Genomic DNA, 57,014 nt, shown 5'->3' with positions numbered 1-57,014 from the left:
GAACGGATTCCGCGCGCGCGCTGGCTGGCAGCGGCGCTCATCGTCGGTGGCGTATTGGCGTTGCGGCTGGCCTGAGCAGAGCGTGCCAACCAAGGTTGGCACCCACCGATTCATCGGTAGTGCCGGCCGCTGGCCGGCAACCCTTCTCCGCTACAGCGGCGGCATCGCCTGCAGGTCGCCGTCGACCAGTTCGATCGCCATCACCACCGCGTCTTCGCGGCCCTGTGCGGCCGGGTAGTAGCGCGGGCGGCGGCCGATCTCGTTGAAGCCTTCGCTGTGGTACAAGGCCAGCGCCGGTGTGTTGGACGGACGCACTTCCAGGAACACACGCTGCGCACCCCGGTCGCCGGCCAGCTGTACCAGCGCGCGCAGCAGCTGACGCCCGAGCCCACGCGACTGCGTAAGCGGGTCGATGCAGATGTTCAGCACATGGGCTTCGTCGGCCGCGATGCTGAGTACGCCATAGCCGATCAGCTGGCCATCGCGCTCCATGGCCAGGCCCGGATAACCCGCACGCAGGCAGTCAACGAAGATGCCGCGGGTCCAGGGAAACGGATAGCCGCGTACTTCAATCGCCATCACCGCGTTGAGGTCGCTCTCGCGCAGTGCGCGCAGGCCGACCGGACCGGGCTGGCTGACCGCACTCATGGCGCGCCCCGCTTGCGCAGGGCGCGCAGCTGCGGCCACAACGCGCGCTTGGCGGCCGGGTCCTGGCGCAGCTGGTCCAGTGGCCAGCTGTCCATCAGCGCCTGCGTGGCCGGATCATTGGGATTGCAGCCGGACGCGCGCAGCAAGGCGATCTGCAGGCGATCCGGCAGGCGCACCACCGGCTGCCGGGCATTGCCAGGCAGCGGCCGGCCAGCCGCGGGCGCGGTGTCCGGTGCGCTGACCGGGGTCTCGCGGCGCGCTGGCGCCGGGCGTTCCTGGCGGGAAACCGGTGCGGCCGCAGCCAGAGGTTCGCGCGCAGGTGCGGTTGGCGCCCGCGCCTGCTCCGCCGCTGGTGCGGCACCCGCCTCGGCTTCGGCCACGCTCAGCTGCAGCGCGGCATCCAGCTCGGCGGCCAGCTGGCCGTCGTGGTAGACGGTGTAGCCCATGGCCTGCAGCCAGGCCTGCTGGGCCGGTGACCACAACACGGGCAGGTCCCGGCTCACGCGGCCTCGGGCTTCTTGCGCAGGCGCTGCACGGCCCACATCACCGGGCCCGACAACGCGTACAGGATGCCCACCGCGAACAGCACGCGCGGCAGGTCGATGACCGCAATGGCGATTGCCACTGGCACCAGGGCCAGAACCAGGAACGGCACGCGGTCGGAGCGGGTGCCCTTGGCGCCGCCGCCCTTGAAGCTCCAGAAGCGGATGCGGCTGACCATCAGCAGCGCCGCGATGATCGTCACCGCCAGCGCCACGTAGCGCAGCTGGTTGCCGTCCCAGCCCAGGTTGCCATCGGCGAACGCCCAGACGAAGGACATCATCAGGCCGGCCGCGGCCGGGCTGGCCAGGCCGACGAACCAGCGCTTGTCGACCACCGCCACCTGGGTGTTGAAACGGGCCAGGCGCAGCGCAGCACACGCGGCATACAGGAAAGCGACTGCCCAGCCGACACGGCCCAGCAGCGGGTCATCGAACTTCAACCACGACAGCGACCAGTGGTACATCACCAGCGCCGGGGCCATGCCGAAGCTGACCAGGTCGGCCAGCGAGTCGTACTGCACGCCGAATTCGCTGCTGGTGCCGGTCAGGCGCGCCACGCGCCCATCCAGGCCATCCATCACCGCTGCCACGAACACGGCGATGCTGGCGTTGACGAAGTCCCCGTTGGCCGCGGCGATGATCGCGTAGAAGCCGGCAAACAGGCCGGCGGTGGTGAACAGGTTGGGCAGCAGGTAAATCGTGCGCGAACGCGGCGGCGGTGTGATCGGGTCCATGGAATCCAGTTTAATCGACTTGCCAGTGCTCGGCGCCAATGCTGCAATCGGCGTTCTACGCCCATTCCGTGGAGTTTGCCATGCGTGCCCTGTCCTGCCTTGGATGCCTGCTGCTGTTGGCCAGTGCCAACGCCGTGGCCGGCCCGGTCTATAAATGGAAGGACGCCAATGGCGTGACCCAGTATTCGGAGACCCCGCCGGCGGGCAGGAAGTTCGAGACCCGGGCGCAGGCGCGCAGTTCCCAGGCGGCGGCCAGCGCCGAGCCCCCGGCCGCGCCGGTGCCCGAGCAGTGCAGCACCGCCCGCGCCAACCTGGCCCTGCTGGACGGCGGCGGCCAGGTAATGCAGGACACCGATGGTGATGGCAAGGCCGATACCCCGTTGGCTCCGGAGCAGCGCAGCGCGCAGAAGGGATTGGCTGAAGCCGCCATCAAGGCCTACTGCCCGGCGGAGTGAGGGTATCGGCAGGGCTTGCAGCCCTGCACCTGCTGAAGCAAAGGCAACAGCAACAGCAACAGCCGGCTATGGGCCTTCTGTGGGTTTGGCGGGGCGGTGTGGGCTGGCAGGACACGCCGTAAACCCTTCCATGGGGGCTCGATGGCGCCTTGCTCGTGTGCGCTGTCCTGCGCACACGGCAAGACCGGGGTTGGGCGTCCTGCCCAACCCGCCCGAGGCATGCCTCGGGCCCATGGCGCCAACGGTCCTGCCAACCCGCACCGCCCCGCCCCTGACAGTTTCCTGCTGCTGTTGGTAGGTGTCGACCTTGGTCGACACGCTGGATCCACGCCATGCGTGGATGAATCTCCATGGAAATCGAATAGTTCGAGAATTGATCGAACAGCAGCCGAGCATGGCTCGGCCCTACAAAAAGGGCGACAGATCGCGGAAAACTGTCGAAGGCGGGGTGGGTCCGGTGGCAGGGGTGTGAGCGGCATGGATGCCGCGACCAAGCCCCCATGGGTGAGGGCGCTTTGCTTGCGAAGCACTGCTTCGCAAGCGCCCGAACGCACAGCCGCCAGCGGCTGGGCCGGACCGCGGAGCGGGGTTTACGGCGTCCCCTGCCACCGGACCCACCCCGCCATCCCACAGTAAGCCCGCTGTTGCTGTTGCTGTTGCTGTTGACGTTGCTTCAGGCGGGTGCAGGGCGCAGCCCTGCCAGTACCCCCCACCCCGGCCGGGCTGGCAGAATAGGCGTCTCTGCCGTTATCCGAAGCCGACGATGCGCCTCTCCCAGTTCCACCTGCACACCACCAAGGAAACCCCCAGCGACGCCGAGCTCACCAGCCACCGGCTGATGCTGCGTGCGGGCATGATCCGCAAGCTGGCGTCAGGCCTGTACACCTGGTCGCCGCTGGGCCTGCGCGTGCTGCGCAAGGTCGAGCGCATCGTGCGCGAGGAAATGGACCGCGCCGGTGCCGTGGAATTCCAGATCCCGACCATCCAGCCGAAGGAACTGTGGGAGCAGACCGGGCGCTGGCAGAAGTTCGGCCCGCAGCTGCTGAAGATCAAGGACCGCAAGGACCAGGTGTTCTGCTACAGCCCGACCGCCGAAGAAGCCGCCTGCGACTTCGCGCGCAGCGAGCTGTCCAGCTACAAGCAGCTGCCGGTCAACTTCTACCAGATCCAGACCAAGTTCCGCGACGAGATCCGTCCGCGCTTCGGCGTGATGCGTTCGCGCGAGTTCCTGATGAAGGACGCCTATTCGTTCCACCTGCACGATGAGTGCCTGGTGCGCGAGTACGAGAACATGAAGTCGGCCTACAGCCGTATCTTCACCCGCCTCGGCCTGGACTTCCGCATGGTGCAGGCCGACTCCGGCGCGATCGGCGGCGATGCCTCGCAGGAATTCCACGTGATCGCCGATTCCGGCGAAGACGCACTGGTGTTCTCCACCGGTTCGGACTACGCGGCCAACATGGAAGCGGCGATCGCCGCCGATCCGGCACCGCGTGCGGCCGCCAGCGAAGCCATGCGCAAGATCGACACCCCCACCCAGAAGACCTGCGAGGATGTCGCGGCGCTGCTCGGCATCGACCTGCAGCGCACGGTGAAGTCGGTGGCGCTGATCGCGGGCGAAGGCAAGGCACAGCAGTTCGTGCTGGTGCTGGTGCGCGGCGACCATGAAGTCAACGAGATCAAGCTGGCCAAGGTTACCGGCCTGGACGAACAGCGCTTTGCCAGCGAGGCGGAAATCGCCGAGTACCTGGGCAGCGTGCCGGGCTTCCTCGGCCCGGTCGCCCCGGCCAAGGCCATCCGCGTGGTGGCCGATCGCGAAGTGGCGGCGATGTCCGACTTCGTCGTCGGTGCCAACGAAGCCGGTTTCCACCTGGCCGGCGTCAACTGGGGCCGCGACCTGCCGGAACCGGAAGTGGCCGATATCCGCAACGTGCGTGCCGGCGACCGTGCCGTGGACGGCGGCGAACTGAAGATCGCCCGTGGCATCGAAGTCGGCCACGTTTTCCAGCTCGGCCGCAAGTACGCCGAAGCGCTGGATGCCACCGTGCTGGACGAGAACGGCAAGGCGGCGGTGATGGCGATGGGCTGCTACGGCATCGGCATTTCGCGCGTGGTGGCTGCCGCGATTGAACAAAACCATGACGATGCCGGCATCATCTGGCCGGACGCGATGGCGCCGTGGCAGGTGGTGGTATGCGTGATCAACCCGAAGGGCGATGCGGCCGTGGCCGACGCCGCTGCCACCCTGCTGCAGGAGCTGCGCGACGCGGGCCTGGACGCTGCACTCGACGACCGCGGTTTGCGCCCGGGCGCGATGTTCGCCGACATGGAACTGATCGGTATTCCGCACCGCGTGGTGGTCAGCGAACGCGGCCTGGCCGCCGGCACCTACGAGTACCGCTCGCGCCGCGCCAGCGACGCGGAGAGCCTGGACAAGGCGACCCTGCTGCAGCGCCTGCAGGGTTGATCAGGAAAAGACCGGGGCATGCCCCGGTCTTTTTTTTGCCTGACGCCCATTTGAGCAATATTGCAGCGGACATAATCCGGTCAAAATCGACGCAATGCAGCGGGGATGCTGCCAGGCCATGACCCGTCTGCATTTGTGCTGGGATTAATTCATCTTTATTCTGTCCCGCGACGCCATGGACTGGCTCGTCCCGTCCACTTATTAGTTTCCGGAGTAACCGTAAATGAGCATTGACCTGACCGGCCTGTCGGCACGCGAGCTGGGCGCCCTGATCCGCACCGCCAAGAAACAGCAGACCATCGTCGCCAAGCGCCGGCCGATCACCAAGGTCCGGGCCCAGCTGACCAAGCTGGCCAAGACCGAGGGTTACACCATCGAGGAACTGTTCGGCGACGCCCCGGCCCCGCGCGCGCGCAAGGTGGCCAAGGTCGCCAAGGCACCGTCGAAGACCGCTGGCCGCAAGCTGGGCAAGGTTGCGCCGAAGTACCGAAACCCGGCCAACCCGAAGGAAACCTGGACCGGCCGTGGCAAGCAGCCGCGCTGGATGGCCGAGCTGACCGCCAAGGGCAACAAGAAGCCGGAAGATTTCCTGATCAAGAAGGCCTGAGGCCGGGTCGGGATGCAATGAAAAACGCCGGCGAAAGCCGGCGTTTTTAATTCTTCGGTGTGTGGACCAACGCTCCACACCTACAGGGTTTTGCGTGCCGGCATCAGCAGGTTGCCGAACAGCAGGCCGGCCACCAGCGCCATCACCACGTTGAGCACGGTGAGGAACACGCTCTGGCCGGCGCCCACGTCCTGCTGCTGGACCAGGGTCAGCACGCCGCGCAGGCTGGTGCTGCCGGGCACCATCATGATGATGCCCGGCAGACGGATGATCGCACCCGGTCGGCCAACGAGGCGGCCGAACAGGTTGCCGCCGGCGGTCAGCAGCATCGCTGACAGGAAGATACCGGCCGGCGCGCCCCAGGCGTGGCCACCAAACTTGGAGATCGCGTAACCGGCCACCGAGGCCGCGATCACCCACGGGTAATCGCGCCGGTTGGCCTTGAACAGCATCGCGAAAGCAAAGGCCGCGGTCAGCAGCGAGCCCCACTCCACCCACGGCCCCTGCGGCCGCGCGGCGCGGATCACCGGGTCGAGGCCGAGCACGTCGGCCAGGGTCACCGCGATCATCGCGCCAACGCTGAGCTTCATGATGGTGGTCAGCGCACCGGCAAAGCGCGCGGTCCCCGACACCCAGTGCTGGCTGGCCAGTTCGTTGACCGCATTGGTCAGCGACATGCCGGGCAGCAGCACCACCAGCGAGGCGATGATCACCGTGTTGAGGTTGAGCGCGCCAATGAAGGACGCGACCAGGGTAGCGACCAGGCCGGCCAGCAGCGCGGCCAGTGCCTCGGCGGCTTCGCGGGTGGCCGGGCGACGGTCGGTGACCATGCCGAGCAGGCCGATCATCAGGCCGATGACGCCGGCGGTGGCGATGTCCAGCCATGGCAGCTTCCACATGCCGGCCACGCCGGCCGCACCGAGGGTGAACGAAAGGATGGTGCGCAGCTTGCCGCGCCGGCCCGGATCCTTGTCCAGCTGGCGCAGCGCGGTGTGGCCCTGGGCGATGCTCATCCGTCCGTTGGCCACTTCCTCGGCGATATGGTCGGCCACGCTGAGCTTGTGCAGGTCGTTCTCACCGGGGGCCAGGCGGATCACGCGGGTGATGTCACTGGAGCCGATCGCCTGCGCAGGGTCGCTGAAGCTGAGGATGATACCGGTGGGATTCGACCACGGTTCACAATCCAGATCGAGCTGCCGCGCCAGCGCGACCACGGCCGTCTCCAGACGCTGGGCGGTGGTGCCGTAGCTGTGCAGGCGTCCGGCGATCTCGGAAACAAAGGCCACGCGCTGCGCGTAGGTGGCCTGGGGCGTGGGGATCGTGTGAGCGTCTGCGGACATGCGCCGTAGTATTACCTAGGCTGGGCCTTACCGGAGAAATTCATCCGAGTTCGACGCGATGCCCAATACAGAACGGTTATGCTGCGACCCGAATGGCCCAAGTGACCCCGAACCACGCCCCCCAGCTCGAACAGGATGCCCATGACCCGGGCGTGATCCGCCTGTCCGGCACCTGGACCTTGAAGACCGCGCTGGCCGCGGCCGAAGTCCTGCGCGGCGTTCCCGATACGCTGACCGGCATCGATGCCACCGCCATCGAGAAGATGGATTCGGCCGGCGTGCTACAGGTGCTGCGCGTGGCCCATCGCGCCGACCTCGGCGAAGACGCACTGAAGTTCCGCCCGGATCACCAGGCGCTGGTGTGCACCATCGAGGAAGTGGCCGACGACCGGCCCAAGCCCAAGCGCGACTTCGGCGTGCTGGCGGCACTGGAACGGCTGGGTGTCAGCGTCCATGCCACCGGCCACAACATCAAGGCGCTGTGCAGTTTCCTCGGCGAGAACCTGGTCAAGGCCGCGCGCCTGGTCAAGGAACCCCGCCGTTTCCGCCTGACCGCCACCGTGCACCAGATGGAGCAGGTCGGGCTGGACGCTGTACCGCTGGTGGCACTGCTGTCCTACCTGGTTGGCGCGGTGATCGCCTTCCTCGGCTCGACCATCCTGCGCGACTTCGGCGCCGAGATCTATGTGGTCGAACTGGTCAACATCGCGTTCCTACGCGAATTCGCGGTACTGCTGACCGCGATCGTGCTGGCCGGCCGCACCGCCAGCGCCTTCACCGCGCAGATCGGTGCGATGAAGGCACGCGAGGAAATCGATGCGATGCGCACCCTGGGCCTGGATCCGATCGACCTGCTGGTGCTGCCACGGCTGCTGGCGCTGCTGGTCACCCTGCCGCTGCTGACCTTCATTGCAATGGTCGCCGGCCTGGCCGGCGGCATCACGGTGGGTGCGTTCGACCTGGATATTCCGCCGCAGATGTACATCGCGCGCATGCACGAGACGATGGAAGTGCGGCACATGCTGGTGGGCCTGTCGAAGGCGCCGGTGTTCGCGCTGGTGATCGGCCTGATCGGCTGCCTGGAAGGACTGAAGGTCGAAGGCACGGCGCAGTCGGTCGGCGAACGCACCACCTCCAGCGTGGTGCAGACCATCTCGCTGGTGATCATCATCGACGCCTTCGCGGCGTTGTGGTTCATGCACATGGACTGGTGACATGAGCACGCATCCGACGCCCGAAGACATTCCCATGCAGGACGACAACGGCCACGAGCTGGCCATCCGCGTGCGCGGGCTGGTCAACCGCTTCGGCAGCCAGACCGTGCATGAAGACCTGGACCTGGACGTGCGCCGCGGCGAGATCCTGGGCGTGGTGGGTGGTTCGGGTACCGGCAAATCGGTGCTGATGCGCTCGATCCTGGGCCTGCGCGTGCCCGATGCCGGGCAGATCGAAGTGCTCGGCCGCGACGCACGTGCCGACGAGGCCGAGAGCCGCCTGCACATCGAGCGCAACACCGGCGTGCTGTTCCAGGACGGTGCCCTGTTCTCATCGCTGACCGTGGGCGAGAACGTGCAGGTGCCACTGAAGGAACACCATCGCGAGCTGCCCGAGCGCTGGCATTACGAGCTGGCACTGTTGAAGGTGAAGCTGGCCGGCCTGCCCGCCGATGCGATCAACAAGCTGCCCTCGCAGCTGTCCGGCGGCATGCGCAAGCGCGCCGGCCTGGCCCGGGCGCTGGCACTGGATCCGCCGCTGCTGTTCCTGGACGAACCGACCGCCGGTCTCGACCCGATCGGTGCGGCCGCGTTCGACCGCCTGATCAAGACCCTGCAGGAAGCGCTGGGCCTGACCGTGTTCCTGATCACTCACGACCTGGACACGCTGTACGCGATCTGCGACCGGGTAGCGGTGATCGCCGACCGCAGGGTGGTGGCCAACGCGCCCTTGCCTGACATCGAGAAACTGGATCATCCGTGGATCCAGGAATACTTCCACGGACCCCGCGCGCGTGCCGCCCGCGGCGAACAGATCGAGAGTGCCTGAGCCATGGAAACCAAAGCCAACTACGTGCTGATCGGCGCGTTCACCCTGATCACCGGCCTGGCCCTGCTGGCCTTCGGCCTGTGGGCGGCCAAGTACTCCTCCGACCGCACCTGGCAGGAATACCGCGTGGTGTTCCGCGAAGCGGTGACCGGCCTTTCGGTGGGCAGCCCGGTGCAGTACAACGGCATCGCGGTGGGCTCGATCACCGAACTGAACCTGGTACCGGACGACCCGCGACAGGTGGTCGCGCGCATCCGCCTGAACTCCAACACGCCGGTCAAGACCGATACCCGCGCCAAGCTGGCGATCACCAGCCTGACCGGCCCGTCGATCATCCAGCTCAGCGGTGGCACGCCGCAATCGCCGGCGCTGACCACGGTCAACAAGGACCCGGCGCCGATCATCCCGACCACGCCGTCGGCGCTGCAGAACATCACCGACGTCGCCAACCGCATCGTCGAGCGCATGGACCAGATCCTCAGCGACCGCAACGTAGCTTCGATCAACGCGACACTGGCCAATCTGGAAACCATCAGCGGCGGGTTGGCCGACCGAGACCAGGGTACCCAGGCGCTGCTGCTCAGCGCCCGCGATGCCGCCCGCAGCCTGGACACCACCCTGAAGACCACCAACGGCACCATCGAGCGCCTGGACAGGAACCTGGTGCAGCAGCTGCCCGGCATCATCGACAAGCTCGACGGCACCCTGGCCAAGCTTGATTCGGCCGCCGGCAACGCCGATTCGATCCTTGGCGAGAACCGCGCCGCGATCAACAGCTTCGCCAACGATGGCCTCGGCCAGCTCGGCCCGACGCTGACCGAACTGCGCGGCCTGATCCGCGACCTGCGCCGGGTCAGCGACCGCCTCGAGAACAACCCCGCGCGCTACCTGCTGGGCCGCGACGCACCGAAGGAGTTCGAACCCAAATGAGCCCGACCACCCTTCCGCGCCTGCTGCTGGCCGCTTTGATGGTCGCCCTGCTGGGCGGCTGCTCCATCCTTGGCAGCAGCGAGAAAACTGCGGTGACGTTGTACTCGCCCTCGGTGCAGGTGAAGGCGGACCCGGCGTGGCCGCAGGCCAGCTGGCAACTGGTACTGGCCAAGCCCAGCGCCGCGCGCATGGTCGACAGCCCGCGCATCAACGTGCGGCCGACACCGTCGCAGCTGGAGATCTACAAGGGCGCCAGCTGGGCCCAGCCGGCCACCGACATGATCGAGGACACCCTGTTGCGCGGCTTCGAGGATTCCGGCCGCATCCGTGGCGTGGCCCGCAGCACCGCCGGCATCCGCGCCGACTACAAGCTGTCCACCGACGTGCGCCGCTTCGAATCGGATTACCAGGGACAGGCCACGCCGACGGTGGTGATCGAGGTCAACGCCAAGCTGATCCACGTCGCCGACCAGCGCGTGGTCGCCGACCGCACCTTCCGCCAGGCCCAGCCGGTCGGCAGCACCGACGTACCGGCGGTGACTGCCGCGTTCGAGCGCGGCCTGCAGCAGCTGGCACAGGATATGGTGGGCTGGACGCTGCAGAGCGGGCAGGCCGACCAGCCGACCGTCGCGCGTTGATCGATCAGCGCGGCGTGATCCAGCGGAACGTCAGGTTGATCCGTTCGCCCTGCACCCGCGCCATCTTCGGCAGCGCGTGCTGATAGAACTGCTGGGTCTGACCGGCCATTACCAGCAGATCGCCATGGCCGAGCAGATACTCGGCCTTCCGCGCCGGGTCATCGCGACGGCGCAGCAGGAATCGGCGTGCCGCGCCCAGGCTCAGCGAAGCAATCACCGGGGCCGGCCCCAGCTCCGGCTCGTCATCGCTGTGCCAGCCCATGTAGTCACCGCCGCTGCGATAGCGGTTCAGCAGCACGCTGTTGAAGCGGCCGAGGCCCTCCACCTGCAGGCGATCACGCATGGCCTGCAACGCGGATGGCCAGGGGTGCGGCACGAATTCAGCCCCGGAATAGCGGTAGCGCGCCTGCGGATCGCCGATCCAGCAGCTCAGCCGCGGCGAATCCACCCAGTTGCCGAACATGCGGATGCGGTGGACTTCCCAGGAGACTTCGGCCTGCAGCACGGACAGGAGCCGGTCGGCATCGGTCGCGGCCAGCCAGCCCGGCAGGTGCTGGACAGCGGCATCGGGCAGGTCGTGGGGGAAAAGCATGGTCACACGCTAGCACGACGCCGTTTGCCGTCATGGCCGCCAGCACCGAAAATGGCGCCATGACTTTTGCCCAGATGCTGATCCCGTTCTACCGCCCCCTGTCGCGAGGCCCCGCCCGATGAGCCTGCGCCAGTCGCTGTTCCCGTTGCTGCGCGCCCTGTTCCGGGCCTTGCCATTGCCGCAGGCGCAGCGCGACCGATTGCGCACCCGGCTGTTGGCACGGCATGGCGACTGGGTGCCGCCGCCGCCCAAGGGACAGCAGGATGAGGGGGGCACGCGCGCCAGCGCCCAGCTGCGCTGGCGTGCCGACGAACCGGCGATCGGCCACGTGCCCTGGCGCGAGGGAGCATTGCCGTCGCCCATGCCGGCGACACTGGTTGCGTTCTACCTGCCGCAGTTCCACACCTTCCCCGAGAATGACGCCTGGTGGGGCAAGGGCTTTACCGAGTGGCGCAACGTGACCCGCGCCCTGCCGCAGTTCGAGGGCCACATCCAGCCGCGCCTGCCTGCAGACCTGGGCTTCTACGACCTGCGCAACCCTCAGGTGATGCGGGACCAGGCACGCCTCGCAGCTGAGTACGGCATCGGCGCGTTCTGCTTCTACTACTACTGGTTCAGCGGCCGCACCCTGATGGAGGATCCGCTGCGCCAATGGCTGGCAGACGACAGCATCGAACTGCCGTTCTGCCTGTGCTGGGCCAACGAGAACTGGGCGCGACGCTGGGACGGCCGCGACGAGGACATCCTGATCGGCCAGCAGCACAGCGCCGAGGACGATCTGGCCTTCATCGCACATGTCGCGCCCTACCTGCGCGACCGTCGCGCATTGAAGGTCGAGGGCCGGCCGATGCTGCTGGTCTATCGCCCGCACCTGCTGCCCGACGCCCATGCGACCGCCGAACGCTGGCGTCGCTGGTGTCGCGACAACGGTGTCGGCGAGATCCACCTGGCGTACGTGCAGGGCTTCGAGCGCCCGGATCCACGCGACATCGGGTTCGATGCGGCAGTAGAGTTCCCGCCCAACATGAGTAATCCGCGTTCGCTGTCGGCGCAACAATGGCTGCTCAATCCGGCCTTCAATGGCGATGTGCGCGACTGGCGCGAACTGGCTGCAGAAATCGCAGCACGCCCGCTGCCGGACTATCCGCTGTACCCAGGCGTAAACCCCGGTTGGGACAACGAAGCACGTCGTTCCGGTCGCGGCCGCGTTTACCTGCACGCTTCACCACGTGGCTACCGCGACTGGCTGCGCACCACGATCCATGAACGCCTGGCCCCGGCGCCGACGACCCAGCGGATGGTGTTCATCAACGCCTGGAACGAATGGGCAGAAGGCGCCGTGCTGGAACCGGATGCACGGCTTGGGCATGCCTGGCTCGACGCGACGCGCCAAGCGCTGTCCCCGGCTCCGCTCGCCTCACCCCTGCAGGTTTGCCTGCTGGTTCTCATTGATGATCCCGAGTTGATCAACACCGCTTGTGATGCCGCGTGCAAACTGGGAGTGAGCTACCGAGTGTTCATTCCAACCGCGCTACGCCCGCAGGACGCTGCGGTCGATATCATCGGCCATGCTGGCAATGTATTGCCCAGCATCCTGCAGACTCTGGAAACCTTCGGTCCGGATCCATCGTTGCTGGCCTGTTGGCTGGATCTGCGCGGAAACCGCGAAGCTGGACAGCAGCTACCCGGGGCGACCGCTATCGATGCCGCGCTTCAGCAGTTCAGCGAGAAACCTGCGCTGGGCATGCTCACGCCATCCACCCGGGAGGCAATCGTCGTTTCGCGCAGTCATCTGCGCTGGGCAGCCCGGCTTGGGCTGACGCGCGCGCCAACGCCGCAGGCAGCAGACACGATGTGGCTGCGGGCGGCGGCGCTGCGATCCCTACTGGATGCGCACTGCTATCCCACTGAGCTGGACAACGACAGTGCATTTGATTCGGTCATACAGTTGCTGCCGGACCTTGTTGCCAACGCAGGCTACGTCGTCGAAGGCCCACAACGCCAGCCCTGAGGCTGGCGCTGCGCGGCAACATCGTTGACTTCAGCGCTGGAACGCGACGCCGGTCTTTTCCTTCAGTTCTTCATCGCTGACACCCGGCGCGGCTTCCACCAGCAGCAGGCCCTTGTCAGTCACGTCGAACACCGCCAGATCGGTGATGATGCGGTCGACCACGCCAACGCCGGTCAGCGGCAGCGTGCATTCGGCCAGGATCTTGTGTTCGCCGTTCTTGGCGGTGTGCTCCATCAATACCACCACGCGCTGCACGCCGGCCACCAGGTCCATCGCGCCGCCCATGCCCTTGACCATCTTGCCGGGCACCATCCAGTTGGCCAGGTCGCCCTTGTGGGTGACCTGCATGGCGCCAAGGATGGCCAGGTTGACATGGCCGCCGCGGATCATCGCGAAGCTGTCGTGGCTGCCGAAGTAGCTGGCACCGGCACGTGCGGTCACGGTCTGCTTGCCGGCGTTGATCAGGTCGGCGTCCACTTCGGCGTCGGTCGGGAACGGGCCGATACCGAGCAGGCCGTTCTCCGACTGCAGCCACACATCCACGCCTTCGGGAATGTGGTTGGCCACCAGCGTCGGCAGGCCGATGCCCAGGTTCACGTAGGCACCATCGGTCAGTTCGCGGGCGGCGCGTGCCGCCATCTCATCGCGGGTCCACGCCATATCAGTTGCCCTCCGCGCGGATGGTGCGCTGTTCGATACGTTTTTCTGGATGCGGGTTGTGCACGATGCGGTGCACGTAGATGCCCGGCAGGTGCACCTGGTCCGGATCGATGGCGCCGACCGGCATCACCTCCTCCACTTCCACGATGCAGACCTTGCCGGCCATCGCGCAGGCCGGGTTGAAGTTGCGCGCGGTCTTGCGGAACACCAGGTTGCCTGCTTCGTCGGCCTTCCAGGCCTTGACCAGCGCCACGTCGGCGCGCAGCGCGGTTTCCATCACGTAGTGCTTGCCGTCGAACTCGCGGGTCTCCTTGCCCTCGGCCACCACCGTACCGTAGCCGGTGGCAGTGAAGAACGCCGGAATACCTGCGCCACCGGCACGCAGCCGCTCGGCCAGGGTGCCCTGCGGGTTGAACTCCAGCTCCAGCTCGCCGGCCAGGAACTGCCGCTCGAACTCCTTGTTCTCGCCCACATAGGACGAAATCATCTTCTTTATCTGCCGGGTTTCCAGCAGCTGGCCCAGGCCGAAACCATCAACGCCGGCATTGTTGGAGATCACGGTCAGGCCCTTGACGCCACTGTCGCGCAGCGCGGCGATCAATGCCTCGGGAATGCCACACAGGCCGAAGCCGCCCACGGCCAGCGTCTGGCCATCGGCGACCACCCCTTGCAGGGCCTCCGCCGCACTGGCGAAGCGCTTGCTGCGCTTGCCGGTGGAAGTCGATTGCTGCATTGCTGTACTACCCTGCACGTTGAGGATGACCGCATTCTAGCTGGAGGGCGGCGAAGGGCCTGGATGCGCCGCAGCATTGCACGGGCATCGCACTGGGTTCCGTAGAATGCTTGGTTCCCCTGCCAATGGCCGGCCCCATGCCCGGCCCACCCTCGTTGATGGCCCATACCTACACCGAAGAAGACCTGCTCCGCTGGATGGACGCGTGGACACTGGAAAAGAGCGAACGTTGCCTGTCCGGCGTCCGCAACATGCATCTGACCAGTGGAATGCTCATCGCCGAAGTGAAAGGCTCGGCCAGATATCCCTACAGGGTGGAAATCGATCTGGAAGCCAGCCTGCGCCATCCTCGCAGCCGCCTGCAAAGTGAATGCTCGTGCCCTGTCGGCCATCACTGCAAGCACGTGGCGGCCGTGCTGGTCGCCCACATGCTGGATGCAGCAGACCTGGGCGATGACGATCCAGCGTCGGAGCACGAACCGGTCCAGTCGCCACGCCGCGAACTGCTGGAACAGCTGTCACGCTGGCAGTCCGTCAGAGCCCAGCCTCCCCGGTCACGTAGAAACGGCATCATCTTCGAGCTGTCCACGTTCAATCACCGGCCTTCCATCCTGCTCCGTCGCGTCAAGTACGCCCTCGACGACACGATCGAGTTCGACAAGTGGCAGGAAATCACCCCTCAGCTGTTGCTGGAACCGCCCGCCTACCTGACGCAGGCCGACCTGGCCGCGGTGGCGCAGCTGTGGGCCCTGCATCAGTCGGTGAAACCGCCGGAGTGGTTCGACGTCGGCACGATCCTGCAGTCGATCGTGTCCAGCGGGCATGGCTGGGTGTCATGTGGCATGCATGATCGCGTGCCAGCCAGGCCCGGCACACCACGTCGCGGTACGTTGGGGTGGAGCGCAGAGACGACTCACGGCAGGTTGCTGCTGGCGCCGGCACTGAGCGTGGAAGGCGATGCGGAAGGCCTCGTACTGGGATCTAGTGCCGGTTACCTGGATCCGGTCTCCGGTGAAGTCGGCCTTCTCCTGCTGGACGTCAAGCCAGAGGACGCGGACGCGTTCCTCGCCCTTCCCCACCTGCTCCCCGATGAGGAACCGATCGTGGCGCAGCTGCTGCAACAGATCGACCCCGCGCTGCCGCGCCCCGGTGCAGGCGACACACTGCCTACGCTGCAGATCAGCGCCATGACCCCCGTGCTGCGCCTGCATACGATCGAGTTCCGCCCGGCATGGCTTGGCCACCGCGACGCTTCGCAATGGGCCGATATCGCCACCGTGGCCTTCGAATACGACGAGCACGTGCGGTTCCTGGATGATCCGAGCCTGTTCGCCCACGATCCGGAGGGCCAGCTTGCGCTGCTGCCCCGCGACCTGGCCGAGGAATCACGGCGCGAGGCCGAGCTGCGCACGGTGGGACTGCATCGCGACACGGCGCCGCGGGCGCCATTGGAGGGCGCAGGACCTCAGTTCCAGCTGCGCACCCATGACTGGACACGGTTCCTGCTGGACGACGTACCGCGCCTGGAAGCCTTGGGCTGGAAGGTAGAGACCGACGACGATTTCCGCCATCGCATCACCCGGGTGGATGAGATCGACCTGGACATCCAGGCGGACCCGGCGGATGCGGGCTGGTTCAACCTGGGCCTGGACATCCAGGTGGAAGGCCGCAACGTGTCGATGGTTCCGCTGCTGCAGCAGGTGCTGCAGTCCGATCCCCGCTGGATGCGTGGCCAGCTGGACGCCATCGGCGATGATGAGAACATCCTGTTGACGGCGGGCGACAACACGCGCCTGGCATTGCGGGCCGCACGACTGAAACCGATCATGGCCCTGTTGACGGATCTGTTCGCCCAGCGTGGCGCGCCGCTGCGCCTGTCTGTGCTTGACCGTGGCCGCCTGCAGGCACTTCAGGACACGGCGCGCCTGCAGTTCCGCGGCCGCAAGGATACCCAGGCGCTGGTGCAGCGGCTGATGCAGGCACCCGCACTGGGCGAAGTGCCGCCACCGGCGGGGCTGGTGGCAACGCTGCGTCCCTACCAGCTGGAGGGCCTGTCGTGGCTGCAGTACCTGCGCCAGCAGGGGCTGGGCGGGGTGCTGGCCGATGACATGGGGCTGGGCAAGACCCTGCAGACACTGGCGCATCTGCTGGTCGAGAAGGAAAGTGGCCGCCTGGACCGGCCGGCGCTGCTGGTGGTGCCGACCTCGCTGCTGCACAACTGGCAGAGCGAAGCGGCACGCTTCACCCCGGGCCTGCGCGTACTGACCCTGCACGGACCGGCACGTGAAGCACTGTTCGAGGCGATCCCCGAGCACGATCTTGTACTGACCACGTATCCCCTGTTGTGGCGCGACGAGCAGGCGCTGCAGGCACATACCTACCATCTGCTGATTCTGGATGAAGCCCAGCAGGTGAAGAATCCGAAGTCACGCGCGGCCATCACCCTGCGCACGCTGCAGGCGCGCCACCGGCTGTGCCTGACCGGCACGCCGCTGGAAAACCACCTGGGCGAACTGTGGACGCAGTTCGACTTCCTGCTGCCCGGCCTGCTAGGCAGCGAGAAACAGTTCAACCAGCATTGGCGCCATCCGATCGAACGTGGCAGCGACCACCGCCGCGCCACCTTGCTGGCGCAACGGCTGCGTCCGTTCATACTGCGCCGGCGCAAGGACCAGGTGGCGTCAGAGCTTCCGCCCAAGACCGTCATTACCCGCGCGGTGGAAATGGAGAGCGGCCAGCGTGATCTCTATGAAACCGTGCGCGCAGCGATGGAAAAGCAGGTGCGCGAAGCCATCAGCGGCAGCGGGCTGGCGCGCAGCCACATCGTGGTACTGGATGCGTTGCTGAAGCTGCGCCAGGTCTGCTGCGATCCGCGCCTGCTGCCTGGTGATGCCCCGGCGCGCAATGCGGGCTCAGCCAAGCTGGACCTGCTGCGCGAGATGCTGCCGTCGATGGTCGAGGAAGGCCGGCGCATCCTGCTGTTCTCGCAGTTCACCGGCATGCTCTCGCTGATCGCGCAGGCACTGGATCAGCTGGGCTTGGCCTATGTGACCCTGACCGGCGACACCCAGGACCGGGCCACGCCGGTGCAGCGCTTCATGCAGGGCGAGGTGCCGGTATTCCTGATCAGCCTGAAGGCAGGTGGCGTCGGGTTGAACCTGATCGCCGCCGATACCGTCATCCACTTCGACCCGTGGTGGAATCCGGCGGCCGAAAACCAGGCCAGCGATCGCGCCCATCGCATCGGCCAGCAGCAGCCGGTGTTCGTTTACCGGCTGATCGCCGCAGGCAGCATCGAAGAACGGATTGCCGAGCTGCAGGAGCGCAAGGCCACGCTGGCCGACGCCATTCTTGAAGGCGGCGGCGCTACGGGGCCACGCTTCAGCGAAGAAGACGTGCAGGCGCTGCTGGCGCCGTTGCCGGGCCTGCCCGGCAAGCGTTTGCGCAAAGCGGGCAAGCGGTCGACGCGGAGCTGACCTCCGGACGCCAGTCAGGTGGCGTTCCCCGATGGAAACGATTCCCATACATGACTGGGACTACAATTGGGGACTGAGCTCACAAAGGAACTGATCGATGCCCCTGCCCGCCTTCAAGGCCTACGATATCCGCGGCCGTGTGCCGGAAGAACTGAACGAAGACCTGGCCCGCCGCATCGGCGTCGCCCTGGCTGCGCAGCTCGCTCCCGGCCCGGTGGTCCTCGGCCACGATGTGCGCCTGACCAGCCCGGCGCTGCAGGATGCACTGGCCGCAGGCCTGCGCGGTACCGGTCGTGAGGTGATCGACATCGGTCTGTGCGGTACCGAAGAGGTCTACTTCCAGACCGATCACCTCGGCGCAGCCGGCGGCGTGATGGTGACCGCCAGCCACAACCCGATGGACTACAACGGGATGAAGCTGGTCAAGGAGAACGCCCGCCCGATCAGCTCCGATACCGGCCTGTTCGCGATCTCCGATGCGGTCGCCGTCGATACGTCCGAGGCCCAGCCGCCACGCGCCGGGCAGACCGCCCAGCATGACAAGAGCACCTATATCCGGCACCTGCTGAGCTACGTCGACGCCGCCAAGCTCAAGCCGCTGAAGCTGGTGGTCAATGCCGGCAACGGTGGTGCGGGCGCCATCGTCGACCTGCTGGCACCGCACCTGCCGTTCGAGTTCATCCGCATCTGCCACGAACCCGATGGCAGCTTCCCAAACGGCATTCCCAACCCGCTGCTGCCGGAAAACCGCGCCGCCACCGCCGATGCAGTGCGCGAACATGGCGCCGACTTCGGCATTGCCTGGGACGGTGACTTCGACCGCTGCTTCTTCTTCGACCATACCGGCCGCTTCATCGAGGGCTACTATCTGGTCGGCCTGCTGGCCAAGGCCATCCTGGCACGCAATCCCGGTGGCAAGATCGTGCACGACCCGCGGCTGGTCTGGAACACCGTGGAAATGGTTGAAAAGGCAGGCGGCGTGCCGGTGCTGTGCAAGAGCGGTCACGCTTTCATCAAGGAAAAGATGCGCGCCGAAGATGCGGTGTACGGCGGCGAGATGAGCGCCCACCACTACTTCCGCGAATTCGCCTATGCCGACTCCGGCATGATCCCGTGGCTGCTGATCGCGCAGCTGATTTCCGAGAGCGGCCGCTCGCTGGCCGACTGGGTCGAGGACCGCATGGCGGCCTATCCCTGCAGCGGCGAGATCAACTTCAAGGTGGCCGACGCCAAGGCCGCCGTGGCCCGCGTGATGGAGCACTTCGCCGCGCGGTCGCCCGCGCTGGACCACACCGATGGCATCAGCGCCGACTTCGGCGACTGGCGCTTCAACCTGCGCAGTTCCAACACCGAGCCGCTGCTGCGCCTGAACGTTGAAGCCCGCGGCGACGCAGCGCTGATGCAGGCGCGCACCGACGAAATCGCCCGCCTTATCCAGCAGTAATCAAGGAAGATCATGAGCAACATCCAGCCCGTCATCCTGTCCGGTGGTTCCGGCACCCGCCTGTGGCCACTGTCGCGCGAGGCGTATCCGAAGCAGTTCCTGCCGCTGGCAGGCGAGCTGACGATGCTGCAGGCCACCTGGCAGCGCGTCGCGCCCATTGCCACCCACGGCCCGTTGGTGATCGCCAACGAAGAGCACCGCTTCGTCGCTGCCGAGCAGCTGCAGCAGGTCGGCGCCGAGCCGGCTGCCATCATCCTGGAACCGGTTGGCCGCAATACGGCGCCGGCGATCGCGGTCGCAGCCCTGGAGGCCACCCGCGACGGCGCCGATGCGCTGCTGCTGGTGCTGCCCTCGGATCATGTAATCACCGATGAGGCTGCGTTCCGTGCAGTCGTGCAGGCTGCAGCCAGCGCTGCCGAGTCCGGCAAGCTGGTGACCTTCGGCATCGTGCCGACCGGTCCGGAAACCGGCTACGGCTATATCAAGGCCGCCAATGGGCAGGGCCTGCGTGCCGTCGAGCGTTTCGTCGAAAAGCCCGACCTGGACACCGCCACCGGCTATGTGGCCAGCGGCCAGTACTACTGGAACAGCGGCATGTTCCTGTTCAAGGCCTCGCGCTACCTGCAGGAACTGGAGCGCTTCCAGCCCGACATGCTGGCCAGCAGCCGCCAGGCCTGGCAGCAGGCCCGTCGCGATTCGGATTTCACCCGCCTCGACAAGGAGGCGTTCGCCACCGTTCCCTCCGATTCCATCGACTATGCCGTGATGGAAAAAACCGAAGACGCCGTGGTGATTCCGTTGGACGCCGGCTGGAACGACGTCGGTTCGTGGACCGCACTGCGCGATGTCTCGCATCAGGATGGCGATGGCAATGCGCACCAGGGCGACGTGATCGCGATCGACTGCCGCAACACCTATGCCTATGCACAGCGCCTGGTGGCACTGGTCGGCCTGGATGACGTGATCGTGGTCGAGACCGACGACGCGGTGCTGGTCGGCAAGGCCGACCGCATGCAGGAGGTCAAGACCGTGGTGGCGCAGCTGAAGGCCGACGGTCGCAGCGAGGCCACCTGGCATCGCAAGGTCTACCGCCCCTGGGGCGCCTACGATTCGATCGACAACGGCGAGCGTTTCCAGGTCAAACGCATCACCGTCAAGCCCGGCGGTACACTCAGCCTGCAGATGCATCACCATCGCGCCGAGCACTGGATCGTGGTCAGCGGCACCGCCGAGGTGACCCGCGGCGACGAGGTGATCCTGCTCAGCGAGAACCAGAGCACGTACATCCCGCTGGGCGTGACCCATCGCCTGCGCAACCCGGGCAAGCTGCCGCTGGAGCTGATCGAGGTGCAGTCCGGCAGTTACCTCGGTGAAGACGACATCGTGCGTTTCGAGGACACGTACGGGCGTAGTTGATCCGACGCCCTGCGGCGGGTGCCGACCGTTGGCCGGCACTTCGCCTGCCGGATCAGGCAATCTCCGCCATCACCCGCTTCAGGCCGTCCTGCCAGGTCGGCAGCACGATGCCGAAATCCTGCTGCAGCTTGCGGTTGTCCAGCACCGACCAGGCCGGGCGCTTGGCCGGGGTCGGGTATTCGGAACTGGGAATCGCCTCGACGGTCGGCACCTTGGCCAACACGCCGGTCGCCAGCGCTTCGGCGAAGATCGCCTCGGCGAACCCATGCCAACTGGTCTGGCCGCTTGCGGTCAAATGCCAGGTGCCAGACAGCTGCCCCGGATGCTGCAGCGCCTGCGCAGTGACATCAGCGATCAGCGCAGCCGGCGTCGGCGTGCCGATCTGATCGGCCACCACACGCAGCTGGTCACGCTCGGCGCCCACCCGCAGCATCGTGCGCAGGAAATTGGCGCCATGCGAGGCATACACCCACGCCGTGCGGAAGATCAGATGACGACCGACGGCCGCGCGAACCGCATCCTCGCCATCGCGCTTGCTGGTGCCGTACACGCCCAATGGCGCGGTCGGCTCGTCTTCGCGGTAGGGCGCGCTGCCCTGGCCATCGAACACGTAGTCGGTGGAGTAATGCACGAACGGCACGCCGTGCACCGCGCACCAGCGCGCGATCACACCCGGCGCCTGCGCGTTGGCGGCGAAGGCGGCCTCGGCATCCTGCTCGGCGCGATCAACCGCCGTGTAGGCGGCCGCGTTGACCACCAGCGACGGCTGCAGGCGATCCAGCAAGGCTGGCAGGCTGTCGGGCTGGCCGAAATCAGCCACCTCGCAGGCGCTGCCATCAGGCAGCTGACCACTGCGGGTGGTGGCAACCACTTCACCCAGCGGCGCCAGCGCGCGCAGCAGCTCCTGGCCGACCTGGCCATTGCCGCCGAACACCAGAACGGTCATGGCACGTAGACCGGCAGGCGATCTTCAGCGATGTCCTTCAGGAACGGCGCGTTCTCGTCCTTGGCCGACAAGGTCGGTGCGCTGACCGGCCAGTCCACCGCGATATCAGCATCGTTCCAGCGGATACCCGCATCCGCCTCCTTGACGTAGACATCGGTGCACAGGTAGCTGAACAGCGCACGTTCGGAAAGCACGGCAAACCCATGCGCGAAGCCTTCCGGAATCCAGAACTGCTTCCGGTTTTCAGCGCTCAGCACCACCGCCTCCCACTGGCCGAAGGTCGGCGAGCCACGGCGGATGTCCACGGCGACGTCATAGACCTCGCCTTCCAGCACGGTCACCAGCTTGCCCTGTGGGCGCGGCCATTGGTAGTGCAAACCGCGCAGCACACCGCGGGCGGACGAGGATACGTTGCTCTGCACGAAACTGCCCGGCAGGCCTTGGTCCTGGAAGCGTTCGGCATTCCAGGTCTCAAAGAAGAATCCGCGCGAGTCGCCGAACACTGCCGGTTCGATTACCCGGCATCCTGCCAGCGAAGTCTCAACGATCTTCACGGCACTACGCCTCGTTCAGCCAGCTTGTTCAAGTACTGACCATAGCCATTCTTGATCAACGGCGCGGCCAGCGCCTGCAACTGTTCGGCGCTTATCCAACCCTTGCCGAAAGCGATTTCTTCAGGGCAACAGACCTGCAGCCCCTGGCGGGTCTGGATGGTCTCGATGAAGTTGGAAGCTTCCAGCAGCGACTGGTGGGTGCCGGTATCGAGCCAGGCATAGCCACGGCCGAGTGCCTCCAGGTGCAGATTGCCTTCTTCCAGGTAGCGTTTGTTGAGATCGGTGATCTCCAGCTCGCCGCGCGGCGACGGCTTCAGCTCGGAAGCGTAGTCACTGGCTTTGCCATCGTAGAAGTACAGGCCTGTGACTGCGTAGTTCGAACGGGGATTCTCCGGCTTCTCGACCAGATCGATGACCTTGCCGCTCTTGTCGAACTCGGCCACGCCGTAGCGCTCCGGATCATTCACCCAGTAGCCGAACACGGTCGCACCATCCACCCGCTCATCTGCGCGCTTCAATACTTCACGCAAACCGTGGCCGTGGAAGATGTTGTCGCCCAGCACCAGGCAGCTCGGCTTACCGGCGACGAAGTCGCGGCCGATCAGGTAGGCCTGGGCCAGCCCATCCGGGCTCGGCTGCACGGCGTACTGGATATCCATGCCCCACTGCGAACCATCGCCCAGCAACTGCTGGAACAACGCCTGTTCGTGCGGGGTGTTGATGATCAGCACTTCACGGATGCCCGCCAGCATCAGCACGCTGAGCGGGTAGTAGATCATCGGCTTGTCGTACACCGGCAGCAGCTGCTTGCTGACACCCTTGGTGATCGGATAAAGGCGGGTGCCGGAACCACCGGCGAGGATGATGCCCTTGCGCTGGGTCATGGTGTCTCCTGGGTTCAAGCCGTGGTGCCGATGCGCTGCAGACGGTAGCTGCCGTCGAGCACACCGTTGACCCAGTCCTGGTTGTCCAGGTACCAGTCGACGGTAAAGGCGATGCCCTGCTCGAAGGTATAGGCCGGTTCCCAACCCAGATCGTTCTTCAGCTTCGACGCATCGATCGCGTAACGGCGGTCATGGCCCGGGCGGTCGGTGACGTAGGTGATCTGGCTGCTGCGCGGCTGGCCATCCTCACGCGGGCGGCGCGCATCGAGCAGCGCGCAGATGGCCTGCACCACTTCGATGTTCTGCTTTTCCGAATTGCCGCCGACGTTGTAGGTCTCGCCGACCTGGCCCTTGGCCAGCACGGTACGGATCGCTTCGCAGTGATCGGACACGAACAGCCAGTCACGCACCTGCTTGCCGTCGCCGTACACCGGCAGCGGCTCGCCGGCCAGCGCCTTGGCGATCACCAGCGGGATCAGCTTCTCGGGGAAGTGGTACGGGCCATAGTTGTTGGAGCAGTTGGTGGTCAGCACCGGCAGCCCGTAGGTGTGATGGAAGGCCCGGACCAGGTGGTCCGAAGCAGCCTTCGACGCCGAGTACGGGGAATTCGGAGCATACGGCGTGGTTTCGCTGAACTTGCCGGTCTCACCCAAGGTGCCGTACACCTCGTCAGTGGACACGTGCAGGAAGCGGAAGGCCGCGCCCTGCTCGGCCGTCAGCGCCTTCCAGTAGTCGCGCACTGCTTCCAGCAGGCCCAGGGTGCCGACCACATTGGTCTGGATGAACGCGCCCGGGCCATCGATGGAACGGTCCACGTGGCTTTCGGCGGCGAAATTGAGCACGGCGTCCGGGCGGTGTTCGGCCAACAGACGCGCTACCAGCTCGCGGTCACCGATGTCGCCCTGCACGAAAACGTGATCGGGATTGCCGTCCAGGCTGGACAGGGTCTTCAGATTACCGGCGTAGGTCAATGCGTCGAGATTGACGACCTTGACACCACGGGCGACAGCTTCGAGAACAAAGTTACCGCCAATGAATCCGGCACCGCCGGTGACAAGCCATGTGGGCACTACCTGTTCTCCTGTTGATGATTCATATCGGTCGCATAGCGCAACCCGGTTCAGCGCAACAGGATACATCGGGGGCACCTTCACGACTGCCTTCGCACCGTGAACGAGGCATAGCATCCGGCATATCCTTGTCGCACCGCAACATAACCATACGCATTCGCATGGTCCCCCCAAGCCAGCTAGAATCGGGGTCCCACCCCCGAACCGGTTGCTTTTCCAGGACCGGATGATCTCCAGCAAATGTGAGCCGGCCAGCGGCCGGCACTACAAGGACCCCGTACCAGATGAAAATCCTCGTCGCGTACAAGCGCGTGGTGGACTACAACGTCCGCATTCAGGTCAAGCCGGACGGTTCCGGCGTGGTCACCGACGGCGTCAAGCTGTCCCCCAATCCCTTCGATGAAATCGCCCTGGAAGAAGCCCTGCGCCTGCGCGACAAGGGCATCGCCAGCGAAGTCGTGGTTGCCACCATCGCCCCGGCCGATGCCCAGGCGCACCTGCGCAATGGCCTGGCCATGGGTGCAAACCGCGCCATTCACGTCGTCACCGACCAGGCCATCCAGCCGCTGACCGCGTCGCGCACCCTGCTCAAGCTGATCGAAAAGGAACAGCCGGACCTGGTGATCCTTGGCAAGCAGGCCATTGATGACGACGCCAACCAGACCGGCCAGATGCTGGCCACGCTCTGGGGCCGCCCACAGGCGACCTTCGCCAGCAAGCTCGAAATTGCCGATGGCAAGGCCACGGTGACCCGTGAAGTCGACGCCGGCCTGGAAACGCTGGAAGTGGATCTGCCGGCGGTGGTCACCACCGACCTGCGCCTGAACGAGCCGCGCTTCATCAAGCTGCCGGACATCATGAAGGCCAAGGCCAAGCCGCTGGAGACCCTGCAGCTGGCCGATCTCGGCGTTGAAGCCGCCGACACCTTCAAGACCACCCAGTACGCCGCGCCGTCCAAGCGCAGCAAGGGCGTGATGGTCAAGGACGCGGCCGAACTGGTCGCCGCACTCAAGCAGAAGGGGCTGCTGTAATGAGCAAGATTCTCGTCATCGCCGAGCACCACGACGGCAAGCTCAACGCCGCCACCACCAAGACCGTCAGCGCCGCCGCTGCCATCAGCGGTGCCAGCATCGATGTGGTGGTGCTGGCCGCCGATCCGGCCGCTGTCGCCGCTGAAGCCGCGAAGATCGCTGGCGTCGCCAAGGTCCTGACCGTGACCAACGCCGCCAACGCGCAGGCCATCGCCCAGGTGCTGGCGCCGCAGATCGCGCAGCTGGCCAAGGGCTACACTCACGTGTTCGGCCCGTCGACCACCTTCGGCAAGGACCTGATGCCGTGCGTGGCTGCCCTGCTCGGCGTCAACCAGGTCTCCGACCTGATGACCGTCGAAGGCAGCCACACCTTCAAACGCCCGATCTACGCCGGCAACGCGATCATCACCGTGGAAGCCCCAGCCGACCAGATCGTGGTTGCCACCGTGCGTGCCGCGTCGTGGCCGGAAGCCGCCCAAGGCGGCAGCGCCGCCATTGAAGCGGCGAGCGTCGACGCTGCCCTGCCAACCCACACCCGCTTCGTCGGCCTGGCCGCCGGTGCCAGCGACCGCCCGGACCTGCAGAGCGCCAAGCGCGTGGTTTCCGGTGGTCGTGGTGTCGGTTCGGAAGAGAACTTCAAGGTCATCTTCCAGCTTGCCGACAAGCTCGGTGCCGCCGTTGGTGCCTCGCGTGCTGCGGTCGATGCCGGCTACGTGCCCAGCGACCTGCAGGTCGGCCAGACCGGCAAGATCATCGCGCCGGAGCTGTACGTCGCCGTCGGCATCAGCGGTGCCATCCAGCATCTGACCGGCATCAAGGACGCCGGCACGATCGTGGCGATCAACAAGGACGCGGATTCGCCGATCTTCGAGATTGCAGATATCGGGTTGGTGGGGGATCTGTTCACGATCCTGCCGGAACTAGAGAAGGCGCTCTGAACAGCGCAATGTGAAAAAGCCCGGCGAAGTTCGCCGGGCTTTCTTGTTTTACCTGATCCGTCCTGAATTGAGTTGGCACATTTCCCCTTGGGAAAGGAATGTTCAATGAGATCAACACCCTGACGGCGCCGCTCTGATTTCACCGCGATGGCCTGTAAGACGGGTCATCTCGCCCATTGTTTACTCCCACGGGCATCATTCCGATCGCAGTATCCAAGAATTGCTCCTGGGAAGGTCCGCCGCATGGTGGCCGAGGCCGTGGAAGTAAATGACAGCGATCGGCCCCTCCTGGTCTTTGGAATGCACGCTCTTTGCGGCAGGCGGGAGGACCATTGCCGCCTCACGGCGGCCGGCTCCTTCCACGCGCAGTCAAATACAGACCAGAATGCCGCCTTCAGGTCGCTTCAAAACAAAACCGGGATCAGGCCAAGCCGGATGCTCCGCACATTCTTCGATATCGCCTGGCTCGGCGGGCACTTGATTCAAAGTGCGGCCATTGGAAAGCTCAAGCAGCCCCTTCAACGCGCGCTTGTCGGCGAACGCAGTCAGATTCAGGTCCATCCAAGCCGTTGCCAAGGGCATGGAATGTGCCCAGTTCAGGCGGCGATTGACCACGGCAACCGGCATCTGGTCCGTATAGCCAGGCGTACGGATCATTTCGTCATATATGCGCTGTGCAAGCAGGCGATCGAAGGCGTTCAACTGCAACTGATCGCTGTGCACCCGATGACCCACCGCTGTAAAGCTCAGCAGCAGGATCCCCCCGAGTCCCAGAACCAGCGCCCGCCCCAACCGGCCCTGCGCGAACCATCCCACCCAGTAGATGCCCATCGCACACGCAAGAACAACCCCTCCCAGCCACGCGCGGCGCAGGCCACCAAACCTTACCAACCGCGATCACGCCCATAGCGGCTGCCGGAACAAGCACCATCGCGATGACTGGCAAGACTGCACCCATGCGAGGGCGTACCAGAAGACGAAGCAGCAACAGCAGCCAGCCTGCCGCAACCATGCCCCAGAAAAGCCCTTTGGCTGCAGATCCGTACGTTACAAGCAGGGTACGCTGCCACAGAAATCCGCCTAGCGAGAGAATTTCCTGGGCACGCAGATAGAGCTTATCCAACGGAAGAAAACCGGCTCGGCCGACTTCACTGATGCCAAGAGTGGTCACCAACGACTTGTGGATACACAGGTACGCCGCCAAGGCACCAACCAGTACCAGAATGGCGTAAAACAGAGGACGGTACGCTACCCACTCATCACGCAACGCGCCCCCAGTCCGCAGATAGGTCTGGATGACACCCAGCAATATCATCAATGCTGCATAGTTGATCAGCAGCTGGTACATGGACAGCGCTGCCACCAGCATGATCCAGGCCAACAACCAGAACCGCGGCCGCGTCGCCACGATGAAGATCGCGGTGACGCCCATCGCACTGGCCAACAGCGCAGTGAATGATGCCTCGGAGAAGGTCAGGATTTCCGCCGAGTAGGGATGCAGCGTGACCATCAATGCGGCAAGACCTGTCGCACCGAGGCGGCGTTGCCGCCGGTCGGCAAAGGCTGCAAACATCAAAGGAGTGCTGAAAGCGAAAGCCACCAACCCTATGCCCTGCAACAGGGTCGCGAACGCCAAGGGATCAATCGCAAACGTGCCCAGCCGCTTGAAGACCAGGAACTGCCCGAACTGGCCTTGGCTGAAGAGCTGGTCGAGGTCGGCCATCCCTGCAGATAAGCATAGGAATCCGTTGACAGCCCTGGGGAAAGTACAAAGGGCAGCCGGGCCAGAACGGTCAGGCCAGCCACCACCAGGCAGGTCAGTACCAGCTGCCCCATCGCGGACGCCGGCAGCAAGCCTCGGAGCCGGGCATGCAGAGGACCACAGTCAATCATGTTCTCGGCTCCACCATCGGACAACGTAATGCATCAATACGTACTCGTGTTCCGTGGAGACAGCACCCAGACAAGATGGCGATCAACCATCAGCCACTGCGGGACTTCCACACGCTGATCAATCTCGCTCTGAATACGGGCGCAGAGCACATCGTCGCAGGGCCGGGTGTAGATCGACATATCCTTGAACAGGTAATTGCGCAGGGCTCGATTGCTGTGCAGCCAACCCATGGCTTGATTGCCATGTACGTCACCGAACAGGATCACATCGTCGAACCGTCCCGCATTGGCCGCCTGGACCCGTAAGATCTCCATTCCGGTGCTCTGCATGGCGGGGAAAACATGCCTGGTGCCGGAATAGGCCGATTGCCAGCCGAGCAGACCGGTATAGGCCAGCGGCAACGCAAGCAGCAGACCAGGCAGCAGAGCCCTGCGCTCGTACACCAAAAAGATGATTGGCACAGCGCAAAGCAGCCAGAGCCACACTGTTGAGCGCAAGGGTATCGATAAGCCAGAGATCACCGAAAGCGAGGCATCGATGCTCAGCAGCATTGCTGCTGACAGCAGCAATGCAAGGCATTGGCGGGTACGAATGCGCTGATGGATACATAGGGCAAACGCAACAGCAGCGGCAATAAGGGCGGGCCAAAGCGGCTTGACCGCCTGGAACCACGCCAGATAGCGCTCAATGTTTCCCTGCAGCGAACCGCCGTGCATCAGCGGCGTCGCTTCACGCCACGCTGCCGGCTTGATCGAGAACGTCCCGTGAAACACGTAGTTCAACGTGAAGACCAACAACACAGCGCAGGCAAACGCCAGCACATATATCAACGCCCCGAGCACGATGCTCCGATAACTGCCGTTGCATCGCGCCGCGTACATGAGCAGGAAAAGAGGGCCGAAGGAAGGATAGAAAAGGAATCCCGCGACGACCGCAACAGCCATCACGAGGCGCCTTCGCCCATCACTTTGCGCTCGCTGCATGGCCAGGCAACCTAGTACCGTCACGACGACGCCGGTGACCTGCGTCACCGGCCACTGCATGGTTTCTGCAGTCATTGGTGACAGAAATACCAGCAGTGCAGCCAACACACCTGACGACGGGGACACCACCCTTGCAATGGCAACGCACATCAGCGAAAACGCGACCAGATACAACCCAAACGCGGCCTGGATGCTGAGATTGGGGCTGAACTTGGACCACAGGAAGTTGCCCCACCGCCCTTCTGAACCGGCCTTGCTGAAAGGAGTCTCGAACCCCTGGTCGAAACCGGATAGCAGCCAGTCGAAATCATCGTGCGCGATGAACGGCGCGGTGAGCTGACCCAGGCTGTACATGCCCAGCAGTATCAGGGCGACATACAGCAGATAGCTGCGATCCAGGCGATCAAACCCGCTCTCACAAGCGCGGGCCAGCTGATTCAAATTCATACGTCGCATGATGTCCATCAGCTGCCCCGAATCCAGCAGCCGGGACTGCTGGCACAGGGCCAGTACGGGGCAGCCCGCCGTGCACCGGGCCATGATCGGCCCTATACTAACTGACTAGGTGAATTTTCCTCCACTTCGGGGTGGGTATGGCGACCAACGCGGCTATGGGCGACCCGTCAAGCCAGATCGATCTTTCGATCATTGTTCCGGCTTATCGCAGCGAGAAGACGCTGGCATCGCTCGTCGCGGCCATTGAAGCCGCCATCGGCGGGCGATACGCGCTGGAGTTGATCCTGGTCAATGACCGTAGCCCGGACCGTTCCTGGGCGGTCGCATCCGAGCTGGCCCGAACCCATTCATGGGTCCGGGCGGTGAATCTGCGCAAGAACGTCGGACAGCACATGGCGATCTTCGCTGGGCTCCGCGAGTGTCGTGGCCGGGTCATTGTTACAATGGACGACGACCTGCAGCATGCGCCGTCCGATATTCCGACCCTGGTGGACGCCCTGGATGCCGACCATGACGTCTGCTATGGCACGTTCACCGGACGCAAGCATGCTGCCTGGAAAATCCTCGGCAGCCGCTTCAACGATCTTGTGGCGACATGGCTGCTGGAGAAGCCCAAAGGGCTTTATCTGTCTCCGTTCAAAGCGTTCAAGCGTGGCGTTCGCGATGAGGTAGTGCAGTTCCGCGGCCCTGCCATTTACCTGGATGGCCTGATCCTGTCGGCCACCTCACGCATCACCACGCGAAGCGTGGGCCACCATGCCCGCGAAGACGGCACTTCAGGCTATAGCCTGAAGAAGTCGATCTCGCTGTGGTTGAAGATGGCCACCAGCTTCTCGGTCGCACCACTGCGGATGGCATCCCTGACGGGCATGGTCATTTCAGCCATTGGCTTCATCTTCGCTGCGTTCATCACCGTCCACAAGCTGCTCGATCCGAGCATTGCTGTGGGCTGGTCGTCGCTGATTGTGGCCATCCTGATCATGGGCGGCGTGCAACTGTTGGCACTGGGCGCCATCGGCGAGTACGTCGGTCGAATCCTGCTCAATTTCACCACACCCACACAGTACGCCATTGCCGAGCGCGTAAACCCGGCGCCGGACACGCAACAATGAAGTCGCACCAGGCCAAGCAACTGGCCGGGAAGCTTGTCCGCTTTGGCGCAGTGGGTGGTACCAGCACGTTGCTGTTCTCCGCGCTGACCTGGCTGCTGGTCAGCAAAGGCGGCATGCACCCGGTACTGGCTACCGTGGTGGCCTATCTGCTGCTGCTCCCGCCCAACTTCATCGCCCACAAGTATTTCACCTTTGCGTCCAAGGGACAGGTGTCCACGGAGTCGACACGATTCCTGCTGGTGCATGGCCTGAACATCGCGTTGTCGGCCGGGGGCATGGCAATCATCTCCCAGGCATCCCTGGACTATCGCTGGGGCATCCTGTTCTCGGCCATCGCGGTGCCGATCATCGTCTTTGTGGTAATGAACGCCTGGGTCTTCCGCGCTGCACCCCGGCACTGAAGCCGGAAGCACAGGGCTTTTTCCCACCGTGCTGCTCTAGCGGAGCGCGGGGCTTTCAGAGAGGGCCTGCTGCCAGCGCCAGGCATCAGCGCAGATGTCCTGGAGGTCCTTCTGCGCGCGCCAACCCAGCACTCGATTGGCCAAAGAGGGGTCGGCCCAGCACTCGCCGATGTCACCAGCGCGACGATCCTGTAGGCGATATGGGATTGGACGGCCGACCACCGCCGAGAAGGCTTCAATCAGCTCCAGCACCGAGTAGCCACGACCGGTTCCCAGATTCAACGTCAGTTCGCGCTCACCGCCTGTAGCGAGGGCATCGAGTGCCGCAACATGCGCCTTGGCAAGATCCACCACGTGAATGTAGTCGCGCACCCCGGTTCCATCGGGCGTTGCGTAGTCGGCGCCGAACACACGGATGTAATCGCGTTGCCCCGCAGCGGTCTGGGTGATGTAGGGAGCAAGATTGTTCGGCACTCCCCGCGGCAGTTCGCCAATCAGCCCACTGGAATGCGCGCCGACAGGATTGAAGTAGCGAAGAATCGCCGCGTTCAGGGAAGCACCCGGCGCATGCACGCAATCACGTATCAGCCATTCCCCGATCAGTTTGGTGCGCCCGTAGGGGTTGCCGGGCCCAACGGGTGCTCCTTCGGCGACCGGGCATGTTTCCGGCTGACCATAGACCGTCGCCGAAGAGCTGAACACGATGTGGCGGCTCCCCACCGCCTGCATGGCCTCCAACAGGCAGGTGGTTCCCGCAACATTGACATCGTAGTACCTGGCCGGCTGCTCCGTGCTTTCCGAGACCGACTTCAAGGCAGCGAAGTGAATGACCGCGTCGGGCCGGAAACGCTGCATGCTCGCCGCGAGGGCCTCGCTGTCCCTGATGTCCAGCTCATCCAATGCAAGTCGCTGCCCGGTGATACGCTCGATGCGATCAACGATCCACCGCTCGCTGTTGCAGAAGTTCTCGATCACCTGCACCTGGTGACCTGCAGCCAGCAGCTCCACAACTGTATGCGATCCGACAAAGCCGGCGCCGCCCGTAACCAGAACCTTCATTCTTGAGTGCCATCCGTCTGTGACTTGTGCTGCGCCGCCGTATCCGGAGTCAGATATCCATCCAGCTCGCGCAATCGCTGGCGGAAATCAGACCAACCGCGATCGCGTCGCAAGGATTCAACCTGCCGCTTGACCCGCGCGTTGCGCAGTGCGGCCGATGCACGTAACCGGCCCAGCTCCTGCACGAAACCATCCACATCATCTGCAACGGCGACCATATCCTGGGTAGCCAGGAAGTCGACAATGCCGCCTACCGCAGCTGCACAGATCGGCAAGCGCGCCGCAGCCACATCGAACAGGATCGTCGGAGTGCCTTCCCATGCAGTGGTATGCAGGTAAGCAAAGTGCTCGCTGCTGGCCACAGCTTCCAGTCGATTGAACTCACCATGCAATGTGACGTTGGTCAACGAGCGCAGCCGTTGAAGGTCCTGCCCAGCAGCACCAGACATCACTTGGGCACCGTACACGTCGAACTGTACATCGGGCATCTGTGCCGCGATGGCGGCCAGCAGGTCCGGCCGCTTCTGCCGGTCCAGGCGCCCCGCCCAAAGAACGCGCGCGGCGGAATCCGCAGACAGCGCCACGTCGGCCGCTTCCGGAAGGGTACCGTCATAGGGGAAAGGGACCACCGTGAACAACGAAGCGGGGATACCCAGTTCGCGCGTCCAGATCCTTGGATAGCAGGAATTGTCACAGATCACTGCAGACAGGTAGGGATAGCAATAGCGGAGATAATCTCGCGCATACCCGACCGGGTTCATCCGCTGGTCGTAGTCATCACAGAAGATGGACGCGTAGATCCGGCTGTGCTGGGTAAGCGCCAGCCCGTGGCGAAGGATCATTTCCCAGCCGACCCGGGAGTTCACCAGATGCACCAGCGGCGAACGCAGCTGCACAAGCACGCGCGTCATCACTGCCACTTGCTGGTTGAAGTCGAGCGACGCACACAACCCGCCAAAGTCTACGTGGGTAGCTTGAGGTGGGAGGCGTGATGCCCACGGTGACGTTGCTTTCTCCGTCGACAGCACCAGGATCCGCGCCTTGGCGTTGCTTTCCACGATGGCATTGCAGTGGTAGAGGATCCCCCGGTCCGCGCCCCCCTGCTTCAGCCAGGGAATCAGCAGGACGTGACTGTAGGGCAGCGAGCCGATGGCCTGGGAGATGGCATCGAAGACGCGACCAGGAGCCACATCCATTGGCACTGCATAGAACGCGTAGCGATCCACGCCCGCCCCCGGCGGTAGCAGTTCAGGCTCCAGTGCCGCGAGCGTAAGCATTTCTTCCTGCAGCCATGCAGGCATGGCCGGTGCAGACGCGCCATGGTTGCCGGCTTGTTCCAAGCCGTCCGGCCCGAACAGCAACGCGTAAAGGCGCCGCACCCAATGAGCGACACGGCGCGTGTAGCGGTTTCGCACCCAGCGGCTGTGGGTCATGCGCTCAAGCATGGTCCCGCCCTTGGCCGCGATCGCGCCCCAACGCGAACAGCGATGTCATTGGGACGACGGTCTTCATCGCATGGCTGGCTTCGTTGAGCGATCCATGCCACTTGCGCCGATAGAAGTACGCCGCGCCCCAAGCGAGCCGGTGCACGACGCCACGCGCGATGGTTTCCGAGTTCCAGTACCAGTCTTCATAGCCAAATCCGGTCTGCCGTGGATAACAGGCCACATATGGGATTTCCTCGTAAAGCGCGCGCGTGGAGAATGCCGCGCTGATCCACGGATTGACGCTGAGCAGGGCGTGCTCGTCGTAATAGGGGCCCGTCTGGTCGACCTGCCAGTTGAACGCGCTGTACATGCCAAAGCTCAGCACCATTTCCGGGTGCAGCACGAACCGTCCATCCAGCTGCGCGGCTTCCTTCAGGTGCATAAGGAAGTAGCGGGTCGAAATCAGATCATCGCCATCCAGTGTGCAGATGTAGTCAGCGCAGCTGGCAGCCACGCCCGCATTCCGCGCCAATGCCAGATCACCAACCTGGGTTTCGACAACGGTCTCGCTGCCATCCAGGTCCGGATGATTGACCACAAACGCACGCGTCTGCGCATCTGCCCGATCCAGCACCAGCACCAGTTGCACCTCCACCCCCTGCTGGCGGGCGATATTGCGCGACAGCGCGTAGGAGCGCAACGTGGTATGCGCAAGTATCCCTTCTCCATGGAAGGTGACAATGGCACTCAGTGCCGGCACGTTCATACGCCACTCCTGTGGCTCGGCCACATCGCAGTGCACCGTTTACTACTGCAGCTCATTCTGCACCACCAGATTGTCATGGGTTACCACCGGGGCCGGAGCCAGCCGCTGGCGTTTCGCTGATCATACTTGCGGCCTGGAAGACTGAGTGAATACGTCAACCATTGACGGCACCGGCATAGTACTTCCCAATCAGCGCCCGCATGTATCCGGGGCCCAGGCGGACACCGCATGCCCGAGCCGCACGTTCGCAATCCGCTGTTTCAATCGGGAACGCTACGCCTTGGTCCAGAACCCGGCAATTGCCCTGCCGCCCCAGAACGTCCTCCATGCAACGCACGATCGCCAGCATGTTGGTGGAGCAGACATCGGCCAGCGACATCATCGGTGGGTACTGGTCCCGATGGCGCAGCACGTGGGTGCCAAGTGTCGCCACGTCCTGGATGTCGATCAGATTACGTTCCGCCCGAGCCCACACGTCGAAGGGTTCGCCCGAAAGTATCCTCGAACACAGAAAATTGGTCAGGGTGTGCGGATTGCCGCCCGCCCCCACCACCTGCGGGAGGCGGAACACCTGGCCACGCACGTCGGCGAGGATGCGAGCCTCCATTGCCGCCTTGTGCTGTAGATACGGGGTCTGCCGTTCCGACGGGTTGCCGACCGCGCAGCTGCCGAAATAGACAATCCGCCGCAACTGCTTGCTTGCAAGCACCTCGTCGAGCATGCGCTCTTCGCGCGCAAATGCGGCGCGCTCTGTTTCGGCCGAGTTCGACACGCCGGCAGCGACGATCATCGTCGTCTCATCCTGCAGCCAGTCGTCCACGAAGGCCGTGGCAACCAATCCACGTCCAATAATCACGATGAGCGTCCTTTTTTATGGGTCAACGTCGCCGGTGACCCCGGAAGATAGTAGGGAACCTCACGCAGCACGCCGGCAAAGTCGCCCCAGCCACGCCCCACCGCCAATGCGGCGTACTGCTGCTCCCGGCGGTTTCGGCGAAGCGCCGGACTATCGATGAGTTGCTGCAACTGCTCCACATACGCCGCAACGTCATCCGATGCGTCCACCAGGATGGAACGATCGATCAGGTCCACGATGCCGCCCACGGCAGGGGCAACAATGGGCAAACCGGCAGCACTGGCGTCCAGCAGTATCGTCGGCACCCCTTCCCAGGAGGAGGTGAACAGGTAGGCCGCATGGGCCTTCCCTGCAATGTCTTCGAACCGCGAAAATGAACCATGCAGTTTCACATTCGGCAGACTCTGTAGTTCACTGATCGCCGGATGCACGCGGCCCAACTCGGATACACCGTACACATCGAAGGGCACTGACGGCATCGTACGCGCAATGGCCAGCAGGACATCCGGACGCTTCTGTCGATCAAAACGCCCCGCCCACAGGATCCGAGGAGCGCCGTCGATCCCAAAATCATCATCCTTGCGGACAACCGTGCGGTCATAGGGAAAACGAAGGACCGTGAACAATTGACGCGGTACACCGAGTTCCCGCACCCACAGGTCCGGGAATACGTCGTTGTCGCAGAACACCCCCGCAAGGTGCGTACGGCACTCACGCAGATAGCTGCGTGCGTAGCCGACGGGCACGCCATCGTTGTTACGGTCATCGCAGAAAAGCGAGGCGAATAGCCGCGATGCTTGGCGCAATGCCAATCCATGCAGCCTGAAGGATTCCCAGGCAACGCGGGAATTGATGACATGGATGACCTTCGGCTGCATCTGCACCAGCAGCCGGGTCAACAACTGCACCCTGCCCGGCATTCCCATCGGCCCCAGCATCCGCCCGAAATGCAACACCCTGATACCGGCAGGAATGCGATCCAGCCAAGGCGAATCGATGTCTTCGGTCAGGATCACCAGAGCATTGGCCGCCGGCATTGACTCGACCCACGCCTTCAGGTGATACAAAGCTCCGCGGTCAGCACCACCCCGCACAAGCCACGGCACGATCAGCACGTGCGTGGCGCGACGTGCGCCCACGGCTGCAGCCAGCTCGTGATACAACGCTCCTGCCCGGGTATCGACGGGGACGCCATAGTGCCTGTAGTGGACACCGTAACCTTCCGGTCCAAGCAGCTCTGGCTCGAAGTGCGCCAGCGCGTTGATCTCACCATCCAGCCACGCGGGCATCTCACGGCGCGGATGACTGATGCGTTTACCCGTGCTCTCCAGCCGCCTGCCCACCCCGCCCAGGATGCGTCCCAGTTCAGCGCGCGGATCACGCAGAAGCTGTCGAAGGCTCACGCGACGCAGCAAAGCCAGCAACCGCCCGATCATGCATCCTCCCAACGACCGAAAAGGTCGCTTGGCGGCATGACGACCTGCAGCTCACTGCTGGTCGCGTTGACCGAGCCACTCTGCTTCAACCGATAGAAGTAGGCTGTCTCCGGCACGGTCACGTGCCGGAAGCCCGCGGCCACGGACTGGCAACTCCAGTGCCAATCCTCATAGCCAAAACCGGTCTGTTTCGGGCGACACCCGACATAAGGAACCTCAGCAAACACATCGCGTCGTGCGAACACCGCACTGACCCATGGGTTCTCGGAGATCAGCATGTCGGCGGAAAAGTACATGGAGTCCTGGTCCAGCTGCCAGCTGAAGAAGTTGTCCCTACCGAAGCTGACGACCACTTCCGGATGCAGGATCGTTCGCTCAGGCAGGCCGACCGCAAAGGCCATGTGACGTCGGAAGTACTCGCGGCTGATCAGGTCATCACCATCCAACGTGCAAGCATGAATACCGCGCGCGCGCGCCAGGCCGAGATTCCGGGCGAGTGCAGCATCCCCCACGGCAGCCTCGATGATGAGCTCATCGCCCTCCAGATCGGGATGGTTGCGTACGATCGCCGTGGTCTCTGTATCTGCATTGTCCAGTACAAGCACGACTTCCACGTCGATCCCCGCCTGGCGGGCGTCCGCACGCGACTTCAGATAGCTGCACAGTGCCGCGTGGGCAAACAGGCCCTCCTTGTGGAAGGTGACTACAACACTCAGGCCCGGTGCCATGGGCTCACCTCCGCCGGAGCAGCGAGGTCAGCGCACTCAGCATCACTCGCACCATGCGCTTCATCGGCAAGCGTTCCAGTGCCTCGGCCAGCCGGGACATCTCCGCCGCAAGCGATTCGGCCGGTAGGCACGGCTGCGGCGCGTTCCCCATGACCACGCCGGTCGCTGCCGCCAGCGTGCGTGCGGACGCCTCCAAGCGTGCATGCACCGCCTGCTGCCGGGCGTAGAGATCCAACAGGTCCGCGTTCTCCGCCTGGGCCTGGCGAAGCTCACCCTGCAATGCCGATTGCCTGGCCTCCGCGTGCTGGTGCGCCAGGTGGAAGGCCGCACGAATACCTGCAATCTCCTTGTCCAGGAGATTCTTCTGCAACCGGGCTGCCTCGATCACCTGCCGTGATTGCTCCAGTGCCGCCGTCAACTGATGATACTGGCCATCCAGCCAATCCTTCGAATCCTGCAATTGCTCCAGCCACAGCTTGGAGTGTTGCAGCTGGCTGCGGAGCTCGTGCAACTGCGTCCGCCAGGAACGGTTGCTCCATTGCCAGGCAAGGCCGGGCCGCAGCGGGACTTCAGCTGTCAAGCGCAGCGCCGATGCGAGGCAGCCCGCCTCGTCCATGACTGCCGCAAGTTCCGGAAGCGCAAATGTTTCAGGCGCATCGGCATTGCCGACCACCTCTCTCCAAAGAGATTGAGCAGACAACCGACGCGCCTCATCCAGCCCGCGCGCCCATGCCTCGCGAGCGGCCGCCACATCGCCCTGGCCGAATCGTATCCAGCCCAGGCGCACAGCCGCAGCAGTGGTTTTGGTTCCCAGCAATGGGCTGAATTGCAGTACATCGAATGCGAGGACGCGCGTGTAGCAGTCTGCTGCCAATGACAGCTCGCCATCTGCTTGATGGAGGAGCGCAGCGGCGAAGGCCAGTGAGACCTGCCAGCGCAACACTGTCGGGTTGGCAACGGGCAGGTCCATGTAGCGCTTGGCAGCAGCAAGCAACGCATCTCGCCTGTCGCCACCCGATGCGGTGGTGTCATACAGAAGCACGCAGAGCGCAGCACCATAGTCGGCAGACGTATCAGGGCACTCGCGGAGCACCCTGTCAGCCAGCTGCCTGCGCAGGCCTGCAGATTCCAGGCGGAGCCCCATTGCGACGATCAGGCGGACCAGGCTCGCATCGAGGTAGTCACGCTGGAATGCGATGATGTTCGGCGCCTGCAAGGAGGCATCGCGAATGACGCCATGTCCATTGATCTTGACCGCCATCAACACCAGCGCGTCCGCCGTTGCGGTAATGGTTGGATCCAGGAGCAGGTGATCGTCAGCATCGCGCGGAACTTCCACGAACTGGGATAGACCTGCCGGATGATTCAGACCTTGCCACCATGCACGATCGATGGCGAGGCCCTGTTGTTCCATCGCGTCCATCAGCGCACGAGCTTGGGCGCTGCGTCCATCGTGAAGCGGGATTGCCACGACCAGGCGGCCACTACGTGCCAACACCGCCTGCACGTGCTGTAACCAAACACTCAAGTCCGAATGCTCGTGACCCAAGCTGGTGATCACCACATCGACCGGCTGTGCGTTCTGTCGCCATGCCGAAGGCTCCAGCCATTCCACGCCTGGTTCCAGTTCCAGCTCCAGTGCAGGCTCCATGACCACGCCGAGCCAGCGACAGCGTGAATGCTGCTGCACGATGCGCCAGAGGCCGCGATCGCCGGCGTCCGTCGCGATCACCGCATCACCAGGCCGCACCAGTGCGGCGGCCAAGCCATGGTAGCTGGCCTGAAGGTCGACGCTTGGCTGCAAGGAATGCACGCCTTCCCGGCTGAGGGCCAGGACCGCTGCACCAGCAGGTGCACCTTCCAGTGCATAGGTGGCCGGGTGCATCTGCCAACCCTGTGCGACCGCCTGCTTGACCCAGCCGGACAGCTCCTGCGAGCACTCTGCCGGACCAATCAGCACCATCGAATCCAGCGTACAGTCAAGGGCGGACGAGCGTTCGACCGCATCACCTGCCCAAGCGATACCCAAGCTTCGACCAGGCAAACTAGAAGCTCCTTGTGCATCTTCCACGACGTTGCAGCCCGCGGCACGCAGCGGAGCCGCAATCGCAGCCAGTTCCTGTCCTCGCAGGCAGACTCGGCTGGGGCCGACCGCTCGCAGGCAGTATCCGGCCAGATCTTCTGCCAGTTGGGCATCCAACGTGGCAGCGGCAACGCATGGAGAGGAGTCACTCATCGTCGCGGTTATCCGTTGCCACCGGCGTGCGATGCGGCGTCGGTGGACAGTCGTCGAACCTCGGCCGACAACGCATGATACTGCGTATCCAGCCATTGCCGGGCGGCTTCAAGTTCCGCAGTGTACTTCTCAAGCTCGTTGATGCGCTGCATGTGCTCGTGGTACTTGCCGTCCAGCCACTGCTTGGCATCCATCAACTGGCGCACCTCACGGGACCCCAGATTGATCTGTTCGGCTCCATCGCCGGGACCCGAAGTAATCGCTCGGTCATCTTCGTCCGATGGCAGGACAGTCGATGTACCGAGCAATTCCGCCATGACCAGCGGATGCGACTCAAGCAACCTCTGCAATGCACCCGGGCTCGCCGGAGTATCGTCGGTCATACGTTCGGAGGCGAGGTGCAATAGCCCCGCCGCTCTAGCGTCATCGGCACCAGAGGCCAGCGCTTCGCGAGCAGCTGTCCGCACGTGTTGCCAATGGACTCGAGCCTGCTCGTCATTCCCATCGACCACGTTCAGAATCGCAGACAGTGCGTGGGACGCCCCCCGCAACAACGCATCTTCGCCACCGTGCATTGCATCGAGCCGGTCCAGTGCATCGCCACGGCGACCCTCTGCAATCAGGACCTGAATTTCCTGCAAAGGACAGGAGACACCTTCGGAGAAAGCACCCGCCTTGCGCGCCAACACCAGCAACCATTCGCCATCGCACACGGGACCCTGGAGAGGGTCGATCTCCAGCATCGAGCGCGCAACAAGGTGGCGTTTCTGACCACCACCGGCATCCTGCAGCCACGCCTTCTCGATCTCGAAACCATTGCGTTCGAACTGCGCCACCAGCCGCGGCCAGTCATAAACATGGAAGTGGAACGGGTTGGGATCTTCGCCGGTCTCGTCCGACCAGTCATTGGGTACGCTGGCGTACACGCGCCCACGTGCAGACAACACTCGGTGCAGCTCGGACAACAACCGATCCGGCTCCGGCAGATGCTCCAGGGTTTCCACGGATACCGCGAAATCAGCAGACCCGTCGGCCATTTCGGTCAGATCCTGTGCATCCCCCACCACGAACGTAGTTGGCACAGGCGAAACCGGTGCGAAATTGGCGTTGGCATAGTCCACCGCATACTCGCTGGCATCAAGGCCGATGAACGAGGCGGCATGACTGTTGTGCGCCAACTGATAGGAGCCGTAGCCCAGTCCACAGGCCACGTCGACAACCCGGTCCCCGGGGCGGATGAACTGTGCTGCCTGCGCGTACCGCGTCATGTGCGCGTCAGACCGGCGCCCGGGTTCACGCGTCATGTCGGTGTGCAGATCCCGTTCTTCTTCGAGCGCCTTCAGCGGGTAGACCGCCGAAGCAGCAGCAGGCACACGTTCGAAGGCGATCATCAGCAAGCCGGTGACTCGATCCAGCTCACCATAAGGCGCCACCCGCTCATTGAGTGGATGCTTCCGCCACTCCGCCTTGATGATTGCCGCTTCCCAGGCAGCACGACTGGAAGTGGAGGCAGCATCACCCACAATCACCAGGCAAACCGGTCCTGCGATGTCCGACAGCAGTGCTGAAATTCTCTCGCTCGCGTGGCCCACATCCCCCTGCTCAAGCACGATGACGCCCGACGCGGCGCCGTGACCGCCATCCTGCAGCGTCATGCCAGTCTGGCGAAGCCCCTGCAACAACGCCGAAGGTACGTCGCCGCGCAGTGCTACCGCGCCTGCAGGCAACCAGGAACGCAGCCGCTCAACTGCGACCCGCGCCGCAGCAGGCGTAAGGGCAGTGTTCGAAAGGGATGGGGTCATATCCATTGCAGTGCCTTCTTCGTTCAAGGGGTGGTGGCGACAGTTGCGTGCATGCGAAGGTCGCAGACGCCACCAAACGTGTATTCCTTCTGCCGCATCCCGACCTGGAAGAACGCAGCCTCGTCCCGCCAGTGCAGCATGCGCTGGGCACCGCCAAAACGCTCGAGCTCCTCGGAAACCGAAACCTGCACCTCGTAGAAATTGACACCCAGAGCGCAGTCGAATTCGAACCTCACAACAAACGGCTCATCGGCGGGGAACGTGGTCCCCCATACACCCGGTTGTTCACTGCCCTGCTCGGTCCATTGGCTGACATCCTGATTCAGGGTTCCCCATGAATAGAGCTTCACGCCTTCCTTGTTGCGCAGGCGGACATTGACGTTCAGTTTATCCATGGCCCGCGTCGGTCGCGCGGTGACCTCGATGATCGCGCGTTCGCGCGGAAGGAAGTACGCACATTCGTTGCCGTCGGTGTCCAGCACCCGCACATGTTCCACCACGCAGTCGAAGTCACCGAAGGACAGCTTGTCACTGCGCACCCCTAGCACAGGCGAACCGCCGTGCTCGGCAGGCTCGGCCACCGGGTCGGCATCCGACTGTGCCTCGATGGTTTGCCTGGCGTGCTGCAGGTGCTGGGCACTGATGGATGCGTAGTAATCGCGCTCATCGTCGTGCAGCTGCTTGCGGTACTCCAGCACGACCTCCGAAGACGGGCCGGCCACGCGCACGGTGCCGTCACGAAGCAGGATGGCATGGTCCGTGAGCGTACGGATCGACTCCTGATCGTGCGACACCAGCAGTAGCGTGCAGCCGTTTGCACGCAGCGCCTCCATCTGCTGGAAACAGCGCTTCTGGAACAGCGCATCACCCACCGCCAAGGCCTCATCGACAATCAGGATGTCGGGCTCCACCTGAGTCTGCACTGCAAACGCCAGTCGCAGCATCATGCCGCTGGAGTAGGTCCGCACCGGCTGGTCGATGAAGTTGCCGATGTCGGCGAAGGCGGCGATGGCATCGAAACGCTGCATCACCTCGCGCTCGGTCAGACCCAGGATCATGCCATTGAGAACGACGTTCTCACGCCCGGTGAAGTCTGGATTGAAGCCGCTGCCCAGTTCCAGCAACGCGGCGATACGGCCATTGACCTGCGCCGAGCCGGTGGTGGGGGCCAGTGTGCCGGCGATGATCTGCAGCAGTGTCGACTTGCCTGAACCATTGCGTCCGATGATGCCCACCGCGTCACCGCGCTTCACCTTCAGACTGACGTCGCGCAGCGCCCAGAATTCGCGCCCGCGCTGACGAGAGGGCCATTCCCCTTTGCCAGGCAGCACACGGCCAAGCCGGGGCAGGAGCATCTGCAGCAGGCGATCCGACGGCTTGTCGAAAATATTGAAGACCTTGCTGACATTCTCGATGTCGATAACCAGATTGTCAGACGACATCGGCGAAGGCCCTCCGGGTCCGCTGGAACCACCAGTAACCAAAGACATAGATCCCTGCCGACCAGCCCACCGCCCAGGCGTAGTGCCCCCAGTCAGGCAAGGTGCCGGTTACGATCAGCGCGCGGGTCTGCTCGACATAGATGGCCAGCGGACTGAGGCGCATCCAGTTGCCGATGGCCTCGGGAAAGATGATCGACGGATACAGCACGGGAGTAAGGTACTGCAGCACCCGCGCCAGCAACCCGGCGATCTGATCCACGTCGCGGAAGAACACGCCCAGGGAGGCGAACAAGTAGGTCACGCCCATGGTCAGGGCCAGCAATGGCACGATCAGGAGCGGCAGCAGCACGACCTGCCAATGCAGCCCGAAGCTGCTGAACAGCAGGAACGCCACCAGCGCCACCGTCGCCACACCTGCGTTGTACAGGGAAGACAGCACCACCACCGGCGGCAGCACCTCCAGCGGGAACACCACCTTCTTCACCAGATTCGGATTACTGAGCACCGCAGTGGGCGCACGCGTAAGCGACTCAGCGAAGAAGTTGTAGACGATCAATCCGATGAACAGCAGGACAGCGTAGTCAACCTTCGTATGGGTTTCGATGCCTTTCCACTTCGCACTGAAGATTGTGGAGAAGATGATCGTATAGATGGCCAGCATGATCAGCGGCACAAGCACGCCCCATAGCGCACCCAGCAGCGAATCCTTGTACTTCTTCTTGATGTCACGGCCGGTCAGGCTCAGCATCAATTCGATGCGCCGGCCCATCATGCGGTGGCAGCCTCCAGCGCCCGTTCCAGATCCACCTGCAGATCCCCCAGATCCTCCACGCCCACGCTCAGCCGCACCAGCGCATCACTGATCCCCAGCTGCTCCCGCCGCGCGACCGGAATCGAGGCATGCGTCATCACCGCCGGGTGGTTCACCAGGCTTTCCACGCCGCCCAGCGATTCGGCCAGGGTGAACAGTTCGGTCTTCTCGCAGAAGCGCTTGGCCGCCTCGAAACCGCCCTTGAGCACGATCGAAACGATGCCACCGTAACCGGCCATCTGCTTGCCGGCCAGCTCATGCTGCGGGTGCGACGGCAGGCCCGGGTAGATCACTTTTTCCACGGCCGGGTGCTTCTCCAGCCACTGCGCCAGGGCCAGCGCGTTGGCGCAGTGCGCCTTCATGCGCAGCGGCAGGGTCTTCAGGCCGCGCAGGGCCAGGAAGCTGTCGAACGGGCCCTGCACGCCACCCACCGAGTTCTGCAGGAAGGCCATCTGCTCGGCCAGTTCAGCGTTGTCGCCGACCACGACCATGCCACCGACCATGTCCGAATGACCGTTGAGGTACTTGGTGGCCGAATGCAGGACCAGGTCCGCACCCAGTCCCAGCGGACGCTGCAGCATCGGCGAGGCGAAGGTGTTGTCGACCACCACGATCAGGCCATGGCGCTTGGCAATGGCGGCCACAGCGGCGATGTCCACGATCTTCAGCATCGGGTTGGTCGGGGTCTCGATCCAGACCATCTTCGTCTTCGACGTGATGGCGGCCTCGAACGCGGCCAGATCGGTCAGGTCGACGAAGCTGAAGTCCAGCCCGGCAGTGCGCCGACGCACGCGCTCGAACAGCCGGAAGCTGCCGCCGTAGATATCGTCCATCGCCACCACATGGCTGTCGGCGTCCAGCAGCTCGATCACGGTCGAGCTGGCCGCCATGCCCGAAGCAAAGGCGAAGCCACGGGTGCCACCTTCCAGCGAGGCCACACAGCGCTCGTAGGCGAAGCGGGTCGGGTTGTGGGTACGCGAGTACTCGAAGCCCTGATGCTCGCCCGGGCTGGACTGGGCGTAGGTCGAGGTCGCGTAGATCGGCGGCATCACCGCGCCGGTGCTGGGGTCGGGCGACTGGCCACCGTGGATGGCCAGGGTAGCCAGGGCCAGGGCGCGATCCTGGGAAGTTGCGTTGGACATGTTCTTTCCTGAGGGGCGCCGACGCACGGCGCCATCGAAGGTGCGGAAGTCTACCAGCGCGGCCTTAACGACCTTTGACGCGGATAAACCAGGATTCAGCAGTGAACGTCTGCGATCAGCGGTTTACTGCACACGCCGACGCAGATAGTTCAGCAGGTCGATACGGGTGATCAGGCCCAGGAAAGTGTCGCCGTCCATCACGATCGCCACCTGGCCGCGGTCGAACACCGGCAGCAGCGCTTCGATCGGCGACTTCACGTCCAACCGGTCCAGCTTGCTGACCATCGCGGTGGCCACCGGGTCGCGGAAGCGGGCCTCATCGCCGTAGACATGCAGCAGCACGTCGCTTTCATCCACGATGCCGACCAGCTGGTCGCCGTCCATCACCGGCAGCTGCGACACGTCGTACAGCTTCATGCGCTGGTAGGCGGTGGTCAGCAGGTCGTTCGGGCCGATCACCACGGTGTCGCGCTGGCCGTACGGGCGCAGGATCAGGTCGCGCAGGTCGCCGTGCTGCGGGCGCTGCAGGAAACCGTTGTCCAGCATCCAGTAGTCGTTGTACATCTTCGACAGGTACTTGTTGCCGGTATCCGGCACCAGCACCAGCACCTTCTTCGGCGTGGTCTGCTCCTTGCAGTACTTCAGGCCGGCGGCCAGCAGGGTGCCTGTGGACGAGCCACCGAGGATGCCTTCCTTGCCCAGCAGTTCGCGTGCGGTGTGGAAGCTCTCGGCGTCGCTGATGGCGTACGCCTTCTTGACCCGGCTGAAATCGGAGATGGATGGCAGGAAGTCCTCACCGATGCCTTCTACCAGCCAGCTGCCCGACTTGTCGTTCAGATTGCCGTCGTTGATGTACTCGGCCAGGATCGAACCGACCGGGTCGGCCAGCACCAGCTCGGTCTTCGGCGACAGCTTGGCGAAGGCGCGCGACAGGCCGGTCATGGTGCCGGAGCTGCCGCAGCCGAACACGATGGCGTCGAGGTCGCCGCCCATCTGCTCGAGTATTTCCGGGCCGGTACCGAATTCATGCGCGGCCGGATTGTCCGGGTTGCCGAACTGGTTGATGAAGTAGGCGCCCGGGGTCTGCTCGGCGATGGTCTTGGCCAGGTCCTGGTAGTACTCCGGATGGCCCTTGGCCACGTCCGAGCGCGTCAGGCGCACTTCGGCGCCCATCGCTTTCAGATTGAAGATCTTTTCCCGGCTCATCTTGTCGGGAACGACCAGAATGAGCTTATAGCCCTTCTGCTGGGCCACCAGCGCCAGGCCCAGGCCGGTGTTGCCAGCCGTGCCCTCGACCAGGGTGGCACCGGGCTTCAGGTCGCCGCGCTTTTCCGCCGCCTCGATCATCGACAGTCCGATGCGATCCTTGATCGATCCGCCCGGGTTGGCGCTCTCCAGCTTCAGGTAGAGCTCGCAGACGCCGGTGTCCAGGCGCTGGGCCTTGACGATCGGGGTCTGGCCGATGAGTTCGAGGACGGAAGAATGGATGGGCATTCGGAGGACTTTCGGTTCGCGCCGCACAGGGCCGGACCGATGATTATCCGACGGATGGCGATGAAAGTCAGGTCGGCAGGGCCGCTGTCCGTCCACCGTAAAAAAGAGATGCGGACGGCCCCGGATCGACGAGGAGACCGGTACCGCCCGCATCGGTGAGCTGTGCCTGCAGGCCAAGGCACCACGGCCTGTGGTGCCTTGGCGCGGCCGCCTCATCGGCGGTGCCGCGATGCCGGGGCAGGAGCGCCCGGCGGGGCCATCTATGGCCGGGTCACGCCGATCCGGACGCGACGGGGTGCGTCAAAGCGTGGGGGACGTCGTTGCGAGCGGTGTTTCGTACATTCGCAGAAGTCGTTGCTTGGCCAGCAGCTTCTCGCGCTTCATGCGACCCAGGGTGACATCATCGATCGGGAGTACACCCAACTCCGCGTCCATGCACTTCTTGTTCAACTTGCGGTGCTGGTCATGGAGTGCCCTGAACTCCGGATCGCGCGCGCGACGGGCGTCGATCTCGCTCTGGGGCTGATCTTCAAACATGATGGACCTCCTTCGACAGATACACGAACGCCCCGGCCGCAAGGCACGGGGCGTTGTTCATGGAGGAGCGCCGGTCGATACCCACCTGGACGCCTGCAACGACCTGCGGCACTGGCCTGCGCACGTCGATCTGCTGCGGTTCGCGCCCTGTTTGCATCGGCCCGGCCCTCCCATCGTCCGGTCCGCGGCATTGCGTCCCGGACGATTGACCCTACGCCTGCTCAAGGCGGGGTACAAGACCCCTGCGGCAAAAAGACCGAACCCCGCCGGGGCGGGGTTCAGGCTGAATGCTCATCGCAACGAAAAACAAACAATATCAAACAATTACGGGGCGATGATGACCTCGGCCGAGCGTGCCCGGGTGGACGCCGCCTTCTTGCCGCTGAGCTGGATCCGGTTGCTGGCGACACCGGCCGCGACCAGGGCATCACGCAGCGCTTCGGCGCGTTTCTGGCCGACGCCGTTGGCACTGTCGTAGGCCTCGATGCGCAGGCGGCCCTTCTTGCCGATGTTCAGGTACTCGGCCAGTGCCTTGGCCTGGTTGCGGGCGCCACCGGACAGGCTGGAGGCGCCGGCGGCGAATGCGTCACCATTGAAGGTGAAGACTTCGCCACGGCCATCGAACTTCGAGCCCGGCAGCTTCTGCCCGGATACCAGCTCGGCTTCCTCGCGGGCCAGCTTGGCGGCGTTCTGCTGGGCGGCGCTGAGGCGCTGCTGCTGCTTGCCGGCCACACTGGTCAGGGCATTCTCGGCGTCCTGGCGGGCCAGGGTCTCGGCCTCGGCGGCCTGGCGCAGGCGCTCAGCCTCCTCGGCCTGCATCTGCGCCTGCATGCGCAGCTGCTCGGCCTCCTGGCGGGCACGGGCGGCATCGCGCCGGCTGGCCTCGATCAGCAGATCACTACGGGTGCGCTCGAGGCGATCGACCTCACGCGCGGCCAGTGCGGCACGCACGGCAGTCTCGGCAATCTCCACCCGGCGCTCGGCCAGGTAGGTGGCCAGCTCCTGGTCGCGGCGCTTGGCCTTGTCCAGGGTGGCGATGGCTTGCTGGGCCTGCATGCGCTCGAAGGCGCCCAGCTCAGCCGTGTCGGGATTGGCCTGGATGGCCATCAGGCGCTGGCTCAGCTGCGCCACCATCGGGTTGTCGGCGGCCAGGGCCAGGGTCGGCAGCGCCAGCAGCGCAGCCAGGGTTGTGGCAGTCATCGGCTTCACCGGCGGTCCTCCCCGGTCGACAGCTGGCGTTGCAGCTGGTTGACCTCGTTGCGGCGCAGCTGCAGCTGCGCGGTGACGGTGGCTTCCTCGCTGCGGGCGCGGGCCAGGTCGGCATCGGCAGCGGCGCGCAGGGCGATCGCCGGGGCGTTCTTGCGCTCGCGGCGGTCGCCGGCAGCACGCTGGGCCTGTTCCAGCCCCTGCCGGGCCAGCCCGATCAGGTCCGGGGCGTACTGGTCGGCGTCGGCCTGGGTGGCCTTGTCGACCGCCTGCCGGGCCTGGGCCAGTTCCAGTGCGCCGTCCTGCGCCCAGGCGGGGGCAGACAGTGCGAATGCAAACGCCATCACATACAGGCCATGGCGCATTCGTGCGAAGCTAAGTCGTTTCATTGGGGAGGCCGTACCGGTTGTCGGTTCACGGCCATTGTCGTCAAGCCGACACCGTGCTGGCAACGGGCGTCGGCCGTTTCGTTGGGGAAAATTCGCAATGGATATCGGCTACTTCCTGAAGCTGATGACCGAAAAGAACGCTTCGGACATGTTCCTGACCACCGGAGCACCGGTCTACATCAAGATCGAGGGGAAGCTTTATCCGCTGGGCAACACCGGCCTGCCGCCGGGCATGGTCAAGAAGATCGCCTACTCGCTGATGGACGAAGGCCAGGTGCCGCAGTTCGAGCGCGAGCTGGAGCTCAACATGGCCATCGCCCTGCCCGATGCCGGGCGCTTCCGCGTCAACGTGTTCAAGCAGCGCGGCGAGGTGGGCATGGTCATCCGCGCCATCCGCAGCCGCATCCCGAGCATCGAAGAGCTGAACCTGCCGCAGGTGCTGAAGGACGTGATCATGACCCCGCGCGGGCTGGTGCTGGTGGTGGGGTCCACCGGTTCCGGCAAGTCCACCTCGCTGGCGTCGATGATCGACCACCGCAACAGCACCACCACCGGTCACATCCTCACCATCGAGGACCCGATCGAGTACCTGCACAAGCACAAGATGTCGATCGTCAACCAGCGCGAGGTCGGGCTGGACACCCATGCCTTCCACAACGCGCTGAAGAACGCGATGCGTGAAGCGCCGGACGTGATCCTGATCGGCGAGATCCTGGACGCGGAAACGATGGAGGCCGCCATCGCTTTCGCCGAGACCGGCCACCTGTGCCTGGCCACCCTGCACTCCAACAATGCCGACCAGACCATCGAGCGCATCCTCAACTTCTTCCCGGAAAGCGCGCACAAGAACGTGCTGATGAACCTGGCGCTGAACCTGCGTGCGGTGATCAGCCAGCGCCTGGTGAAGAACAAGGAGGGCCGTCGCCTGCCAGCCACCGAGGTGCTGATCAACACGCCGATGATCCGTGACCTGCTGCGCCGCGGCCAGGTGCACGAGATCAAGGCGGCGATGGAAGGCTCGCTGGAGGAAGGCATGGAGAGTTTCGACCAGTGCCTGTTCCGTCTGGCCAAGGCGGGCATCATCGAGCAGGAGGAAGCGCTGCGCGCGGCCGACTCGCGCGATGGCCTGGCCCTGAAGTTCCGCCTGTCCGAAGGCAGCAGTGGCGAGCACGACCCGTACGCGGATTTCTCGGCCGGGCAGCCAAGCATCACTCACGGGTTCTGAGTGCACGAAAAAGGGGACGGAGGGGATCAAGTCGTATATGCACTTACGACGTAATCCCCTCCGTCCCCTTTTTCTGAAGCGTTCAGGGGCGGTCTCATCCATTGAGACCCCTCATCCGTAGGTTTCCTCAATGGAAACCATCCGCAAGCTGGCCATCCTGGCCGATGCCGCCAAATACGACGCCTCCTGCGCCTCCAGCGGCTCGGGCAAGCGCGATTCACGCGCCAGTGGCGGCATCGGCAGCACTGAGGGTATGGGCATCTGCCACAGCTACACGCCCGATGGCCGCTGCGTGTCCCTGCTGAAGATCCTGCTGACCAACTTCTGCGTGTACGACTGCGCGTACTGCGTGAACCGTTTTTCCAGCAACGTACCGCGCGCGCGCTTCAGCGTGGAAGAAGTGGTCTCGCTGACCCTGGATTTCTACAAGCGCAACTACATCGAAGGGCTGTTCCTTTCCAGCGGCATCATCCGCAACGCCGACTACACCATGGAACGCATGGTGGAAGTGGCCCGGCAGCTGCGCGAGGAGCATCGCTTCGCCGGTTACATCCACCTGAAGACCATTCCCGAGGCATCGCCGGAACTGCTGGCCAGTGCAGGGCGCTACGCCGACCGCCTGTCGATCAACGTCGAACTGCCCACCGAAGCGGGACTGAGTGCCTTGGCGCCGGAGAAGACGGTGCATTCGATACGCGGCGCGATGGGCGAACTACGCTGGCGCATCGAGGAAGCCAAGGAGGCGCGCAAAGCCCCCGCAGCGGTGGCGCCGAGGGCCAGCCGCAGTCCACGCCCTCCCCGTTTCGCACCAGCCGGGCAGAGCACGCAGATGATCGTCGGCGCGGACGGGGCCAACGACCAACAGATCCTGGCCAGCGCCGATGCGCTGTACGGCAACTACCGCATGCGCCGGGTGTACTACTCCGCGTTCAGCCCGATTCCGGACGCCAGCCGGCAGCTGCCACTGCAACCGCCTCCGCTGCAGCGCGAACATCGCCTCTACCAGGCCGACTGGTTGCTGCGCTTCTACGGGTATGGCGTGGATGAGATTACCGATACCACCCAGGACGGCATGCTCGACCTGGATATCGACCCGAAAATGGCTTGGGCGATCCGTCACCCCGAGCGCTTTCCCGTGGATCTCAACCGCGCGCCGAAGGAAATGCTGCTTCGCGTACCCGGGCTGGGCGTGCGCAACGTGAAACGGGTGCTGATGGCACGCCGCCACGGTCGCCTGCGGGTTGCCGATGTAGCACGCCTGAAGGCACCGATGAGCAAACTGCTTCCGTTTGTGCAGCTGGCTGACCACCATCCACGCAAATCGCTGGACGATCCGGCGGCGCTGCGCGCGCAGTTGGCCCCACCGCCTCGTCAGGGATCGCTGTTTGATGCAACGCCCGCCGCCTGACGCGCAGCGCTGGTCGCTGCGGGTGGACCCGCAGTGGTCGCTGCAGGCCTGGCGCGATGCTGCGCGCGAAGCGTTGCTGCGAGGCGTGGCCCCGCCTCAGCTGGACTGGCTGGAAGGGAGCGAAACGTCGTTGCTGGATGCGCCGGCCGTGCAGCGGGCGCCGATGCTGGCTGATGCCAGTGCACCCAACGTGCCCCGCGATTTCCTGGAACTGGCGGCCACCTGCCTGTGCCATCGCGACCCCCAGCGACTGGCCTTGCTGTATCGCCTGCTGTGGCGCATCGTCCATGGCGAGCGTTCGGTGCTGAGCAACCCCGCCGACGCCGATGTCCTGCGCGCAACGGCGCTCGCCCAGGCCGTCCGCCGTGACACGCACAAGATGAAGGCATTCGTGCGCTTCCGCGAGGTGCCTGGCCAGCCTGATGCGTTCATCGCCTGGTTTGAGCCACAGCACCACATTGTCGACCGGGTCGCGCCCTTCTTCGCACGCCGCTTCACCGGCATGCGCTGGGCGATCCTCACGCCTTCGCGCAGCGTCGCATGGGATGGGCAGGCGCTTGCCTTCGGCCCCGGCGCACGGCGCGAGGATGCCCCGGCCGAGGATGCGCGCGAATCACTGTGGCAGACCTACTACGCCAACATCTTCAATCCGGCGCGACTCAATACACGGATGATGATGCAGGAGATGCCTGCAAAGTACTGGCGCCACCTGCCGGAGGCCCAGCTGCTGCCACGCCTGGTGCGCGATGCGGCCGACCGCGTGCAGGAAATGCACGACCGTCCCGCGCAGGCACCGCAGCGCAGGATCCCCTTGCGTGCAGGTGTTGCGATGCCAGCAACGGATGCCTTCAGTCTGGAGAATCTACGCGGACAGGCCAGCACCTGCCGCCAGTGCCCGCTGTGGGAGCAGTCCACGCAGACCGTGTTCGGGCAGGGGCCTGCAGACGCCCGCATGATGCTGGTCGGGGAACAACCTGGCGACACCGAGGATCTGCGCGGACAGCCGTTCATGGGTCCTGCCGGTCAGCTACTGGACCGTGCGCTGGCCGAATTGGGAATCGATCGCGCGGCACTGTACCTCACCAACGCCGTGAAGCACTTCCATCATGAACGGCGTGGCAAGGTGCGACTGCACAAGCGACCGGAAAGCCGGCACATCCAGGCCTGCCGCCCCTGGCTGATGGGTGAGATCGCGCGCGTGCGGCCCCAGGTGATCGTGTGCCTCGGCGCGACAGCGGCAGCCTCGGTATTCGGCCGTGATTTCGACCTCTCACGCGACCGCGGGCGCTGGCACACCCTCGAGGACGGTACCCGCGGCTATGCCACGGTGCACCCGGCATGGGTGTTGCGGCAGACCGACGATGCGCGCCGCGAGGACGCCTACCGGCTGTTCCGCGATGATCTGGCCCGATTGCAACAAAAAGGGGACGGAGGGGATTAAGTCGTAAGTGCACAAACGACTTAATCCCCTCCGCCCCCTCTACTTTCAGGCGGCGTCGGGCTGGTTTTCCGGGCGCGCGCGCTCGAACGCGTCCAGCGCTAGGCAGGCGGCCTCAATGCGGCGCAGGGTCGGGTACGGCGCCAGATCCAGGCCGAAGCGGTGTGCGTTGTACAGCTGCGGCAGCAGGCAGATGTCGGCCAGGCCGGGGTGGTCACCGTGGCAGAAGGTGCCCGTAGCGCTGCTGTCGGCGAGCATTGCCTCCATGGCAACGAAGCCCTCGGCCATCCAGTGCAGGGTCCACTGCGTGCGGGCGTCGGCCGGCAGCTGCAGGGTGCGTTCCAGGTACTGCATCACCCGAAGGTTGTTGATCGGATGGATGTCGCAGGCCACCAGCTGGGCCAGCGCACGCACCCGCGCACGGCCGGCGGCATCGGCCGGCAGCAACGGTACCTGCGGGAAGCGCTCATCCAGATACTCGAGGATCGCCAGTGACTGGGTCAGCGCATGCCCGTCGTGCAGCAGGGTGGGCACCAGCTGCTGCGGATTGAGCGCGCGATAGGCGTCAAGGTGCTGCTCGCCACCGTCGCGCACCAGGTGCACCGGCCGGGCTTCCCAGGCCAGGCCCTTCAGCTCCAGGCCGACGCGCACGCGGTAGGCGGCGCTGGATCGCCAGTAGGTGTACAGCACGATGCCGTCGTCGACCGGGATCTCCATCGCCGCCTCCCTGCTCAGGGCCTGGTCGCCTGTTCGATGCGCTGCTCGATCGCACCGAAGATGCTGTTGCCGGCGGCATCGAGCATCTCGATGCGGACCACGTCCCCGAACGACATGAACGGCGTACTCGGCTTGCCGTCGCGCAGGGTTTCGACCACGCGCTGCTCGGCGAAGCAGGAGGCACCCTTGCTGGTGTCTTCGTTGGCGATGGTGCCCGAGCCAACGATGGTACCGGCGCTGAGCGGACGGGTCTTGGCCGCATGCGCGACCAGCTGGGCGAAGTTGAACTGCATGTCCACGCCCGCTTCCGGCGCACCGAACCACTGGCCGTTGATGTGGGTCAGCATCGGCAGGTGCACCTTGCTGTCCTGCCACGCGGCGCCCAGCTCATCGGGGGTGACGAACACAGGCGACAGCGCCGAGCGCGGCTTGGACTGCAGGAAGCCGAAGCCCTTGGCCAGCTCGCCCGGAATCAGGTTGCGCAGCGAGACATCGTTGACCAGGCCGACCAGCTGGATATGGCGCGCGGCCTGTTCCGGGGTGGCGGCCATCGGCACGTCGTCGGTGATCACCACGATCTCTGCTTCCAGGTCGATGCCGTAGTCCTCGCTGACCACCTTGACCGCGTCGCGCGGACCGTAGAAACCGGCGCTGGTCGCCTGGTACATCAGCGGGTCGGTGTAGAAGCTCTCCGGCACCTCGGCGCCACGGGCGCGGCGCACGCGCTCGACATGCGGCAGGTAGGCGCTGCCATCGACGAACTCATAGGCGCGCGGCATCGGCGCGGCCAGCGCCTGCGGGTCCAGGTCGAACACGCCATCGGCGTCGCCCGCGTTGAGCGATTCGTACAGGGCGTTCAGGCGCGGCGCGATGTGGCTCCAGTCCTCCAGGGCCTGCTGCAGGGTGGCGGCAATGCCGGTGGCGCGCACGCCGTGGCGCAGGTCACGCGAGGCGACGATCAGGGTGCCGTCGCGGCCGCCTTCCTTCAAAGAACCAAGCTTCATGGGTGGGTGTCCGGAGTCGTGGGCAAACAAGTTTCAAGTGTAATCAAATCTGTGGCGACGCCAAGCTGCAGCGCGGCATCGGCCCACCCTACCGCAGGAGGGGGGTTCGGCAGGGCTGCGCCCTGCACCTGCTTCAAGCCAGGGCAACAGCCTAAGCAACAGCAACAGCGGGCATTCCGTGGGATGGCGGGGCACTGTGGGTTTGCGGGGACGCCGTTAACCCGTCCATGGGGGCTTGGTCGCGGCATCCATGCCGCTCACACCCCGAAAACCCACAGTACCCCGCCTTCGACAGTTGGCCGGTGGCCAGTAGATCCACGCCATGCGTGGATGAAATCTGTCAGATATCGAATGAATTCATCCGTGTCGACCAAGGTCGACACCTACCAGAGCGGACGCTGTCCCAACAGCTCGCGGCCAACTGTCGAAGGCGGGGTGGGGCCGGTTGCGGGGGCGTGAGCGCCATGGATGGCGCGACCGAGGCTACATGGACGTATTCACGCCGTCCCCCGCAACCGGACCCACCCCGCCAACCCCCAGGAAGCCAGCTTTTGCTGTTGCTTCGGCTTCGGCTTCGGCTTCAGCCTCTGCGGGTGCAGGGCGCAGCCCTGCAGAGAGCCCCCCTACCTGAACAGGCCTTTTTGCGTGAAGTCTCAAACTTCGTTTAGACTTGCAGGGTCTGCAGCGGCCGTCCGTTTCCCTCCGGGACCGCCGGCGACCTGGGTCCGCCCTCTTCGCCCGCCCCCACTCCGACGCCGTTCGTCACGCATTCCAGCCTGCGCTTCGCGCCGGCTGCACCCAATTCTCGCAGCGCGGTTCACGGGAACGCTCCGAGTCAGCCGATCAGTTTGATCTGCCCCCGTCTGTCCGTTCGGACAGGCGTTTCTTGTACTTGGAGCAATCTCAATGTCTTTTGAATCGCTGGGCCTGGCGCCCTTCCTGCTGCGTGCGCTTGCCGAGCAGGGCTACGAAAACCCGACCCCGATCCAGCAGCAGGCGATCCCGCTGGCGCTGGCCGGTCGCGACCTGCTGGCCGGTGCACAGACCGGTACCGGCAAGACCGCCGCGTTCGGCCTGCCGCTGCTGCAGCACCTGGGCACCGCCTCGCAGGAAGTCCGCAGCGGCCCGCGCAGGCCGCGCGCGCTGATCCTGGCCCCGACCCGCGAGCTGGCCACCCAGGTGCATGACAGCCTGCGCGGCTACAGCAAGTACCTGCGCATTCCCAGCGCCTGCATCTACGGCGGCGTCGGCATGGGCAACCAGCTGGACATCCTGCGCCGCGGCGTCGACCTGCTGGTCGCCTGCCCGGGCCGCCTGATCGACCACCTGGAGCGTCGCAGCATCGACCTGTCCGGCATTGAGCTGCTGGTGCTGGACGAAGCCGACCGCATGCTCGACATGGGCTTCCTGCCGTCGATCAAGCGCATCCTGGCCAAGCTGCCGAAGCAGAACCGCCAGACCCTGCTGTTCTCGGCCACCTTCGAGGACAACATCCGCCAGCTGGCGCTGGAGTTCATGCGCAACCCGGAACAGATCCAGGTGACGCCGAAGAACACCGTGGCCGAAACCATCACCCATCGCGTGCACCCGGTCGATGCCGGCCGCAAGCGCGACCTGCTGCTGCACCTGCTGGCGCAGGACAGCCGCGAGCAGACCCTGGTGTTCGCCCGCACCAAGCACGGCAGCGACAAGCTGGCCACGTTCCTGGAAAAGTCGGGCATCAAGACCGCGGCAATCCACGGCAACAAGAGCCAGGGCCAGCGCCTGCGTGCGCTGGGCGATTTCAAGGCCGGCCGTGTGACCGTGCTGGTGGCCACCGACATCGCCGCGCGCGGCATCGACATCAACGAGCTGCCGAAGGTGATCAACTTCGACCTGCCGATGGTGGCCGAGGACTACGTGCACCGCATCGGCCGCACCGGCCGCAACGGCGCGACCGGCCAGGCGATCTCGCTGGTGGCGCAGGATGAAGTGAAGCTGCTGCGCGCGATCGTGCGCCTGCTGGGCCGCGACATGGACATCCGCGATGTGCCGGGCTTCGAGCTGCAGACGCCGATCCGCTGGGGCAACAGTGCGCCGGGCAAGGCCGAGCACGATACCGGCGAGCGCGCACCGCGCAAGAGCCACGCGCGCCGTCCACACGGCGATGCGCCACGCCATGCGCATGCGGGCCCGAAGAAGGCCGGTGGCGGCCGTCGCGAGGGCGGTGGCAATGGCCAGCAGCGTGCAGGTGCCGGCCAGGGCCAGCGCCGTGGCGGTGGTGGCAATGGTGGCGGCCGTGGTCGTGGCCAGGGTGGCGGCGGTGGTCGCGCTGGCTGATCCCAGCTGACATCGAGGGTGCTTCCCGCTGCGCGGGGGCTATCGAGGGACGGCGCTGACGCGCCGTCCTTTTTTGTTGCGGGCTACCGGGTGATAAAGCACGCGGTGGCAGTACCGAGGGCGAATGGGCATGGGGGCAGCGCAGAACCGTTGGCGCCATCCATGGCGCCAACGGTTCTGCGCTGCCCCCATGCCCATCCGCTTCAAGCATTGCCTGCGCCTTCTTCTCCCGCCGGGTAGCCAGGAGAAGAAAGATCAAATTCAAATTTTCAAAGGCAAAAGCCGAAGTCGCAATTCCTGGCTTTGCTTTTGCTTTTGTATTTGCCCTTGCTCCCGCCTTGGGGTCTGATGCGTCCGCGCCCGCAGGAAACTGTCATGGGAGGCAGGGGGCCTCAGCCAGGACCGTTGGCGCCAAGGATGGCGCCATCGAGCCCCCAGGGTGAAGTGACCCCCGAGACTTGGACGGGGTCACGCGGCCGATTGGGCCTGCTCCCGGTACTTTACCGGGCTCAGACCTTTCAGTTTCAGTTTGATGCGTTCTTCGTTGTAGTACTGGATGTATTCCAC

General features: G+C 64.7%; 52 protein-coding genes (1 of these 52 running past the window's edge). 20 read left to right on the top strand and 32 right to left on the bottom strand.

All coding sequences use genetic code 11. The features are described from left to right. Positions 1-75 carry the end of an EamA family transporter gene (locus V3B46_RS18360; RefSeq protein ID WP_329892557.1) on the top strand. It extends 747 nt beyond the left edge of the window, so 75 of the gene's 822 nt are visible here — the last part of the coding sequence; the start codon falls outside the window, past its left edge; the stop codon is at positions 73-75. Positions 76-150: 75 nt separating this feature from the next. Here the strand turns inward: V3B46_RS18360 and rimI are convergent, their stop codons facing one another. The 3 genes from rimI to pssA are packed head-to-tail and all read right to left on the bottom strand — an operon-like array spanning position 151 to position 1,924. Next, the gene (gene rimI / locus V3B46_RS18355; protein ID WP_154262243.1) at positions 151-648 is read right to left on the bottom strand and encodes a ribosomal protein S18-alanine N-acetyltransferase; all 498 of its coding nucleotides are present in this window, start codon (positions 646-648) and stop codon (positions 151-153) included. Beyond that, on the bottom strand, positions 645-1,151 hold the full coding sequence (locus V3B46_RS18350; RefSeq protein ID WP_329892556.1) for a hypothetical protein: 507 nt from the start codon (positions 1,149-1,151) through the stop codon (positions 645-647). The genes rimI and V3B46_RS18350 overlap by 4 nt, the downstream gene beginning before the upstream one ends. Continuing rightward, the gene (pssA, locus tag V3B46_RS18345) at positions 1,148-1,924 is read right to left on the bottom strand and encodes a CDP-diacylglycerol--serine O-phosphatidyltransferase (RefSeq protein ID WP_019660986.1); all 777 of its coding nucleotides are present in this window, start codon (positions 1,922-1,924) and stop codon (positions 1,148-1,150) included. The genes V3B46_RS18350 and pssA overlap by 4 nt, the downstream gene beginning before the upstream one ends. Positions 1,925-2,004: 80 nt before the next feature. Between pssA and V3B46_RS18340 the strand changes: the two genes are divergently transcribed. The 3 genes from V3B46_RS18340 (at position 2,005) to V3B46_RS18330 (ending at position 5,453) form a co-directional block, all read left to right on the top strand. Beyond that, a complete protein-coding gene (locus tag V3B46_RS18340; RefSeq protein ID WP_329892555.1) occupies positions 2,005-2,379 on the top strand; it encodes a DUF4124 domain-containing protein in 375 nt (124 codons plus the stop codon). 763 nt (positions 2,380-3,142) lie between these two features. Then, positions 3,143-4,846: a proline--tRNA ligase gene (locus V3B46_RS18335; protein WP_329892554.1), complete on the top strand. Its 1,704-nt coding sequence runs from the start codon at positions 3,143-3,145 to the stop codon at positions 4,844-4,846. A 223-nt stretch (positions 4,847-5,069) separates the two neighbouring features. Next, positions 5,070-5,453 (top strand): H-NS histone family protein, encoded by a 384-nt coding sequence (locus V3B46_RS18330; RefSeq protein WP_005415203.1) that lies wholly within the window; start codon positions 5,070-5,072, stop codon positions 5,451-5,453. Between the two features lie 80 nt (positions 5,454-5,533). Here V3B46_RS18330 and V3B46_RS18325 read toward each other — a convergent pair whose 3' ends face one another. Continuing rightward, positions 5,534-6,793: a threonine/serine exporter family protein gene (locus V3B46_RS18325; protein ID WP_019660983.1), complete on the bottom strand. Its 1,260-nt coding sequence runs from the start codon at positions 6,791-6,793 to the stop codon at positions 5,534-5,536. 92 nt (positions 6,794-6,885) lie between these two features. On the opposite strand from V3B46_RS18325, the gene V3B46_RS18320 reads away from it, so the two are divergent. From V3B46_RS18320 to V3B46_RS18305, 4 genes are read left to right on the top strand one after another with little or no spacing between them, the layout of a single operon-like run. Next, positions 6,886-8,007, top strand: a complete 1,122-nt coding sequence (locus V3B46_RS18320; RefSeq protein ID WP_032127999.1) for an ABC transporter permease — start codon at positions 6,886-6,888, stop codon at positions 8,005-8,007. Between the two features lies 1 nt (position 8,008). After that, positions 8,009-8,836 carry an ABC transporter ATP-binding protein gene (locus tag V3B46_RS18315; protein WP_154262236.1) on the top strand — a complete coding sequence of 276 codons (828 nt, stop codon included), beginning with the start codon at positions 8,009-8,011 and terminating at the stop codon, positions 8,834-8,836. 3 nt (positions 8,837-8,839) lie between these two features. After that, entirely contained in the window at positions 8,840-9,766 is a 927-nt protein-coding gene (locus tag V3B46_RS18310; RefSeq protein WP_057500367.1) for an MlaD family protein, read from the top strand. Continuing rightward, a complete protein-coding gene (locus V3B46_RS18305) occupies positions 9,763-10,404 on the top strand; it encodes an ABC-type transport auxiliary lipoprotein family protein (protein ID WP_329892553.1) in 642 nt (213 codons plus the stop codon). Before V3B46_RS18310 ends, V3B46_RS18305 begins: the two co-directional genes overlap by 4 nt. A 4-nt stretch (positions 10,405-10,408) precedes the next feature. Here the strand turns inward: V3B46_RS18305 and V3B46_RS18300 are convergent, their stop codons facing one another. Further along, positions 10,409-10,996, bottom strand: coding sequence for an alpha-ketoglutarate-dependent dioxygenase AlkB family protein (locus V3B46_RS18300; RefSeq protein ID WP_329892552.1), 588 nt, complete (start codon positions 10,994-10,996; stop codon positions 10,409-10,411). A gap of 118 nt (positions 10,997-11,114) precedes the next feature. Here V3B46_RS18300 and V3B46_RS18295 point away from each other — a divergent pair, with 118 nt between their 5' ends. Beyond that, positions 11,115-13,007, top strand: a complete 1,893-nt coding sequence (locus V3B46_RS18295; RefSeq protein ID WP_154262232.1) for a glycoside hydrolase family 99-like domain-containing protein — start codon at positions 11,115-11,117, stop codon at positions 13,005-13,007. Positions 13,008-13,037: 30 nt separating this feature from the next. Here V3B46_RS18295 and V3B46_RS18290 read toward each other — a convergent pair whose 3' ends face one another. Both V3B46_RS18290 and V3B46_RS18285 read right to left on the bottom strand, forming a co-directional pair. Further along, positions 13,038-13,667, bottom strand: coding sequence for a 3-oxoacid CoA-transferase subunit B (locus V3B46_RS18290; RefSeq protein ID WP_279912361.1), 630 nt, complete (start codon positions 13,665-13,667; stop codon positions 13,038-13,040). A gap of 1 nt (position 13,668) precedes the next feature. Beyond that, a complete protein-coding gene (locus V3B46_RS18285) occupies positions 13,669-14,400 on the bottom strand; it encodes a CoA transferase subunit A (protein WP_329892551.1) in 732 nt (243 codons plus the stop codon). Between the two features lie 158 nt (positions 14,401-14,558). Between V3B46_RS18285 and V3B46_RS18280 the strand changes: the two genes are divergently transcribed. From V3B46_RS18280 to V3B46_RS18270, 3 genes are all read left to right on the top strand, one after another. Further along, entirely contained in the window at positions 14,559-17,876 is a 3,318-nt protein-coding gene (locus tag V3B46_RS18280) for a DEAD/DEAH box helicase (RefSeq protein ID WP_329892575.1), read from the top strand. A 97-nt stretch (positions 17,877-17,973) separates the two neighbouring features. Continuing rightward, complete coding sequence (locus V3B46_RS18275) at positions 17,974-19,320, top strand: phosphohexomutase domain-containing protein (RefSeq protein WP_329892550.1); 1,347 nt, start codon at positions 17,974-17,976, stop codon at positions 19,318-19,320. Between the two features lie 12 nt (positions 19,321-19,332). Next, a complete protein-coding gene (locus V3B46_RS18270) occupies positions 19,333-20,736 on the top strand; it encodes a mannose-1-phosphate guanylyltransferase/mannose-6-phosphate isomerase (protein ID WP_049398411.1) in 1,404 nt (467 codons plus the stop codon). A gap of 52 nt (positions 20,737-20,788) precedes the next feature. Here V3B46_RS18270 and rfbD read toward each other — a convergent pair whose 3' ends face one another. From rfbD to rfbB, 4 genes are read right to left on the bottom strand one after another with little or no spacing between them, the layout of a single operon-like run. After that, the gene (gene rfbD / locus V3B46_RS18265) at positions 20,789-21,682 is read right to left on the bottom strand and encodes a dTDP-4-dehydrorhamnose reductase (protein ID WP_154262227.1); all 894 of its coding nucleotides are present in this window, start codon (positions 21,680-21,682) and stop codon (positions 20,789-20,791) included. Further along, positions 21,679-22,236 (bottom strand): dTDP-4-dehydrorhamnose 3,5-epimerase, encoded by a 558-nt coding sequence (gene rfbC / locus V3B46_RS18260; protein ID WP_154262226.1) that lies wholly within the window; start codon positions 22,234-22,236, stop codon positions 21,679-21,681. Before rfbC ends, rfbD begins: the two co-directional genes overlap by 4 nt. Next, positions 22,233-23,120, bottom strand: a complete 888-nt coding sequence (rfbA, locus tag V3B46_RS18255) for a glucose-1-phosphate thymidylyltransferase RfbA (protein WP_154262224.1) — start codon at positions 23,118-23,120, stop codon at positions 22,233-22,235. The genes rfbC and rfbA overlap by 4 nt, the downstream gene beginning before the upstream one ends. Positions 23,121-23,134: 14 nt before the next feature. Continuing rightward, a complete protein-coding gene (gene rfbB / locus V3B46_RS18250) occupies positions 23,135-24,190 on the bottom strand; it encodes a dTDP-glucose 4,6-dehydratase (RefSeq protein WP_154262223.1) in 1,056 nt (351 codons plus the stop codon). Positions 24,191-24,474: 284 nt separating this feature from the next. Between rfbB and V3B46_RS18245 the strand changes: the two genes are divergently transcribed. Next, a complete protein-coding gene (locus V3B46_RS18245; RefSeq protein WP_012509979.1) occupies positions 24,475-25,221 on the top strand; it encodes an electron transfer flavoprotein subunit beta/FixA family protein in 747 nt (248 codons plus the stop codon). Then, on the top strand, positions 25,221-26,159 hold the full coding sequence (locus tag V3B46_RS18240; RefSeq protein WP_154262221.1) for an electron transfer flavoprotein subunit alpha/FixB family protein: 939 nt from the start codon (positions 25,221-25,223) through the stop codon (positions 26,157-26,159). Before V3B46_RS18245 ends, V3B46_RS18240 begins: the two co-directional genes overlap by 1 nt. Positions 26,160-26,528: 369 nt before the next feature. Here V3B46_RS18240 and V3B46_RS18235 read toward each other — a convergent pair whose 3' ends face one another. From V3B46_RS18235 to V3B46_RS18225, 3 genes are all read right to left on the bottom strand, one after another. Beyond that, positions 26,529-26,816, bottom strand: a complete 288-nt coding sequence (locus tag V3B46_RS18235; RefSeq protein WP_329892549.1) for a hypothetical protein — start codon at positions 26,814-26,816, stop codon at positions 26,529-26,531. 4 nt (positions 26,817-26,820) lie between these two features. Further along, entirely contained in the window at positions 26,821-27,882 is a 1,062-nt protein-coding gene (locus V3B46_RS18230; RefSeq protein WP_329892548.1) for a glucosyltransferase domain-containing protein, read from the bottom strand. Between the two features lie 203 nt (positions 27,883-28,085). Beyond that, positions 28,086-29,501 (bottom strand): hypothetical protein, encoded by a 1,416-nt coding sequence (locus tag V3B46_RS18225; protein ID WP_329892547.1) that lies wholly within the window; start codon positions 29,499-29,501, stop codon positions 28,086-28,088. Between the two features lie 128 nt (positions 29,502-29,629). Here V3B46_RS18225 and V3B46_RS18220 point away from each other — a divergent pair, with 128 nt between their 5' ends. Both V3B46_RS18220 and V3B46_RS18215 read left to right on the top strand, forming a co-directional pair. Continuing rightward, positions 29,630-30,604, top strand: coding sequence for a glycosyltransferase family 2 protein (locus V3B46_RS18220; protein ID WP_229301161.1), 975 nt, complete (start codon positions 29,630-29,632; stop codon positions 30,602-30,604). Further along, complete coding sequence (locus V3B46_RS18215) at positions 30,601-31,005, top strand: GtrA family protein (protein WP_107432738.1); 405 nt, start codon at positions 30,601-30,603, stop codon at positions 31,003-31,005. Before V3B46_RS18220 ends, V3B46_RS18215 begins: the two co-directional genes overlap by 4 nt. Before the next feature lie 36 nt (positions 31,006-31,041). Here V3B46_RS18215 and galE read toward each other — a convergent pair whose 3' ends face one another. The 15 genes from galE to V3B46_RS18140 form a co-directional block, all read right to left on the bottom strand. Further along, a complete protein-coding gene (gene galE / locus V3B46_RS18210; protein ID WP_154262214.1) occupies positions 31,042-32,064 on the bottom strand; it encodes a UDP-glucose 4-epimerase GalE in 1,023 nt (340 codons plus the stop codon). Continuing rightward, entirely contained in the window at positions 32,061-33,497 is a 1,437-nt protein-coding gene (locus V3B46_RS18205; RefSeq protein WP_329892546.1) for a glycosyltransferase, read from the bottom strand. The genes galE and V3B46_RS18205 overlap by 4 nt, the downstream gene beginning before the upstream one ends. A gap of 4 nt (positions 33,498-33,501) precedes the next feature. After that, entirely contained in the window at positions 33,502-34,281 is a 780-nt protein-coding gene (locus V3B46_RS18200) for a glycosyltransferase family A protein (RefSeq protein ID WP_164171462.1), read from the bottom strand. A gap of 130 nt (positions 34,282-34,411) precedes the next feature. Next, positions 34,412-35,113, bottom strand: a complete 702-nt coding sequence (locus tag V3B46_RS18195) for an NAD-dependent epimerase/dehydratase family protein (RefSeq protein ID WP_329892545.1) — start codon at positions 35,111-35,113, stop codon at positions 34,412-34,414. Continuing rightward, positions 35,110-36,549, bottom strand: coding sequence for a glycosyltransferase family 4 protein (locus tag V3B46_RS18190; RefSeq protein ID WP_154262211.1), 1,440 nt, complete (start codon positions 36,547-36,549; stop codon positions 35,110-35,112). Before V3B46_RS18190 ends, V3B46_RS18195 begins: the two co-directional genes overlap by 4 nt. After that, positions 36,546-37,277, bottom strand: a complete 732-nt coding sequence (locus V3B46_RS18185) for a glycosyltransferase family A protein (protein ID WP_154262210.1) — start codon at positions 37,275-37,277, stop codon at positions 36,546-36,548. The genes V3B46_RS18190 and V3B46_RS18185 overlap by 4 nt, the downstream gene beginning before the upstream one ends. 4 nt (positions 37,278-37,281) lie before the next feature. Then, positions 37,282-39,513, bottom strand: a complete 2,232-nt coding sequence (locus V3B46_RS18180; protein ID WP_329892544.1) for a hypothetical protein — start codon at positions 39,511-39,513, stop codon at positions 37,282-37,284. An 8-nt stretch (positions 39,514-39,521) separates the two neighbouring features. Beyond that, complete coding sequence (locus V3B46_RS18175) at positions 39,522-41,321, bottom strand: class I SAM-dependent methyltransferase (protein ID WP_329892543.1); 1,800 nt, start codon at positions 41,319-41,321, stop codon at positions 39,522-39,524. Positions 41,322-41,338: 17 nt separating this feature from the next. Then, on the bottom strand, positions 41,339-42,805 hold the full coding sequence (locus V3B46_RS18170; RefSeq protein ID WP_329892542.1) for an ABC transporter ATP-binding protein: 1,467 nt from the start codon (positions 42,803-42,805) through the stop codon (positions 41,339-41,341). Further along, positions 42,747-43,529, bottom strand: a complete 783-nt coding sequence (locus V3B46_RS18165; protein ID WP_080291756.1) for an ABC transporter permease — start codon at positions 43,527-43,529, stop codon at positions 42,747-42,749. Before V3B46_RS18165 ends, V3B46_RS18170 begins: the two co-directional genes overlap by 59 nt. Further along, positions 43,526-44,710 carry a cystathionine gamma-synthase gene (locus V3B46_RS18160; RefSeq protein WP_329892541.1) on the bottom strand — a complete coding sequence of 395 codons (1,185 nt, stop codon included), beginning with the start codon at positions 44,708-44,710 and terminating at the stop codon, positions 43,526-43,528. The genes V3B46_RS18165 and V3B46_RS18160 overlap by 4 nt, the downstream gene beginning before the upstream one ends. A 123-nt stretch (positions 44,711-44,833) precedes the next feature. Next, entirely contained in the window at positions 44,834-46,204 is a 1,371-nt protein-coding gene (locus tag V3B46_RS18155; protein ID WP_329892540.1) for a pyridoxal-phosphate dependent enzyme, read from the bottom strand. A gap of 300 nt (positions 46,205-46,504) precedes the next feature. Beyond that, positions 46,505-46,741, bottom strand: coding sequence for an HP1242/YdcH family protein (locus V3B46_RS18150; protein WP_295554770.1), 237 nt, complete (start codon positions 46,739-46,741; stop codon positions 46,505-46,507). A gap of 324 nt (positions 46,742-47,065) precedes the next feature. Next, positions 47,066-47,950, bottom strand: coding sequence for an OmpA family protein (locus tag V3B46_RS18145; protein ID WP_100437815.1), 885 nt, complete (start codon positions 47,948-47,950; stop codon positions 47,066-47,068). Then, complete coding sequence (locus tag V3B46_RS18140; protein WP_049398394.1) at positions 47,947-48,312, bottom strand: DUF4398 domain-containing protein; 366 nt, start codon at positions 48,310-48,312, stop codon at positions 47,947-47,949. Before V3B46_RS18140 ends, V3B46_RS18145 begins: the two co-directional genes overlap by 4 nt. Positions 48,313-48,433: 121 nt before the next feature. On the opposite strand from V3B46_RS18140, the gene V3B46_RS18135 reads away from it, so the two are divergent. From V3B46_RS18135 to V3B46_RS18125, 3 genes are all read left to right on the top strand, one after another. Continuing rightward, positions 48,434-49,561 (top strand): PilT/PilU family type 4a pilus ATPase, encoded by a 1,128-nt coding sequence (locus V3B46_RS18135; protein WP_032127971.1) that lies wholly within the window; start codon positions 48,434-48,436, stop codon positions 49,559-49,561. A gap of 130 nt (positions 49,562-49,691) precedes the next feature. Continuing rightward, positions 49,692-50,969 (top strand): putative DNA modification/repair radical SAM protein, encoded by a 1,278-nt coding sequence (locus tag V3B46_RS18130; protein WP_329892539.1) that lies wholly within the window; start codon positions 49,692-49,694, stop codon positions 50,967-50,969. Continuing rightward, a complete protein-coding gene (locus tag V3B46_RS18125) occupies positions 50,950-52,410 on the top strand; it encodes a UdgX family uracil-DNA binding protein (RefSeq protein ID WP_329892538.1) in 1,461 nt (486 codons plus the stop codon). Before V3B46_RS18130 ends, V3B46_RS18125 begins: the two co-directional genes overlap by 20 nt. Before the next feature lie 45 nt (positions 52,411-52,455). On the opposite strand, the gene maiA is transcribed toward V3B46_RS18125, so the two are convergent. After that, a complete protein-coding gene (maiA, locus tag V3B46_RS18120) occupies positions 52,456-53,124 on the bottom strand; it encodes a maleylacetoacetate isomerase (RefSeq protein ID WP_329892537.1) in 669 nt (222 codons plus the stop codon). Between the two features lie 14 nt (positions 53,125-53,138). Next, on the bottom strand, positions 53,139-54,128 hold the full coding sequence (locus V3B46_RS18115; protein WP_329892536.1) for a fumarylacetoacetate hydrolase family protein: 990 nt from the start codon (positions 54,126-54,128) through the stop codon (positions 53,139-53,141). A gap of 906 nt (positions 54,129-55,034) precedes the next feature. Here V3B46_RS18115 and V3B46_RS18110 point away from each other — a divergent pair. Continuing rightward, complete coding sequence (locus tag V3B46_RS18110) at positions 55,035-56,447, top strand: DEAD/DEAH box helicase (RefSeq protein WP_154262199.1); 1,413 nt, start codon at positions 55,035-55,037, stop codon at positions 56,445-56,447. Positions 56,448-56,915: 468 nt separating this feature from the next. Here V3B46_RS18110 and V3B46_RS18105 read toward each other — a convergent pair. Beyond that, on the bottom strand, positions 56,916-57,014 hold a 99-nt coding region (locus tag V3B46_RS18105; RefSeq protein ID WP_197616391.1), incomplete at its 5' end, for an IS3 family transposase.

Origin of the sequence: Stenotrophomonas sp. SMYL11 (genome assembly GCF_036320005.1) — a bacterium.
GTDB lineage: Bacteria > Pseudomonadota > Gammaproteobacteria > Xanthomonadales > Xanthomonadaceae > Stenotrophomonas > Stenotrophomonas maltophilia_A.
The sequence above is the reverse complement of the archived record's forward strand: the minus strand, read 5'-3'. Positions and strand labels throughout refer to the sequence as shown.

Coding starts and splice junctions, on each gene's coding strand:
- pssA (WP_019660986.1), bottom strand. CDS start 1,924: ATGGACCCGATCACACCGCCGCCGCGTTCGCGCACGATTTACCTGCTG.
- V3B46_RS18285 (WP_329892551.1), bottom strand. CDS start 14,400: ATGCAGCAATCGACTTCCACCGGCAAGCGCAGCAAGCGCTTCGCCAGT.
- V3B46_RS18140 (WP_049398394.1), bottom strand. CDS start 48,312: ATGCGCCATGGCCTGTATGTGATGGCGTTTGCATTCGCACTGTCTGCC.
- V3B46_RS18315 (WP_154262236.1), top strand. CDS start 8,009: ATGAGCACGCATCCGACGCCCGAAGACATTCCCATGCAGGACGACAAC.
- V3B46_RS18205 (WP_329892546.1), bottom strand. CDS start 33,497: ATGACCCACAGCCGCTGGGTGCGAAACCGCTACACGCGCCGTGTCGCT.
- V3B46_RS18220 (WP_229301161.1), top strand. CDS start 29,630: ATGGCGACCAACGCGGCTATGGGCGACCCGTCAAGCCAGATCGATCTT.
- V3B46_RS18130 (WP_329892539.1), top strand. CDS start 49,692: ATGGAAACCATCCGCAAGCTGGCCATCCTGGCCGATGCCGCCAAATAC.
- V3B46_RS18290 (WP_279912361.1), bottom strand. CDS start 13,667: ATGGCGTGGACCCGCGATGAGATGGCGGCACGCGCCGCCCGCGAACTG.
- V3B46_RS18160 (WP_329892541.1), bottom strand. CDS start 44,710: ATGTCCAACGCAACTTCCCAGGATCGCGCCCTGGCCCTGGCTACCCTG.
- V3B46_RS18135 (WP_032127971.1), top strand. CDS start 48,434: ATGGATATCGGCTACTTCCTGAAGCTGATGACCGAAAAGAACGCTTCG.
- V3B46_RS18190 (WP_154262211.1), bottom strand. CDS start 36,549: ATGATCGGGCGGTTGCTGGCTTTGCTGCGTCGCGTGAGCCTTCGACAG.
- V3B46_RS18115 (WP_329892536.1), bottom strand. CDS start 54,128: ATGAAGCTTGGTTCTTTGAAGGAAGGCGGCCGCGACGGCACCCTGATC.
- V3B46_RS18310 (WP_057500367.1), top strand. CDS start 8,840: ATGGAAACCAAAGCCAACTACGTGCTGATCGGCGCGTTCACCCTGATC.
- V3B46_RS18215 (WP_107432738.1), top strand. CDS start 30,601: ATGAAGTCGCACCAGGCCAAGCAACTGGCCGGGAAGCTTGTCCGCTTT.
- rfbA (WP_154262224.1), bottom strand. CDS start 23,120: ATGACCCAGCGCAAGGGCATCATCCTCGCCGGTGGTTCCGGCACCCGC.
- V3B46_RS18110 (WP_154262199.1), top strand. CDS start 55,035: ATGTCTTTTGAATCGCTGGGCCTGGCGCCCTTCCTGCTGCGTGCGCTT.
- V3B46_RS18270 (WP_049398411.1), top strand. CDS start 19,333: ATGAGCAACATCCAGCCCGTCATCCTGTCCGGTGGTTCCGGCACCCGC.
- V3B46_RS18175 (WP_329892543.1), bottom strand. CDS start 41,321: ATGGATATGACCCCATCCCTTTCGAACACTGCCCTTACGCCTGCTGCG.
- V3B46_RS18180 (WP_329892544.1), bottom strand. CDS start 39,513: ATGAGTGACTCCTCTCCATGCGTTGCCGCTGCCACGTTGGATGCCCAA.
- galE (WP_154262214.1), bottom strand. CDS start 32,064: ATGAAGGTTCTGGTTACGGGCGGCGCCGGCTTTGTCGGATCGCATACA.
- V3B46_RS18235 (WP_329892549.1), bottom strand. CDS start 26,816: ATGATCCGTACGCCTGGCTATACGGACCAGATGCCGGTTGCCGTGGTC.
- V3B46_RS18325 (WP_019660983.1), bottom strand. CDS start 6,793: ATGTCCGCAGACGCTCACACGATCCCCACGCCCCAGGCCACCTACGCG.
- V3B46_RS18275 (WP_329892550.1), top strand. CDS start 17,974: ATGCCCCTGCCCGCCTTCAAGGCCTACGATATCCGCGGCCGTGTGCCG.
- rfbD (WP_154262227.1), bottom strand. CDS start 21,682: ATGACCGTTCTGGTGTTCGGCGGCAATGGCCAGGTCGGCCAGGAGCTG.
- V3B46_RS18295 (WP_154262232.1), top strand. CDS start 11,115: ATGAGCCTGCGCCAGTCGCTGTTCCCGTTGCTGCGCGCCCTGTTCCGG.
- V3B46_RS18170 (WP_329892542.1), bottom strand. CDS start 42,805: ATGTCTTTGGTTACTGGTGGTTCCAGCGGACCCGGAGGGCCTTCGCCG.
- V3B46_RS18330 (WP_005415203.1), top strand. CDS start 5,070: ATGAGCATTGACCTGACCGGCCTGTCGGCACGCGAGCTGGGCGCCCTG.
- V3B46_RS18150 (WP_295554770.1), bottom strand. CDS start 46,741: ATGTTTGAAGATCAGCCCCAGAGCGAGATCGACGCCCGTCGCGCGCGC.
- V3B46_RS18225 (WP_329892547.1), bottom strand. CDS start 29,501: ATGGACATCATGCGACGTATGAATTTGAATCAGCTGGCCCGCGCTTGT.
- V3B46_RS18185 (WP_154262210.1), bottom strand. CDS start 37,277: ATGGCACCGGGCCTGAGTGTTGTAGTCACCTTCCACAAGGAGGGCCTG.
- V3B46_RS18305 (WP_329892553.1), top strand. CDS start 9,763: ATGAGCCCGACCACCCTTCCGCGCCTGCTGCTGGCCGCTTTGATGGTC.
- V3B46_RS18335 (WP_329892554.1), top strand. CDS start 3,143: ATGCGCCTCTCCCAGTTCCACCTGCACACCACCAAGGAAACCCCCAGC.
- maiA (WP_329892537.1), bottom strand. CDS start 53,124: ATGGAGATCCCGGTCGACGACGGCATCGTGCTGTACACCTACTGGCGA.
- V3B46_RS18240 (WP_154262221.1), top strand. CDS start 25,221: ATGAGCAAGATTCTCGTCATCGCCGAGCACCACGACGGCAAGCTCAAC.
- V3B46_RS18245 (WP_012509979.1), top strand. CDS start 24,475: ATGAAAATCCTCGTCGCGTACAAGCGCGTGGTGGACTACAACGTCCGC.
- rimI (WP_154262243.1), bottom strand. CDS start 648: ATGAGTGCGGTCAGCCAGCCCGGTCCGGTCGGCCTGCGCGCACTGCGC.
- V3B46_RS18155 (WP_329892540.1), bottom strand. CDS start 46,204: ATGCCCATCCATTCTTCCGTCCTCGAACTCATCGGCCAGACCCCGATC.
- V3B46_RS18230 (WP_329892548.1), bottom strand. CDS start 27,882: ATGGCCGACCTCGACCAGCTCTTCAGCCAAGGCCAGTTCGGGCAGTTC.
- V3B46_RS18280 (WP_329892575.1), top strand. CDS start 14,559: ATGGCCCATACCTACACCGAAGAAGACCTGCTCCGCTGGATGGACGCG.
- V3B46_RS18340 (WP_329892555.1), top strand. CDS start 2,005: ATGCGTGCCCTGTCCTGCCTTGGATGCCTGCTGCTGTTGGCCAGTGCC.
- V3B46_RS18125 (WP_329892538.1), top strand. CDS start 50,950: ATGCAACGCCCGCCGCCTGACGCGCAGCGCTGGTCGCTGCGGGTGGAC.
- V3B46_RS18320 (WP_032127999.1), top strand. CDS start 6,886: ATGGCCCAAGTGACCCCGAACCACGCCCCCCAGCTCGAACAGGATGCC.
- V3B46_RS18165 (WP_080291756.1), bottom strand. CDS start 43,529: ATGATGGGCCGGCGCATCGAATTGATGCTGAGCCTGACCGGCCGTGAC.
- V3B46_RS18300 (WP_329892552.1), bottom strand. CDS start 10,996: ATGCTTTTCCCCCACGACCTGCCCGATGCCGCTGTCCAGCACCTGCCG.